This is a genomic window from Jiangella rhizosphaerae, from assembly GCF_003579925.1.
Lineage (GTDB): Bacteria > Actinomycetota > Actinomycetes > Jiangellales > Jiangellaceae > Jiangella > Jiangella rhizosphaerae.
On sequence record NZ_QUAL01000035.1, the window covers coordinates 1 to 43164 of the forward strand.

A 43164-nucleotide genomic window follows, 5' to 3' on the forward strand; every position below is an offset into this window, starting at 1 on the left:
CCTCGGTGTTCGCCTTCGTGCTGGCGGCGTCGACGCTGCCGTTCCTGTGGAATGTGTGGCAGAGCCGGCTGGCGCCGAAGGTCGAGGTCGACGACCCGTGGGGCTTCGGCAACTCGCTGGAGTGGGCCACGTCGAGCCCTCCGCCGCGGCACAACTTCACCTCGCTGCCGCGGGTGCGCAGCGAGCGGCCGGCCTTCGACCTCAAGTACCCCGAGCTCGCGGGTTTGGCGGAGAAGAAACCGGCCCACGCCGGACCGCTCACCGAGGTACTCGGCCCGCCTGACGTGCAGGAGGACAGCAAGTGAAGATCGAAGGCATGATCTTCGCCATCGTGACGGTCTTCTTCGCGGTGGTCACTCCGGTCTACTGGTTCATGTCCGAGGACCCCACCGGCACGACGGCTCTGGTGCTGACGTTCGGCCTCGGCGCGATGGTGGCGTTCTACTTCCTGCTCCTGTCCCGCCGCATCGCTCCCCGTCCCGAGGACCGCGACGGCGAGGTCGAGGAGCTGGCCGGCGAGTACGGCTTCTACAGCCCCCACTCGTGGTGGCCGCTGGCCGCCGCCGGCGCGGTGTCGATGGTCTTCATCGGGCTGGTGTTCGCCTGGTTCATCTTCATCATCGGCGTCGCGTTGGCCGCCATGGCCGCCGTCGGCTGGGTGTTCGAGTACTACCGGGGCGAATACGCCCACTGAGTCATGACTCCTCGGAGCGCCGTCCACGGGCCGTCTGCCGTGGGCGGCGCTCTTTCGTGGGCTCGTCGACCCGGTCCGCCTCGCCGTTCTCCGCGTGCGCCGGCGAGCCGGGGGATCGGGTGGATCAGCCGATTGTGTCCGTTCTGTCGCCTCCGATGAGGTTTCGGTGTTGCCGCCGCGGGTTACCTCTGGTGGTATAGGTGCTCGACATCCTCGGAGGAGGTCGTGATGTTGACTCAGCCTCTGACGGCGAAGATCCGCCGCGTGGACGACAACCTGCGCACGCTGATCGAGCGGCGCGGCCACCTCGAGGACCCCGCCGATGTCCTGCGGGCCACCGAGTCCATCGACCACTGGCTCGACGAGCGCCTCCTCCTCATGAAGAGTCGCGACGGCGATCCGCAGCTCGCCACCCTCGCCGACCGCCGCCGCTGACGCCGTCCCGCACCCGGGCCCGGTCGCCGGCGCCCGTCTCATCCCTCGCCGGGTCGGTTCCGCTCGGCCGCGATCGTCTGGCGCGTCGGTGTCAGGGCTCCGCGACCGGCCGCGCGATGTCGTCACACGTGACGTCGAGCGCCTCGCGCTGCTGGGCGGTGTCGCCCGAGACGCGCTCCGTCGCCGTGACCACCGGGACGGCCGGAACCGCGGCCGGCTCGCGCTCCTTGTCCTTCGACGTCGCCAGGACCGAGCCCACCAGGATCAGGCCGAACCCGATGCCGGTGAACACCGTGATCCGCTCGTCCAGCACCGCCACGCCGAGGAGCAGCGCCACAGCCGGGTTCACGTAGGTGATGACGGTGGCCCGGCTCGGCCCGACCTCCGCCACCAGCGCGAAGAAGACCAGGAACGCCGCCACGGTGCAGACGACGCCCAGACCGATGACGCTGAGCCAGACGTTGCCCGACAGCGGCTCGCCCGGCCACTGCGCCAGCCCGAGGGGCAGGTACAGCACCGCCGACGCCGTCAGCGACGCCGCCATCACGCCGAGCCCCGGCAGGTGCGACAGCCAGCGGGCCAGGATGATCGGGCCGACGGCGTAGCAGACGGCGGTCCCGGCGACCGCCACGACCGGCGCCGGGCTGCTCGCCTCGACGTCGAAGCCGACCAGTGCGGCGACGCCGGCGAACCCCACCAGCAGGCCGGCCTGCCGCCGTCCGCCCGGCCGCTCGGTGCCCATCGCCCACACCAGCACGGCCCCGACCAGCGGCACGGCGGCGACGAGCAGGCCCGTCAGCGAGCTGGACAGTTCCTGCTCGGCGTATCCGAGCAGGTACCACGGGATGCAGACCTCGACGAGCGTGAACGCCAGCAGCGGACGCCAATGGGGGAGCAGGGGGCGCAGGTAGCCCCGTCGCGCCGCCAGCGGCAGCAGCAGCGCCGCGCCGATGGCCGTCCGGGCCAGGACGATCGACGCCGGTGACAGCTCCTCGACGGCCACCTTGATCAGCATGTAGGGGATGCCCCAGATGATCCCCAGCGCGACGAAGAGCATCCACCCACGACGGGACACACCGGCCTCCTCGACCTCTCGCGCGCCCCACCGGGAACGCGTCGTCCACAGCGAAAACTGGCGGCGGCAGTTGTCCACATTTCGGCGATCGGCGGTTGAGCCGGAAGGCCGGGCGGGGGAGTGTCGCCTCCATGAAGATACGCGAACACCACAAGGGCACAGCGACGGCAGGCGACCCGGGCGAACTCTTGGCCGCCATACCGCACCTCATGGGCTTCCATCCGCAGTCCAGCATCGTGGTCGTGCACGTCGACCTGGAAGACCGGCGCACCGGCACGCTCCTGCGGCTCGACCTGCCCGGCGCCGGCGACGACGAGGGCTATGCGAGGCAACTGGCGAAGCGCATCGAGTACGGGCAGCCCGACGGCGTCATTCTGGTCTGCTACGGCGACCGCGAAGCCCCGCCGGGCGCGGGTGGGGCGCCGCCGGGCGCGGGTGGGGCGCCGCCGGGCCATCCGTCCGACCGTGCCGCGTCCAGCCGGCGTGGGGTGCCGCACCAGGCGCTGATCGAACTCATCGTCGGCGAACTGGCCGGAGGCCCGGTCAAGGTGCTGGGGACGGCGTACGTCGACGGCGGGCGATGGTGGACCTACGACTGCGACCATCCGGGCTGCTGCCCGGCCGATGGCGTGCCGCTGCCCGACCCCGGTATGGGAGCCGCGGCCGATGTGGCGGCTCGGGCGGCGCTGGCCGGTCGCCGGACGCTGTCGTCGCGGCGCGAGCTCGAGGACAGTCTCCGCGGCCTTTCCGGCGCCGACGAGAAGGCGATGGCCGGCGTCTTCGAGCGGGTCGACCGCGAGCTGGCGGCCGAGGCGCTCGCCGACGGGGTCGAGGTCGTGCGGGGACGCACCCTGGCGCTGGCGCGGCTGTTGCTGGCCCGGTCCGCGGAGGGCCGGCTGGAGCTGGCGGACGACGATGTCGCGCGGCTGAGCCTCGGCGCGGCCGATCTGCTGGTCCGCGACCGGTTCATCGCGCTCGACGGCGCCGATCCGGCGGCCTGGCTCGGCCTGCTGACCGCGCTGGCCCGACGGACGCCCGACGCCCGGGCGGCCGCCGTCTGCAGCGTGGTCGCCTGGGTCGCCTATCAGCAGGGCGACGGCGCCGTCGCGAACGTCGCGCTCGACCGCGTCCTGTCCGTCGACCCTCGGCACACCATGGCTCTGCTGCTGCGCGACTGTCTCGACAGTCAGGTGAGTCCCGGGCACATCGCCGCGCTGACCCGCGAGGCCGTCGATGCCGCGGAGCGGGCGCGGAGGGAGGTGAGTGCGGCTGGGGCAGCGTAGGCCGGGGCCGGCAGCGAGGTGCCGTGCGGCGAGTCGTACGGGGAAGGGACATTAGAGTCGGGACCGTGGGACCCCGGCGCTACGTGTTCGCCTCCAGGTGGCGTGTGGCCGCGCCACTGGCCGAGACGTGGACGTTCCTGACGTCGCCGGGGCAGCGCTGGGTGGACTGGTGGCCCGGTCTCGAGACCGCCGACGTCCGGCGGACGGCCGAGCTCGTCGGGAGCACGGCCCTGTGCACCTGGCGCAGCCCGGCTGCGTACCGGCTGACGTTCGCGCTCACGCTCACCGATGTCGAGCCGAGCCGTCTGGTCGTCCTCGCCGCTGACGGCGACCTGACCGGCACCAGCTCCGTGCTGTTCGAGGCCGAGCCCGGCGGCACCCGACTGGACATCGAGCTGCGCGTCTCCACGACGCGGGCCTGGATGAACGCCGCCGGGCCGGTGCTCGGTCCGCTCTTCCGGTACGGCCATCGCGCCGTCATGCGCCGCGGCGAACGAGGACTCCGGCGGGTTCTCGCCGGGACCGACGCCTACGCCGACCCGCCCGCCGGCGACGGCTCGCCGGCCACGGACGGCTGACCGCGGTACCAGGGTCCACGTGCGCGTCGGCGGGATGGCCCGGCGGCGGGGCGGCTGACGCCGGGTCGCAGGCACCTCCTGGGTGTGAGTCGCGCTCAGAGGCCGGATTCGGCCGAATCGCGCGACGTAGACCCAGGACGTGACGCAGAAGTCCCGCCTGACGTCGCCGCCGGCGGGCGTCCGGCCCGGGACTGGGGTGGCGGTCGCGGGCGGCAGTCGGCGGGATGGCCCGGCGGCGGGGCGGCTGACGCCGGGTCGCATGCACGTCCTGGGTGCGAGTCGCGTTCAGAGGCCGGATTCGGCCGAATCGCGCGACGTAGACCCAGGACGTGACGCAGAAGTCCCGCCCGACGTCGCCGAGGGCGGGCCCGAAGCAGAGCGCCCGGGCCGTCCGTGTGGACGACCCGGGCGCACCGGTGGAGCAGGGGAGTTACTGCTNCCGAAGCAGAGCGCCCGGGCCGTCCGTGTGGACGACCCGGGCGCACCGGTGGAGCAGGGGAGTTACTGCTGGCCGCTGGGCAGCTCGTCGCGGTGAGCGGACTCGGCGCCGTGGCCGTCGTGGTGGGCGGACTCGAGCTCCTCGCGGGTCGGCTTCTGCACGACGTCGCCGAAGTAGAAGCGGGAGAGCCGCGCCTGGACCCGCTTGCTGCGGTAGTTCGGGTTCGGGATGCCGTTGGCGTCCGTCGCCGGGCCCGGGTCGGACGGCAGCTGCCGTTCGTGCCAGGTCAGCTGGTAGGCCTGGGCCTGGCTCAGCGGAGCGTGCAGCTCGGAGAACTCGCCCTCGGGGCTGACCATGACGATGCCGGTCTCGCGGCCGTGCATGACCTTGTCGCGGTCGCGGCGCTGCAGGCCCAGGCAGATCCGCTTCGTGGCGAAGAACGCCAGCGGCGGCAGCACGAAGATGCCGATGCGGATGAACCAGGTGATCCAGTTGACCGGGATCTCCAGGATCGTGGCGAAGAAGTCGTTACCGCCGGCGATCCACAGCAGGATGTAAAAGACGATGAACGCGACACCGATGCCGGTGCGCACCGGGACGTTGCGCGGCCGGTCCAACAGGTGGTGCTCGCGGGTGTCGCCGGTCGCCTTCTGCTCCAGCCACGGGTACAGCGCGAGCGGCGTGAGGATGATGCCCGGCAGCAGGATCGCCGGGATCAGCACGCTCATCGTGACCGGGTGGTCGAAGATGTAGAACTCCCACGGCGGCATGACGCGCAGGGCGCCGTCGAGGAAGCCGACGTACCAGTCGGGCTGGGTGCCGGCTGACACCACGGACGGATCGTATGGCCCCCACAACCAGACCGGGTTGATCTGGATGGTCGCGGCCAGCAGGACGATGACGCCCATGACGATGAACTGGAAGCCGCCGGCCTTGGCCACGTAGATCGGGTAGAACGGCGCGCCGGCGACGTTGGTGTTGGTCTTGCCCGGGCCGCCCCAGTGCGTGTGCTTCTGGTACCAGAGGATCATCAGGTGCGCGGTGACCAGCGCCAGGATGAGCCCCGGAATCAGCAGGATGTGCATGGGGTAGAGCCGGGCGATGATGTCGTCGCCGGGGTACTCGCCGCCGAACAGGAACGACGACAGGTAGGTGCCGACGATCGGGATGGCGAGCATGCCGCCCTCGATGATCCGCAGGCCGGTGCCCGACAGCAGGTCGTCGGGGAGCGAGTAGCCGGTGAAGCCGGCCGCCACGCCCAGGACCAGCAGGACGACGCCGATGAGCCAGTTGATCTCGCGGGGCTTGCGGAACGCGCCGGTGAAGAAGACGCGCAGCATGTGAGCCGACATCGCGGCCAGGAAGATCAGCGCGCCCCAGTGGTGCACCTGGCGCATCAGCAGGCCGCCGCGCACCTCGAAGGAGATCTCGAGAGTGGAGGCATAGGCCTCGGACATGCCGACGTCGCGCATGGGGACGTAGGCGCCTTCGTACACGACGTGCGCCATCGTCGGCTTGAACCAGAGCGTCAGGAACACGCCGGACAGCAGGATCATGATGAAGCTGAACAGCGCGATCTCCCCGAGCAGGAACGACCAGTGGTCGGGGAAGACCTTGCGGATGTTGCGCTTCAGCCAGTTGGACGCGGTGATCCGCTGGTCGACGAAGTCGACGACCTTGCCGGCACCGTTGACGATGGCGCTCATCGCGTGCGCTCCCAGTAGCTCGGCCCGACGGGCTCGGTGAAGTCGCTCTGCGCGATCAGGTAGCCCTCCGAGTCTACGGCGATCGGCAGCTGCGGGAGGCTCCGCGTCGCCGGGCCGAAGATCACTTTGCCGTTGTCCGAGAGGTCGAACGTGGACTGGTGGCAGGGGCAGAGCATGTGGTGCGTCGTCTGCTCGTAGAGGCTGATCGGGCAGCCGACGTGCGTGCAGATCTTGGAGTACGCCAGGATGCCGTCGACGCCCCAGTTCTCGCGGCCCGGTGCGACGTGGATGTCCTCGGGCAGCATGCGCACCAGCATGACCGGCGACTTGGCCCGCTCGTTGATGCGCTCGGGCCCGTGCTCGGGGAGGTCCTCGAAGGTCGCGGGCATGGCGTTGACCAGCTGGCCGATCTCGAGGTCGGCGGCCCGGATGGGCATGAACGTGACGTCGGTGAGGACGCGGACGCCCTCGGCCCAGATGGTGTGCTCCTTGCGCTCGCTGGGCGACGGGCCGGTGTTGGGGCCGAGGTCGCGCAGCAGGATGACGGCGGGCAGCGGCAGCAGGGCCAGCGCACCGAGCAGCGAGTTGCGGATGAGCTTGCGCCGGCCGAAGCCGGTCTCCTCGGTGCCGGTCTCGAAGTCGGCCAGCGCGGCCGCGCGGGTCTCGTCGTCGCCGCGCAGCTCGTGCCGCTCGTGCACGACCTCGGGGGACGACATCAGCGACCGCGCCCACTGCACGGCGCCCGCACCGACGAGGAACAGCGCCAGGCCCAGCGTGAGGCCCAAGGTCAGGTTCGACACCTGGACGTCGCCGATGTTGACGCCGTCGTCGGGGTCGTCGGGATGGATGCCGACGATCACGTAGAAGACGATGAACGCGACGGTGAGCAGCGAGGCCAGGGCGAACATGCCGGCGACCTGCCGCTCGGCGCGCCGCTCGGCCTTCTTGTCGACGTCGGTGAGCCGGGGCTCGTCGTGGTGGAGTCCGGGGTCGGCGATCGGGTCGGCCGGCACCACGGCGTGCTCGCCGTGGGGGACGACGGCGTGCTCGTCACCGTTGGGGTTCACGTTGTGCGTGCTCATGCCTTCGACGACCTCGTCACGATCCAGGTGGCCATGCCGATCAGCAGGCCGATACCCACCAGCCACGCCCACAGACCCTCGGCGACGGGACCCGCACGGCCGATGGCGAGGCCACCGGGGTCGGGCTCGTTCTGCACGCTCTCGAGGAACGCGATGATGTCGCGCTTGTCCTCGGGGGTGACGGTCTGGTCGTTGAACACCGGCATCGCCTGCGGGCCGGTGATCATGGCCTCGTAGATGTGCCGCGGCTCGACGCCGGTGAGGTTCGGCGCGAACTGGCCCATCGTCAGTGCACCGCCCTGCCCGGTGGTGTTGTGGCACTGCGAGCAGTTGGTGCGGAACAGTTCGCCGCCGCGGGCGACGTTGCCCTGCGAGGTGTCGAGGTACTCCTCGTCAGGCACGTCGGGCCCCGGGGCCAGCGAGGCGACGAACGCCGCCATGGCGTCGATCTGGTCCTGGCTGTACGAGACCGGCTTCCGCTCCGCCTGCGCCGACGGGGCGGCCAGCGGCATGCGGCCCGTCCCGACCTGGAAGTCGACCGCGGCGGCGCCGACGCCGATGAGCGACGGGCCGAGGACGTCGCCGTTGTCGTTGATCTGGCCCTCGCCGTTCAGGCCGTGGCACGACGAGCAGCCGATGGCGAACAGCTGCCGGCCCTCGTCGATCTGCGTGGAGGAGGCGGCCTGGACGTTCTGCGACGTCGTCGGTGCCAGCGCGGCGTACGCGCCGCCGGCGGTGAACAGGACCGCCACCAGCACGGCGATGGCCGCGAGCGGGTGTCGCCGCCGGGTCGACAGCAAGCGCCCGATGGAGGCGCCGCCGTTGAGGCCCGAAGAGGACTGTCCGATCCGCGAGCCGCGGGACCGGCCGGGCAACGATCTGGGCACGTCTCTCCTCGTCACTTGACCACGTAGATGGTGAGGAACAGGGCGATCCAGACGACGTCGACGAAGTGCCAGTAGTAGGACACGACGATCGTGCTGGTGGCCTGCTCGTGGGTGAACCGGCGCGTCATGTAGGTGCGGCCCAGCAGGAACAGGAACGCGATGAGGCCGAGCGTGACGTGCAGGCCGTGGAACCCGGTGGCCAGGTAGAAGATCGAGCCGTACGGGTCACTGGACAGCGTCAGGCCCTCGTGCATCGCCAGCTCGGCGTACTCGAACACCTGCCCGCCGATGAAGAACGCGCCCATGAGGAACGTCAGGATGAACCACTCGCGCATACCCCACTTGCCGACCTGCAGCAGGCTGCCCAGGCGGCCCACCTGGCCGCGCTCGGCCCGCAGCACACCCAGCTGGCAGGTGACCGAAGACAGCACCAGAACGGTGGTGTTCAGCAGCGAGAAGGGAACGTTGAGCAGTTCGGACTGCTGTTCCCACAGGGCGGGGGCGTTGGACCGGAGCGTGAAGTAGATCGCGAACAGGGCCGCGAAGAACATCAGCTCACTGGACAGCCACACGATCACCCCGACGGCGACGAGATTCGGTCGCTCGGGTTGCCGCGTGTGGGCAGCGTCGACGGCAGTTGCGGAAGCCACGCCCGCCATTATGTCGGTCGCCTCGGACGGGCACGACAGGACCCCGGGGTAGAAGCCGCCGGGCGTGTCACAGCCATGGTGAGCCACGGCCGCCAGGTAAAGCAAGCCTTACCTGATATGTGGACGGTTTCGCCGCGCCGGACGTCGCCGACCAGGAGCTGCTGGACGGTGAACGGCTCGGGTCCGGCCGGGGTTCCGCGCCGTCCGGTCACGGCGGCGGGCGGGCACTCCCGTCCTCGGGTGGGCGCACCGGTACCATCGTCTCGACCAGCCAGCCAGCCCGAGAGATCCCAGCGAGGACCCGCAGGATGAGCAGCACCGAGCCGACCATGACGATCCTCGTCTACAGCGACGACCGCACCACGCGCGAGCAGGTGCGGCTGGCCGTCGGCCGGCGCCCCGCGGCGGACCTGCCGAAGGTGGAGTTCGTCGAGGTCGCCACGCACGCGGCCGTCATCCGGCGGCTCGACGCCGGCGGCATCGACGTCGCCGTCCTCGACGGCGAGGCGGTCCCGTCCGGCGGGATGGGCCTGGCGCGCACCATCAAGGAAGAGATCTACAACGCTCCGCCGGTGCTCGTGCTGATCGGCCGGCCGCAGGACGCCTGGCTGGCCACGTGGTCGCGCGCCGAGTCGGTCGTGTCGCACCCGCTCGACCCCATCGCCGTCGCGTCGGCCGTGGCCGACCTCATGCGGCGCCGCTCCGCCGGCGTCCCCGCCACGTCATGAGCGAGACGCAGCAGACCTGGCCCGCCGTCCTGACGGCGCTCGTCAACGGCGAGGACCTCTCCACCGAGGCGGCCGCCTGGGCGATGGGCGAGATCATGCGCGGCGAGGCGACGCCGGTGCAGATCGCCGGGTTCGCGGTCGCGCTGCGCGCCAAGGGCGAGACGGTCACCGAGCTCGAGGGCCTGGTCCAGGCCATGTACGACGTCGCCACGCCGTTCCCCGACCCCGGTCCCGCGCTGGACATCGTCGGCACCGGCGGCGACCGCGCCCACACCGTCAACATCTCCACCATGGCGGCCATCGCCGCGGCCGGGGCCGGCGCCCGGGTCGTCAAGCACGGCAACCGCGCGGCGTCGTCGCTGTGCGGATCGGCCGACCTGCTCGAAGGGCTCGGCGTGCGGCTGGACCTCCCAGCCGCGCGGGTCGCCGAGATCGCCGTCGAGGCCGGCATCACCTTCTGCTTCGCCCCGGCGTTCCACCCGTCGCTGCGGCACGCGTCGACGGCGCGCAGCGAGCTGGGCATCCAGACGACGTTCAACATGCTCGGCCCCATGGCCAACCCGGCCCGGCCCAGCGCCCAGGCCGTCGGCGTGGCCGACGCCCGGGTGGCGGCGCTGATCGCCGGCGTGCTGGCCGGACGCGGCACCTCCGCGCTGGTCTTCCGTGGCGACGACGGCCTCGACGAGCTCACCACCACCACGACGTCGCGCGTCTGGGTGGTGCGCGAGGGCGAGGTGACGGAGGAGCGCTTCGACCCCGCGTCCCTCGGCATCGCGCCGGTCCCCGCCGAGGCGCTGCGCGGCGGCGACGTCGCCTACAACGTCGGCGTGGCCCGGCGGTTCGTCGGCGGCGAGAAGGGTCCGGTGCGCGACGCGGTGCTGCTCAACGCCGCGGCGGGCCTGGCGGCGTACGACGCCCTGGACGCGCCGCTGGCCGACCGGCTGGCCGCCGGACTCGAGAAGGCGACCGCCGCCGTCGACTCCGGCGCCGCTCAGCGGGTGCTGGACCGCTGGGTGGCCGCCGCCTCCGCCTGACGCCTCGTCGCGTCAGTCCTCGGCGCCGAGCGCGAACGCGGCCTCGAGGTCGTGCTTGGAGTACGCCCGGAACGCGATGTGCGTCTCGGTGTTGAGCACGCCGTCGACCTTGTTGAGGCGGTCGGCGACGACCTCGGCGATGGCGTCGTGCGTCCGGACCCGGACCATCGCGACGAGGTCGATCTCGCCGGTGACCGAGTAGACCTCGCTGACGCCGTCGAGGGCGGCGATCTCCGTCGCGACCTCGGGGATGCGCGCGACGTCGGCCTGGATGAACACGATCGCAGTGATCACGTGATGTCTCCTCGGGGTGTACCGGTTCGGCGCCGACATTACCGCCGGCTCCCCGAGGCCGGCCGCGAGGTCCCGGGCTGCGGCGAGTCCCGGAAGAAAAGGGTTCAGCGCAGCGGGCGCAGGGGACGGCGGTCGGCGAACGGGCGGGCCGCGCGCTGGTCGTCGTCGCGGGCGTCGGCGACGGCGGTGTAGCCGGCTGCGCTGGGCCACGGAAGCGTCCACACGCCGTCGACGCGCACCAGCCGGGTGCCGGGGGTCTCGAGCCAGCGCAGCACGCACTCGGTCTCTTCGGCCGTGGCCGCCGGGAGCGGTGCCGGCGCCGGGAGCACCGTCTCGGCCGTCGCGACGAGGGCCTCGACGGCCGGGCGCGGGTCGACGCCGGGCGGGGTGACCTCGGCGCCGGCCAGCCGGCCGTACCGCACGACGTGCAGCTCCCACCCGCCCACCTCGCGGCGTCGCGCCGCCACCAGCTGCGGCACCGACGCCAGCGACGCCATGCGTTGCGACCGGATCAGCGACCGCACCAGCGTCGCCAGCCGGTCGCGGCGGACGGCCGCCTCTTCGTAGCGCTCGTGAGCGGCCAGCGCGGTGATGCGCTCGAGCAGCCGGTGCACCAGCGGCCCGGGGTCGCCGGTGAACGCCTGCCGCACCTGGTCGACGTGCACCGCGTACTCCGCCGCCGACTCGGCGCCCGTGCAGGGTGCGCCACAGCGGCCCATGTCGGCCAGGATGCAGGCCGACGACGACGGCGACGCCGACAGCCGCTGCGTGCACTGGCGGATGGGCACGGCCTCGTGGATGGCCGTCATGGCCGCCTCGGCGATGCGGCGCGACCCGAACGGCCCGAGGTAGGCCGAGCCGTCCTCGCGGACCTGCCGGACCAGCGAGAGCCGCGGGAACGCCTCGACGGTGAGCTTGAGCCAGCTGCCGCGCTCGGGGAACCGCGAACGCCGGTTGTAGCGGGGCTTGCGCTCGGCGATCAGCCGCAGCTCGCGGACCTCGGCCTCCAGCGGCGTGGCGCATTGGATGCCGGTGACGCCGGTGGCGATGGAGACCATCTCGGTCATCCGCGGCCGCGTCTCGGACGCGGTGAAGTAGGTGCGCACCCGGGTGCGCATGTCCTTGCTCTTGCCGACGTAGAGGGTCTCGCCGTCGGGCGCGGTGAACATGTAGACGCCGGGGGCGTGCGGCAGCTGCTCGGACAGGTGCCGCTTCTGCCGCTGCGCCACGGTGACCTTGCTCTGCCAGAGCGCGAGCTCCTCGACGGTGTGCACGCCGACGTTGCCCAGCCGCTCGAACAGCCCGTGCAGGACGTCGACCGTGGCCCGGGCGTCGGCCAGGGCGCGGTGGTTGGGCGTGGTGGACGCGCGGAACAGCCGGGCCAGCGTGGACAGCTTGCAGTCGCGGGCCTCGTCGCGCGACAGCACGCGCCGGGCCAGCCGCGCGGTGTCGAGCACCTGGAACGACGGCCAGCGGGCGCCGGTGACCTCGCACGCGGCCTTCAGGAACCCGACGTCGAACGGCGCGTTGTGCGCGACGAGGACGCTGCCGCGGGCGAACTCGAGGAACGCCGGCAGTACCGACTGGATGCGCGGCGCGCCGGCCACCATGAGGTCGGTGATGCCCGTCAGCACGGCGATGAACGGCGGGATGGCCGACGCCGGGCGGACCAGGGTGTCGAACTCGCCGACGACCTCGCCCCCGCGGACCTTCACCGCGCCGATCTCAGTGATCTCGTTGCCGTCGGGCGCCCCGCCGGTGGTCTCGAGATCGACCACGACGAACGTGGTGGAGACCAGCGGCATGCCGATCTCGTCGAGCGTGCCCTGGATGGCCACGGCCGTCATGTCCCACCCCTCTCGGTCCTCGGCCACCTGATCGCACAGTAGGCACCGCCACTGACAATCTCCGGCCGCGACCCGCCGTCTGACGGCCTACGCTGGGCGGCAACACGTCCAGCGAACCGACGCCGAGGAGCAGCCCATGCCCGTTCCCCAGCCGTCCGAGACCACTCGGTGGCGCTGCGCGCAATGCGGCAACCTGACCCGGTTCGACGTCGTGCGGTCCAGCCGCGTGCGCGAGTTCGTCCACGTCGACCTCTCGGGCGTCCCGAAGGTCGAGGAGACGGACGTCCTGGCGGAGTCCGTCGAGCGTGTGGTCTGCCGGTGGTGCGGCGGGGAGGAAACGGTGGAGCTCGTCGCGCGGCCTGACTCCGCGTGAGCACGCTGCCCGACGCGGTGCGGGCGCGGCTCGTCGCGCTGGGGTCGGACGTGCTCGGTTCGATGCCAGCGGCCGAGGTCCCGCGTGTGCTGCGGCCGATCGCGAGGTTCGCGGCGGCCAAACGCGCCCGTCTGGGCGCCAGCGCCATCGCGTCGGCGCTCGACACCGAGGCGGGCTTCCGGCGCCGCGTCCTCGACGCCGCGTCCGCCGCCGATCCCGCGCTCGCGAAGGCGCTGGAATCGGGGTCGGCGCCGGCCGCCGCCGACCCCGTCGACGTCGCCGTTCTCGCCTACCTCCTGCGCCCCGACGGGTGGGAGACCATGGTCGAGACCGCGGCCGCCTCCGTCCGCCGCGGCGACGACGAGGGCCGGCTCACCCGCGAGGCGGCCGCCGCCGAGCGGCTGCGCGAGCAGCTCGAGGCCGCCCGCGCCTCCACGCGCGAGATGCGCGCGACGATGCGCGCGGAGATCGACCGCCTCAAGGCCGAGAACACCATGCTGCGGCGGCGGGTCCAGGAGACCCGCGAGCGGCTGAGCGAGGCGCGTCAGCAGGAGCAGGACGAGCAGGAGCAGGCCGGCCGCGAACTGGCCGAGGCTCGCGCCGCCCTGCGCGCCGCCGAGACGGAGGCCCGCCGGCTCCGTGCGCGGCTCGCGGACACCGAGGCAGCCCTGGAAGCGGCCCGGCGCAGCGGCCGGGCCGAACGCGGCCTCGGCACGGCGCGGCTGGCGTTGCTGCTGGACACGCTGGGCGAGGCCGCGGCCGGGCTCCGTCGCGAACTGGCGTTGCCGGCCTCGACCCTCTCGCCCGCCGACACCGTCGAGGCCGCCGTCCCCGGCAGCCCGCTGGACGGCGGCGCCGTCGGCCGCGCCCGGGCCGCCGACGAGCCGGGCTATCTGGACGAGCTGCTGGCGCTGCCGCGGGTCCACCTGATCGTCGACGGCTACAACGTCACCAAGGCCGCCTGGCCGGCCATGCCGCTGGACGCCCAGCGGTCGCGGCTCGCGCAGGGGCTGGCGGCGGTGTCGGCCCGGACGGGCGCCGAGGTGACGCTCGTCTTCGACGGCGCGGACGTGACGGTGCCGCCCCCGGTCCCGGGGTCGGGGATCCGGGTCCGGTTCAGCCCGACGGGGCAGACGGCGGACGAGCTCATCCGGCGCATGGTCCGGGCCGAGCCCCAGGGCCGCCCGGTGGTGGTGGTGTCCTCGGACCGCGAGGTCGCCGAGGGTGTGCGCCGTCCCGGGGTGCGCAGCGTCGAGTCCGTGGCGTTGATCGGGCTGCTCGGCCGGTGACGGTGGGGGGCCATCACCACGTCTTCTCGACCGTCGACACGGTTGCAGGCGTAGTGCGACACGAGCTTTCGCAGTGAACGTGATCATCTCGGGCCGGAGGGCGGCGAACTCGGGCGCCGATCCGGTGCACCACCAGTCACATCCATCACTCCAATCACCTGCGGAAACTTCTGTCTCGTGGCGACCTTGTCGGACCCTGCCCTTAACGTCGGTGATCAGCGGGGAGGAGAGCTCGCCCGCGGAAGGTGTGAGAGGGAGGGACGGTCATGCACATCGACTGCGATCGCTGCGAGATGCGGGGCCTGGCGTGCTCCGACTGCGTGGTCTCGGTGCTCCTGGGGCCCATCGACAGCGAGCTGGGTGGTGAGGAGCGCCAGGCCCTGGGGGTGCTCGCCGACGCGGGGCTGGTGCCGCCGCTGCGTCTGGTCGTGACGGAGGGTGACGACGCGACCAGAAAATCGGCCGAAACCCGCGTGGGGGATTTGCGGGAGGCACGTGAGGCTGGCTAGGCTCCCGGCCCAGGTGCCTGTATCCCGCCCCGAAGGAAGGACCAGAGTGCCTGAGCCAGGTGGTCACCCCCGCCGTCCGCGCCGCGCGCTTGTCGCGTTGTGCACCGCAGCTGTCAGCGTCACCGGGGGAATGACCCTCATCACGCAGAGCAACGCCGACCCGAAGCCGACGATCTCCGAGGTCAGGGAGCAGGTCGACGCCCTCTACCACCAGGCTGAGCAGGCGACGGAGCGGTACAACGCCGCCACCGACGAGCTCGCCGAGGTGCAGCGCCGCATCGAGCGCGCGCAGGCGTCGCTCGAGCGGCAGCAGCAGGCCGTCGACGCCGTCAGGGCGCAGATCGGCGCGTACGCCTCGGCCAGCTACCGGTCCGGCGGCATCGTCGACCCCACGCTGCAGACGCTGCTGGCCGAGAGCCCCGAGGACTTCCTCGCGCAGGCGTCGGTCATGAACGCGTTCGCCGGGCAGCAGGCCGAGAGCCTGGCCAGCGCCGCCGACGTCAGCCGCAGCTACGAGGCCGCGCGCCTCATGGCCGACGAGGAGTTGACGCGCCAGCAGGCCGTCGAGGCCACGCTCGAGACCGAGAAGGCGACCGTCGAGCAGCTACTGGCCGAAGCGCAGGAGATCCTCGACCAGCTGGAGGCCGAAGAGCTGGCGCAGCTGGAGGAGGACCGCGAGGAGAACGCCGAGGTGCCCGACCGCGGCGAGGACGACGAGGCCGACGAGGACGAGGACACCCCGACCGACCCGCCGCCGGTCTCCGGCCGTGCGGGCGTCGTGGTCGAGTTCGCGTTGGCGCAGCTCGGCGAGCCTTACGCCTGGGGCGGCGACGGGCCCGACAGCTGGGACTGCTCGGGTCTCACCTCCGCCGCCTGGGCCGAGGCCGGCGTGAGCCTGCCGCGCTCGTCCGGCTCGCAGATCGGCGTCGGCACCCGCGTCTCCAAGAGCCAGCTCGAGCCCGGTGACCTGGTGTTCTATTACAGCCCCATCAGCCACGTCGGCATCTACATCGGCGACGGCCAGATCGTGCACGCCACCCACCCGGGTGACGTCGTGAGCGTCGACGACGTCGACCTCATGCCGTTCGCGGGCGCCACCCGGCCGGGCTGACCCTTCCCCGAACACCCGAGAGCCGGGCGCCCCGCGGGCGTCCGGCTCTTCTCGTTCGAGGTGACGCGACCGGACGAGCCACCCGTGACCCCGTTGTCACGGGCGCTCGCTCCACCGGTTGCTCTCGCGGTGCAACCGCTGATCGGTGCGACGTCAGCCGACGCTGATGGCGTGCGCCAGCTGCCAGCTGATGAACCACGTGCCGGCCAGGATCACTGCGAACACGGCCAGCCGCATCAGAGCGCTCTCGATGCGCACGGAACTCCGCTGCCGTAGTACGTCACGCATGGTCGATCACCCCCGGACTTCTCAACCTCGTACCGGCAGGCCAACGCCTGCCTACATCAAGGATGAGGTCAGATGAGTTGGGGGTCGATGGAGCGAGCGTCTACTTACGTATCGACCGAACGGGGGAGATCCGTCACAGTCGGTGACGGCACGTCACGCAGTGTCACGGGAACGGTGCCGATGTCACAGGAGTACGTCCTGGTGTCACATTACCCCGGTTGCGCCTCTTCACCATGGCTCAACAGTCCAGCTCGTACCGCGGCCATGATCGCCTGGGCCCGGTTCGAGGCGTTGAGCTTGTCGTAGAGCTTCGAGACGTGGGTCTTCGTGGTCGACTCGCTGATGTACAGCTTGCGGGCGATGCTCGACACGCCGAGGCCGTCGGCCAGGAGGTCGAGCACCTCGCGCTCACGCCGGGTGAGCTGCGGCCCGGTGGGGTGCAGGCGCCGCTGCATGGCCTCCGCCAGGCCGTCGGCGACGAACGCGGACGGGGTGGCGGCGGCGTGCCGGGCGGCGGCGACGACGTCGTCGCTGGGGGAGCTCTTCGGCACGAACGCCGACGCGCCGGCGTCGAGCGCGCCGAACAGGTGGTCGTCGCCGGCGTACATGGTGAGAATGACCAGGCCGATGTCGCCGCGGTTCTGCCGGAGCCGCTGCGCCAGCTCGAGGCCGCTGCCGTCGGGAAGCCGGATGTCGATGACCGCCACCGTGGGCTGCGTCGCCTCGGCCAGTTTCTGTGCCTCGGCGACGGTGGCGGCTTCGCCGACCACGGTGAATCCGGCGTCGCGTTCGAAGGCGCGACGCAGACCTTGGCGGATGAGCTCGTGGTCGTCCACGAGCATGACCGACATGGGCACGGTGTTACCCCTCTCCATGAACGTTGCCGAGGGATACGTCGACGACCGTACCGCTCTCGGGCCTGTCTTCGATGACGAGTGTGGCGCCCACTCGCCGGGCACGCTCGGCCATGATCTCCAGACCGTAGCGGCCGCGTGGCTGCTCCCGCATGCCCATGCCGTCATCGACCACGCGGATCTGCGCGTTGGGCGGGCTGACGGACACGGTGACCCACAGGTTCTTCGCCTTCGCGTGCTTGCGCACGTTGGTGATGGCCTCCTGGCCGATGCGCAGCAGTTCGGCCTCGACCTCCGGACGGAGGCGGTCGTGCTCCTCCTGGTGCACGAGGTGGACCTTGAGCCCGGCCTGCGCGCCCACCTGACGGGCGTAGGCCGACAGGGAGGTGCCGAGGCCGCCGTCGTGGTCGAGGTCGCTGCGCAGGTCGAAGATCGAGTGCCGCAGGTTCGACAGGATGCGGGTGAGCTCCTGCCGCAGTGTGGTCGACAGCGACTTGGCGTCGGCGTCGGTGGTGCGGGCGATGAGGTCGTCCACGAGGTAGCCCAGCGAGGTCAGTTCCTGGGCGATGCCGTCGTGGATCTCGCGGGCCAGCCGGCGCCGCTCCTCGCGGGTGGCCAGCTCGCGAACCTCGTCGAAGAGCAGCGCGGTCTCCAGCCGCAGCGCGCCCTCGTCGGTCGAGCCGACGAGCAGCTGCAGCTCCTCCGAGGACACCTGGTCGGGCACGTCGGCGACGATGACGCCCATGGTGCGCGACCCGACCCGCAGCGGCAGCACGACGCGGTAGCCCCGCCGCCCGTTCGGCGTCCAGGCCGGTGTCTCGCTGCTCCACGCCTCGAGAACGACGGGGTCGCGCTCGGCGCCGAGCAGCCAGCCGTCGTCCTCGCCGCGGTGGGCGAGCGGGAACAGGTTGCCGCCCTCGCGCCGCACCAGCAGCGCGGCCCGGCGGACGGCGAGCGGCCCGGCCACGTGGTCGAGCAGGCCCTCGGCGAGTGTGCCGGGGTCGAGGCCGACCGAGAGCCGGCGCGACACCACCCGCAGCTCCGACAGCAGCCGGTAGGCAGCGGCGTAGCGCCCGCCGTCGGCGATCTGGATGCTGTCCAGACGCAGCACCCACGCCCCGATGGCGCCGGTGGCGAAGATGATGACGATCCAGACGGACACGCTGCCGAACGTCGGCAGCTCGATCAGGTTCCCGCCGGCGAGGATGTTGCCGATGGCCAGGCCGATCGCACCGACGAGCGTGGTGACGGCGGTGCCCATGATGCTGCCGGCGAGACCGGCGGCGAACGCGGGGACCAGCAGGTAGGGGAGCGCGAGGTAGGCCTCGGGCAGTCCGAGCCCGACGATGATCGACGCCAGCGCCATCTCGGCGGTCACCTGAACGCGGGTACGCGGCAGGATCCGTTCGGAGATGGCGGCCGCCAGCGCGACGAGGGCCAGTGCGCCGAGCCACCACCAGTCGGTGACGACGCTGCGGGCCGACCCTGTCAGGGCGATGACGAGTGCGAGCATGCCGGGCCGCGCGACGGCGACGCCATGCCAATGACGCTGGACGGAATCGGGGGCCCACACACTCACAGGCGGCAGTTTGCCGTAAAACCGCGATCCGCGAGTTCCGAATCGCGGCATGTGCCCGTACTTCGAGACATGAATTCGATCAAGAAAACGTGATCTGAGCCACAGAACCGTCCGTTACTGGCAGTGACGGCTTCGAAACTGACTGTGACGCTGTGACACCGTCTCAGCTTCGAGTCGCGCGTTCGCCGGAAGTACGTTATAGGCCCGATTCGGCCGGTGCCATTGCGCCGGCGAAACGGACATCGCGGGCTCGATCGGCTCAGGCCCGGGGATCGGCGACGGTGCCGAGGAAGAGGATCGTCCCGGTCGAGTCCGGGGCAGGCGACTCCGCCGTTCCGCGGGCCGCGACCGGCAGGCCGCCCGTCAGTGCGGCGGAGACCGGTCGCCGGTACGGCATGCCGGCCCCGAGGGCGGTGCGTCAGCCGCGCGGGTCGGTCACCGCCCCGAGGAAGACGATGGTGCCCGTCTGGCTGTCGGAGATGGTGAACGCGAACGGGCGGTCGACCCGGAAGCTCTGGCCGGCGGAGGTGCGGGTGAGCCCGCCGGTGACGGCCGCGGCCTCGGTGCCGGCCTCGTCGACCCGGATGTAGGTCTTGTGGACGACGGTGTCGAGGGCCTGCGGCTGCGGCGACATCGGGCGGAAGTCGGCGTTTTGGAAGGCCGGCCCCATGCCGAGCGCTGTCAGCGCGTCGCCGAGGTCGGCGTCCCACTCCAGCTCGAACTTCGGCACGGCGACGGTCTGCAGTTCCTGCGGCGTCAGCGCGGCGACGGCGGCGGCCCACTCGGCGGCGTCCAGCGACGACAGCAGGCCCGGCAGCCCGGCCGCGTCGTCGGGGAGCAGGATCTCCATGCCGTACCGGCCCTCGGTGCCGTAGGGCAGCCGCAGCATGGAGTAGCCGTCGCGCTGGACGAACGGGAGCGTCTGCCCGCGCAGCATCATCAGCGGGACGTCCGCGCTGCCGCCGCCGGCCAGCGCGAACGGCTGCGTCTGGGTGTCGTCGGGGTCGAACTGCGTGGTCCACGTGCCGAGGAAGTAGACCGCGTTGAGCAGCACCAGCGCGGCCTGCGGGTCGGGCAGCCCGAGGTCGCCGGCGATGCCGTCGATGCGATCCTCGGTGTGCTCGCGCACCCAGGCGTCGATCTCGTCGGCGGTCTCCTGCGCACCGAGGTCGGCCTCGTCGACCGTCGCCCCGAAGGAGTCGCGCACGAACGACAGGTAGTCCTCCTCGAACGGCACCCCCTCCTGCGCCCACAGCGCGTTGGCCGGCGCCAGCGTGACGTCGGAGGTGTCGGCCAGCTGCCGCAGCAGCGCGCCCACCCGCACGTCGCGCGGATCTTGCAGGTGCAGCGCGCCCGCCATCGCGTCGGCGGTGTCGCCGCCGGCCCCGGCCAGCACCATGGCCAGCATCGACGCGACGGAGACGGGGGAGGTGACGGTGTTCGCCCTGCCGTCGGTCAGCTGCCCGAGAAGGTCGAAACCGAACTGGTTGACCGACGCGCCGACGGCGCCGGCGTCGGCCGGCGCGAGGTCGGCGACGACGTCGATGCGCGGCGCCGGTCCCGGGTCGGTGGTCGGCGACGCGGCGGACTCGGCCGCGCCGGAATCGCCGGACGCCGAGCCGCCGCTGCCGTCGTCACCCGCCGGGCCGGACCCGCAGCCCGCGACCAGCAGGGCACCGGCGAGCACCGCGGTGACCGCGCGGGGCAGGGACATGAGCGCACCTCCGGACGACGAGTATCAAGCATGCTCCTTCACTTGGACGTCGCCGGAGACGGGTCGGTTGCCGGGGAGATCGGCGAAGTAGAAGCGCGACGCCAGGGCGCGGCGCCGATCGGCGCGGTAGTGCGGGTTCGCGACGCCGTGCTCGTCGGCCGGCGCGCCGGCACCGGCGGGCACCAGCGCCGCGCCGTGCGGCACCCGCCGCTCGGCCTCGCGGGGCGTGAGCGGCCGGTGCAGTTCGCTGAACCCGCCCTCGGGACTGACGACGACGATGCCGGTCGCGTGTCCGTGGCGCAGTTCCTCCAGGTCGCGCAGCCGCAGGCCGAGGAGGATCCGCTTCGTCGCCCAGAATGCCAGCGGCGGCGCGACGACGACGGCGGCCTGCAGGAACCGGACCAGCGGCTCGAGCGGGACGTGCAGCAGCGTGGCGACGACGTCGCTGGCGCCGGCGATCCACAGCACCAGGTAGAACGCGACGAACGCGGCCACCAGTGCGGTGCGCACCGGCATGTCGCGGGGCCGGTCGAGGACGTCGGGGTCGCGGCGGTCGCCGGTGGCCCACTGCTCGAACCAGGGGTACAGCGCCAGCGTGGCCAGCACGACGCCGGGCAGCACCATGACGGGGACGACGACGCTCAGCGTCAGCGTGTAGCCGAACACGTCGACCTCCCATGGCGGCATCAGCCGCACCGCGCCGTCGAGGAACCCGAGGTACCACGGCGGCCGGCTGCCCGCCGGCGCCTGCGACGCGTCGAACGGTCCCCACAGCCAGACGGGGTTCACCTGGACGGCCGCCGCCATCGCCACGATCCCGCCCGCGATCAGCAGGCCCAGGCCGCCCATCCGGGCGGCCCACCGGGGCAGCGGGTCGCCGGCCGGGTCGTCCGCCGCGTCCGCCGCGTCCGCCGCACGCCACCGCCGGTACGCGAGCAGCAGCCAGACGGCGGCCAGCCCCACGATCAGCGCCGGCAGCACCCACACGTGCACCGCGTTCAGGCGGCTGATGATCTGGTCGCCCGGGAACTCGTCGCCGAACACCAGCCACGACAGCCACGTCCCGACGACCGGCGCGGCCAGCAGGTAGCCCTCCGTGACCCGCAGGCCGGTCCCGGACTGCATGTCGTCGGGGAGCGAGTGGCCGAGGTACGCCTCGACGATGCCCAGGACCAGCAGCCCCAGCAGGAGCAGCCAGCCGACCCGCCGGTGCCCGCGGAACGCGCCGGCGAGGAACACCCGCAGCAGGTGCGCGGACAGCGCCGCGATGAACACCAGCGACGCCCAGTGGTGCACCTGGCGCACCAGCAGCCCGCCCGGCACCTCCATCGAGATGCGCACCGTCGACGCGTAGGCCTCGGACATCGTGACGCCGCGCAACGGGCCGTAGTCGCCGGTGTAGACGACCTGCCGCATCGACGGCTCGAACCAGAACGCCAGCACCACGCCGGACACGAGCACCAGCAGGAAGCTCACGACGGCCAGCGGCGCGAACAGGTCCGTCCACCGCCGCGGCACCGGCAGCCGGCGCCGGGTCATCGGCCCGTGCCGGTCGGCCAGCCCCACCACACCGGCGACGAGAGGGTGTTTCGTCAGGTCGGACATGCCGTACTCCTTGCGATCGCTCCTGTACCTAGGACCGATGCCGGGCCGGGATTGTGACATGACGTCGATCACGTCCGTAGGCTGCGGCAATGGCGCCGGCGATCGATCTCATGGACGACACGTTCGTGGTGGCCGAGCGGGCCGAGCTGGCGGCGTACGTCCGCGACCCCGCGGTGTGGCGCGCGTGGTGGCCGCGCCTGACGCTCGCCGTCCACCAGGACCGCGGCCTCGAGGGCGTGCGCTGGACCGTCACCGGCGAGCTGACCGGCAGCACGGAGTTGTGGCTGGAGCGGTGGGGCGACGGCGTCCTCGTCCACTGGTTCCTGCGTGCCGACCCGGCGTCGCCGCGGGCGCGTCCCGACCGGCTGGCCCGCCGGTACACCGTCGCGTTCAAGGCGCGCATCCACGAGCTGAAGGACCGCCTCGAGCACGGACGACCGGCCGGCGTGCCGCGGCTGCCGCCGGCTCGATAGTCTGCGGTTTCCGCCGTCCGGCCGATGGGACACTTCATTCATGGCTTCGCAGACCACGTCGAGCATCGTCGTCGCGGCGACGCCTGACCGCATCATGGCCGTGATCGCCGATCTCGAGGCGTACCCCGAGTGGACGGCCTCGGTCCGCGAGGTCGAGGTGCTGACGGTCTACGAGGACAGCGGGCGGCCGGGCGAGGCGAAGTTCGTGCTCGACGCCGGGCCCATCAAGGACCGCTACACGCTCTCCTACGAGTGGGACGGCGACGACGAGGTCCGGTGGAGCCTGGTCGAGGGCGGGCTGATCAAGGAGCTGGACGGCTCCTACACGCTGGCCCCCGTCGACGACTCGAGCACCGAGGTGACGTACCAGCTGACGGTCGACGTCGCGATCCCGATGCTCGGGCTGATGAAGCGCAAGGCGGAGAAGGTCATCATCGACACGGCTCTGAAAGAGCTGAAGAAACGCGTCGAGGACGGAGTGGACGAGTGAGCCTCACCATCGGGGTCGACGTCGGCGGCACCAAGATCGCGGCCGGCGTCGTGGACGAGAAAGGCGTCATCGGGGCGCGGGCGCGGCGCGAGACGCCGTCGCACGACCCCGCGGCGATCGTCGAGACGATCATCGAGGTCACCAAGGAGCTGGCCGACCAGCACGACGTCGAGGCCGTGGGCGTCGGCTCGGCCGGGTTCATCGACTCCGCCCGCTCGCGGGTCCTGTTCGCGCCGAACCTCGCCTGGCGCGACGTCCCGGTCCGCGACCAGGTCGCCGAGGCCACCGGCCTGCCCACCGTCGTCGAGAACGACGCCAACGCCGCCGCCTGGGGCGAGTTCCGGTTCGGCGCCGCCGAGGACGTCGACGACATGATCCTGCTGACCATCGGCACCGGCGTCGGCGGCGGCGTGGTGCTCGACGGCCAGATCTACCGCGGCGCGCACGGCGTGGCGGCCGAGCTCGGCCACATGCGCGTGGTCCCCGACGGTCACCTGTGCGGCTGCGGGCTGCGCGGCTGCCTCGAGGCCTACGCCAGCGGCACCGCTCTCGTGCGCGAGGCGCGCGAGGCGGCCAGCCTCCCGTCGGCCGAACGGCTGCTCGAACTGGCCGGCGGCGACGCGCAGCGCATCACCGGCCCCATGGTCACCGAGCTGGCCAACGCCGGCGACGAGCTGGCCATCGTGCTCATCGCCGAGGTCGGGCGCTGGCTCGGCGAGGCGATGGGCTCGTTCACGGCGGTGTTCGACCCCGCCGCGTTCGTCATCGGCGGCGGCGTCTCCGCGGCCGGCGACCTGCTGCTGCGTCCGGCCGAGGAAGCGTTGCGCAAGCACACCACCGGCGCCGGCCACCGGCCGGAGCCCGAGGTGCGGGTGGCGACGCTCGGCAACGACGCCGGCGTCATCGGCGCGGCCGACCTCGCCCGGGTGTGACGGCCTCGCAACCGGCCGTCACGCTCCGGGTCGTCAGCTACAACGTCCGCGGTCTGCGCGGCGACGGTGCCGCCGTCGCCCGGGTGCTGCGCGAGCTCGACCCGGACGTCGTGTTCGTCCAAGAGCTGCCGAAGGTCCTGCTGTGGCGCGGCCGAGCCGCCTCGTTCGCCCGCCGCGCCGACCTGCTGTACGCGGCCGGCGGCGGCACGACCGGCGGGACGGCGCTGTTCACGGCCGTGCGGGTCGACCTGCGCGAGGTGCAGGAGCACCGGCTGCGGCGCACGCCCGGGCTGACCCGGCGCGGCCTCGTGCTGGCCCGGCTGGAGAAGGACGGCGTCGCGTTCGCGGCCGGGTCGCTGCACCTGGGTCTGGACGCCGGCGAGCGGGCCCGGCACCTGACGGACCTCACCGGCCTGGTCAACCGGCTCGGCGCGGCGACGACGGTGCTCGGCGGCGACCTCAACGAGCCGCCGTCCGCGCCGACGTGGACCCGGCTGGCCTCGCAGTACACCGACGCCGGCGCCGCCGACCCGACACCGACGTTCTCGGTCGCCCACCCGCGGCAGCGCAGCGACGGCATCTTCGTGAGGGGCGCGGAAGTGACGTCCTACCGCGTCGTCGACACGCCGGACGTCCGCGTGGGCAGCGACCACTTCCCGGTCGTGGCGGAGCTCACCCTCCCGCGGTAGGGCGGTCGCTAGATGACGGCGCCGTCGTCGGGGTCGTTGGGGTGGTGGCCGCGCATGCGGGCGATCAGCGTGACGAAGCCGGCGATGAAGGCGACCACGGCGAAGAAGACGATCTCGTCGGACGGGCGCCAGGACATGATCGCGACGATGATCAGCGCGATCGGAGGGGCGATGACGGCGGCCCAGGCCAGCCGCTGGATGCGGTCGCCGCGGGGGATGGGGGCGGGGACCGGCGGGACGAAGTGGTTGGCCGCCTCCTCGGCGGCGTCGTCGTCGATGCCCGCGCCGACGCTGCCCTCAGCGGCCGCGTCGGAGCCCGCGCCGCGCCCCGTCACCGATCCCAGCGTCACCGAGGCGTCGCGGAAGTCGTCGGGGCGGACGCCCTCCTCGAGGCGCTCGTCGGGGCCGAGCTCCTCCGCGGCCGGCCAGGGCTGGTCGCCGTCGCCGGCGGGGGAGGCGTGGAACGAGTCGATCAGCTCGGCCCAGGTCTGGTCGTCGTCTCGGCTCATCGCGGCAGGCCCCGGTTCCTCTTCGTGGTGACTCGTTCGACGAACGCCGTGGAGCCCGAGAAGATTTCCGGGGCGTCGTAGTCGAGGGTGGCGACGTGGTAGCTGCGCCGCAGGACGACCTCGGCGACGTCGGTGGAGGAGACGCCGGAGAGGATGACCGGTGCGCTGGTCGCGTCGACGACGTGGTCGTTCGCGCTGCGGTAGAGCAGCAGCGGCTGGGTGATCATGGCGAGGTCGCGGCGGACCAGCTGCCACAGCTTGGTCTGCGACCACAGCGCCCGCAGCGGGGTGCGGTCGTAGGCGCGCTCGTCCTGGCCGGGCATCGCGATGTCGCCGGACAGCCCGGCCGCCGACCGACGCAGCAACCGCAGCACGGGCAACGCCAGAAGCCGCTTGTCGGCGCTGGTGACGACCGGGTTGACCAGCACCAGACCCTGCACCAGCGCCCCGTGCTCCTGGGCCAGTCGCAGCGCCAGGCAGCCACCCATCGACAGGCCGGCGACGACGACCTGCTCGCACCGTTCGGCGAGGTCGAGCAGCGACCGCTCGACCCGGCGGTACCAGTCGGGCCAGGCGGTGACGTTGAGGTCCTGCCAGGTGGTGCCGTGACCGGGCAGCCGCGGCAGCTCGACGCTGTACCCCTGGCCGGCCAGGTGCTCGGCCCACGGACGCAGAGAGGCCGGCGAGCCGGTGAAGCCGTGGCAGAGCAGCACGCCGACGGGGCCGCCGTCGCGCCGGTACGGCTCGATCGAGCCGACCGCCTCGCCCTCAGAGAGCATCGCGTCCCCTCCCGTTCCGCGCCGGCACTCGCACCAGCATGGTCGCATGCGCCCGATCCGTCCGCGCGGGCGAGGCCCGTCGTCGGCCGGGCTCTTTGGCGGTAGTGTTCCGACGTGTTCTATTGGCTGATGAAGAGCGTCTTCCTCGGGCCGATCCTGCGGTTGATCTATCGGCCCTGGGCCGAGGGTGTGGAGCACGTCCCCGCCAAGGGCGGCGCGATCCTCGCGGGCAACCACCTCACCGTCGTCGACTCCTTCTTCATGCCGCTCGTTCTCGACCGTAAGGTCAGTTTCCTCGCCAAGAGCGACTATTTCACCCAACGCGGTGTCAAAGGGTGGTTGAAGCGCGTCTTCTTCGGCGGGACGGGCAACGTCCCGGTCGACCGCTCCGGCGGCCGGGCCAGCGAGGCGGCGCTGCGCACGGCCGTGCAGATCCTCGAGAGCGGCGAGCTGCTCGGCATCTACCCCGAGGGCACCCGGTCGCCCGACGGCCGGCTCTACCGCGGCAAGACCGGCGTCGCCCGCATGGCCCTGGAGGCCCGGGTCCCCGTCGTCCCGGTCGCGATGATCGGGACCGCGGAGATGCAGCCGGCCGGGCGGATCATCCCCAAGCTGATGCGGCCGGGCATCCGGTTCGGTGCGCCGCTGGACTTCAGCCGCTACTACGGCATGGAGACCGACCGCCACGTCCTGCGGTCGGTCACCGACGAGATCATGTACGCGCTCATGGAGCTGTCCGGCCAGGAGTACGTCGACGTCTACGCGGCGTCGGTGAAGGCCAAGGCCGCCGAGCCCAAGGACGGCTGATCGGTCCGCGTTGGGTTGGCCGGCGTTTGCTGCGTTGGGCCGTCCCCCTGCTGCCCGATTGTCTTGGCCGCGGACGCGCGCCTCAAGTCCGCGCGCGTTGTTGTTGGCCTTCGCTGTGATTGGGGCGCTTGGACTTGACCCGCGCGTCCGCGGCAAAGAATGGGCAGCTATCAGGGGGACGGGGGGAGTGTGGCGACGGCTGCCGGGGCGTCTGGCCGGCTTCTGTGTGGCGTTGGTGTTGTTGAGCGTCCACGTGGTGAGATGTCGCCGTGATCCGGGGGGCATCACGAGGATTACCCCAGCGTCAACACCCTTACAGTCATGTTGAAGCTCGCGGAATCCTCGTGATGTAGGCGATCGTCGATGATCATCGCTGTCCACAGCCCGACAAACGGGGCGAAACGGGCACGAGAAGGGTGAGGCGTGCCCAGATCCTCCCCGTCCCCCTGATAGCTGCCCGTTCTTTGCCGCGGGCGTGCGGGTCAAGCGGTCATCGTCGCGCGAAGCGCCAATAGTCCGCTTGACGCGCCCGTTCGCGGCAAGAGAATGGGGCAGCAGGGGGACGGGGAGCCGACCCTGGCGAACGCCACACCGGCGAACCTCCACCGCCTGGGCCCTCGCCCGTCGGCCTTGGGTCAGTGCCGGCCGGGGTAGTGGTCGGGCTCGGGCTCGGCCGGCTGGACGCTGTGGCTGGGGAAGTCGGCCAGCGCGCCGGTGGGGCGGTCGTCCCACTCGCTGAACGTGAGCGGACTGGACAGGTACGCCGTCAGCAGCTCCGCCGTCCGCCGGATGCTGTCGAGGTGGGTCCGCTCGTGCCCGTGGCTGGAGTCGACGCCGAAGCCGATCAGGGCGGTGCGGCACTCCAGCCCGGACTCGACGGCCGGCGCGGCGTCGGAGCGGTAGAAGCGGTAGACGTCGCGGCGGAACGGCAGCTCGTTGCTCTCGCACAGCCCGATGAGCCGCCGGGTCAGGTGGTAGTCGAACGGGCCGGTGGAGTCGAGCATGCCGATGTTGACGGTGTCCTCGCGCGACTCCTGCCCCTCGCTGACCACGGCGTTGTCGACGGCGACCAGCTCGGCCACGTACTCGTCGAGGCCGTGGGTGGCGCCCATGCCGACCTCCTCGCCGATGGTCACCAGCAGGTGCGCGGTGACCGGACGGCTGCGGCCGTCGTCGACCAGGGCCTTGACGGCGGCCAGGCAGGCCGCGACGCCGGCCTTGTCGTCGAGGTGCCGGGCCTTCACGTAGCCGTTCGGGGTGATCTGCGGCGCGGCGTCGAGCGCCACGAAGTCGCCGACCGAGACGCCGAGGTCGAGGAGGTCCTGCCGGCTCTCGACCGGCTCGTCCAGCCGCACCTCGACCTGGTGCCAGCCGACGCCCTGGGTGTCGACGGCGTCGCCGAAGTTGTGGCCGCTGGACATCAGCGGCAGCACGGTGCCGGTGTGGATGCGGCTGAGGTCGTCGGTGAAGACGGTGACGTGCGCGCCCTCGGCGAACCGCGCGCTGTGCGTGCCCACCGGGACCACCTCGAGCCGGCCGTTCTCCTTGAGCCGCTTCACCATGCAGCCGATGGTGTCGGCGTGCACGACGACCGCCCGGCTCGCCCCGCCGGGCCCGCCCTCGCCGGGGAGCGTCGCGCGCAGGACGCCGCGCCGGGTCAGCCGGATCCGCACGCCCAGCTCCGTCAGGCGGTCGCCGACGATCTGCATGACGGCGTCGGTGCGGCCGGACGGGCTCGGCGTGCGCAGCAGCTCGAGGAGGACGTCGCGCAGGTACTCCTCGTGGATCGGCAGGCTCTTCATGCCTCTACCCTGACATGCCGCACCGGTACGCTGCCGGGGTGCCCGCGATCGACGTGACCCAGGTGGCCGACGACTACCTCCGCGACCTCGCGGACCTCGACCCCGACGCCGCGCAGACGCTGGGCCGGACGCCGTCGCCGCTGATCCCGGACCTGTCGCCGGACGCGTTCGCGCGGCGGCACGAGGTGACGGCGCGCGCGTCGGCCCGGCTGGCCGCGGTGTCGCCGGGCGGGTTCCGGGAACGGGTGCTGCATGCGGCGCTGTCCGAGCGGCTGGCCAGCGACGTCGCGCTGTACGAGGCCGGCTTCACCACGGCGCTGCTGGCGCCGCTGGCCACACCGGTGCATCAGGTCCGGCGCACGTTCGACGACCTGCCGGCGGCGACGGCCGACGACTGGGCGGTCATCGGCCGCGAGCTGGCGCGGGTGCCGCTGGCGCTGCGGGAGTACACGGCGACCCTGACGGCGTCGGCGGACCGCGGACACGTGGTGGCCCGGCGGCAGGTCCTCGCCGTCGCCGCGCAGTGCGACGGCTGGGTGGCGGACCGGTTCTACCCCGCGCTGGTCGAACCCGCCGGGTCGTCGTCGCTGGCCCGGCTGGCCGACGCGGCGGCGGAGGCCACCGCGGCGTTCGCGACGTTCCTGCGCTCGGAGCTGCTGCCGCGCGCCGGATCGCGCGACGGCGTCGGCCGCGAGCTGTACGAGGTGACGTCGGCGGCGTTCCTCGGCGCGCCCATCGACGCCGAGGAGACCTACGCCTGGGGCTGGGACGAGCTGGCCGCCCTGACGGCGCGGGCGCGGGCCGTCGCCGGCGAGGTCGTCCGGTCCGGCGACGTCGACGACGCGGTGCGGGCGCTCGACGCCGACCCCGCCGGCACGATCGACAGCGTCCCGGCGCTGGAGGCGTGGCTGCAGCGGCGCGTCGACGAGACGATGGACGCCGTCGCCGGCACCCACTTCGACGTCCCCGGCCGCACCCGCCGCGTGGAGTGCCGCGTGACGCCGTCCGCGTCGGGCGTCATGTACTACGTCCCGGCCGACCCGGGCCTGACCCGGCCGGGGCGGGTCTGGTGGACGCTGCCCGGCGGCGTCACCCGCGCGCACGTCTGGCGCGAGGTGTCGACGCTGCACCATGAGGGCGTGCCCGGCCACCACCTGCAGTACGCCGTCACGCTGGGGCTCGGCGACCTGCACCCGTGGCAGCGGTCGCTGTGCCACGTGCACGGATACGCCGAGGGCTGGGCGCACTACGCCGAGGAACTGGCCGACGAGCTCGGGCTGATCCGGACGCCCGGGGAGCGGCTCGGGATGATCTTCGCGCAGCTCTGGCGGGCGGTCCGCGTCGTCGTCGACCTCGGGCTGCACCTGGACCTGCCCATCCCGCGCGGCAACGGTCTGGTCGACGCCGAGCGGTGGACGCCGGAGCTGGGCGCCCGGCTGCTGACCGACGTCGCGCGCGTCGACCCGCAGACGGCCGCGTTCGAGGTCGACCGCTATCTCGGCTGGCCCGGCCAGGCGCTGGCGTTCCGCGTGGGTGCGCGGCTGTGGCGCGAGGCCCGCGCGGCGGCGTCGGCACGGGCTGGCGCGGCGTTCGACCTGCGCCGCTTCCACGCCGACGCCCTGCGCCTCGGGCCGGTCGGCCTCGGCCCGCTGCGGACGCTGCTCACCGACGCCTGATCCGTCGGCGGCGTTGGCCCCGTCCCCCTGCTTCGTTGGGGCCGTCCCCCTGCTGCGTTGGGGCCGTCCCCCTGCTGCCCGATTGTCTTGGCCGCGGGCGCGCGCCTCAAGCGGACCGAGGAGGCGCTTCGCGCCGATGCGGACCGCTTGACCCGCGCGCACGCGGCTAAGAACGGGCAGCTATCAGTGGGACGGGGGAAGAGCGGCGACGGTCGCCTCGGGCGTCGGCCCCCGTTACGGTGTGGCGTTGGTGTCGTTCGGCGTCCACGTGGTGAGATTTCGCCGTGATTCGGGGGCCATCACGAGGATTGCCCCAGCGTCAACACCCCTACAGCCATGGTGAAGCTCACGCAATCCTCGTGATGTAGGCGATCGTCGATGATCATCGCTGTCCACAGTCCGACAAACGGGGCGAAACGGGCACGCCAAAGCGTGAGGCGTGCCCGCTCTGCCCCGTCCCCCTGATAGCTGCCCGTTCTTGCCCGTCCGCGGCAAGAGAATGGGCAGCAGGGGACGGCCAAGGCTCCCAACCCGACTCACTGCGGCGCGGAGGGCGGTTCCCAGGCGCGTGGCGTGGTGCGGGTCGCCGGGAAGAGCAGGTCGACGAAGCGGGCGGCGGTGGGCTGGGGCTCGTGGTTGGCCAGGCCGGGCCGCTCGTTCGCCTCGATGAGCACGTACTGCTCCTCGGCCGGGCTCGCGACGATGAGGTCCAGCCCGGTCACCGGGATGTCGATCGCCTTGCTGGCGGCCACCGCGGCCGCCGCGAGCGCCGGGTGCAGCGACGCCGTCACGTCGTGGATCGTCCCGCCGGTGTGCAGGTTGGCGGTGCGCCGCACCCGCAGCTCCGCGCCGTCGGGAAGGACGTCGCCCAGGTCGTAGCCGGCGGCCCGCACGGTCTCCACCGTGGTGTCGTCCATCGGGACCCGTGACTCGCCGCCGGTCGCGGCGGCGCGGCGGCGGCTGTGCGCGTCGATCAGCTCGGCGACGGTGTGCCGGCCGTTGCCGTAGACGGTGGCCGGACGGCGGACGGCGGCGGCGACGACCTCGTGCCCGATGACGACGATGCGCAGGTCCTCGCCCTCGACGCACTCCTCGATGAGGACGTCGGGGCAGTACGTGCGGGCCAGCGCGACGGCGTCGGCCAGCGCCTCGGGCGTCGTCACCCCCACGGTGATGCCGCGGCCCTGCTCGCCGCGGACCGGCTTGACCACCGCCGTGCCGACCTCGGCCAGGAATGCCGCGTCGGCCTCCGGCGTCGACGCCGCCACGCCGCGCGGCACCGACAGCCCGGCCCGCTGGAAGATCCGCCGGGTGTGCTGCTTGTCGTCGCAGCGGCTCATCGCCACCGCCGTCGTCAGCTCGGACAGCGACTCGCGCGTGACGATGCGCCGCCCGCCGTGCGACAGGCGCAGCTCGCCGCTCTCGGCGTCGGTGATCTCGACGAGGATGCCGCGCCGCCGCGCCTCGTCGGCGATGATCCTCGCGTAGGGGTTCAGCTCGGTGGACTCCACCGGCCCGGCGACGTACAGCGGCTCGTTGATCGGGTTCTTCCGCTTGACCGCGAACACCGGCACCCGCTGGAACCCGAGCTTGGTGTACAGCCGGATCGCCGGGTCGTTGTCGTGCAGGACGGACAGGTCGAGGTGGTCGCGGCCGCGGCCGATGTACCGCTCGGCCAGCACCCGCACCAGCGCCTCGCCGACGCCGGGGATCGTGCACTGCGGGTCGACGGCGAGGCTCCACAGGCTGGCGCCGTTGTCGGGGTCGTCGAACGCGCGGACGTGGTCGACGCCGGTGACGGTGCCGACGATCGTGCCGGTGCGCTCGTCCTGCGCGACCAGGTAGGTGAACGTCGGCGTGCGCTGGTTGGCCCACATCAGCTCGGTGTCGCCGGTGACCATGCCGCGCGCCGCGTACAGCCGGTTGATCTCCTCGGCGTCGGCCAACTCGCTCATCTTGCGGACGAACACGCCGGCGACGGGGTTGCGTCGCGGCCGGTAGCGGTGCAGCTCCAGCCGGTAGGTCAGCGACGGGTCGATGAACAGCTCGCCGGGGGCGTGCGACACCAGCACGTGCGGGTCGGCGACGTACATGGCGATGTCGCGACGGCCCTCCTCCTCGGCCCGGAGCAGGTCGATGACGTGGCGCGGGTCCTCGAAGGTCTGCGCGAACACCAGCCGGCCCCAGGCGAGGTCGACGACGACGTCGCGCTTCATGTCCCGGACGAGGTGCTCCGGAGCCTCCTTCCACGGCGTGCTCCACAGCGAGTGCTGGCCCCTTCGACGGGGATCGTTCACGGGGTCACGCCCCCGACGGCAGCTGCGTCTGCAGCCAGAGTTCGAGCAGGCCGAGCTGCCAGAGCCGGTTCCCGCGCAGGGGAGTGAGGTCGGCGTTCGGGTCCCGGCGCAGCCGGTCGACGTACTCGGGCCGGAACAGACCACGCTCGCGGGCGGCGGCGGAGTGCAGCGCGTCGTCGACGAGCTCGAGGTACGGCCCCTGCAGGTACTTCAGCGCCGGCACCGGGAAGTAGCCCTTCGGCCGGTCGATGACCTCGTGCGGGATGACCCGGCGCGCGGCCTCCTTGAGCACGCCCTTGCCCTCCTGGGCCAGCTTCAGCTCCGGCGGGCACTGCGCGGCCAGCTCGACCAGCTCGTGGTCGAGGAACGGCACCCGCGCCTCCAGACCCCAGGCCATCGTCATGTTGTCCACCCGCTTGACGGGGTCGTCGGTCAGCATGATCTGGGTGTCCAGCCGCAGCGCCGCGTCGACCGCCGTCTCGGCGCCGTCCCTGGTGAAGTGCTCGCGGACGAAGTCGAGGCTGACGGCGCCGTCGGTCAGGTACGACGGCGCGACGACCTCGGCCATGGCGGCGTGGTCGCGGTCGAAGAAGGCCTTGGCGTAGGTGGCGACGGCGTCGGCGCGGTCGACGCCGGCCAGCGGCGGGTACCAGTGGTAGCCGGCGAACACCTCGTCGGCGCCCTGCCCGGACTGCACGACCTTGACGTGCTTGCTGACCTCCTTGCTGAGCAGGTAGAACGCGACGGCGTCGTGGCTGACCATCGGCTCGCTCATCGCGGCGACGGCCTCGCCCAGCGACGGCAGCAGGTCGGCGCCGACCCGGATGCGGTGGTGGTCGGTGCCGAACTCGCGGGCGATGACGTCGGAGTACTTGAACTCGTCGCCCTCCTCGCCGCCGACCGCGTCGAACCCGATGCTGAACGTGTTGAGGCCGGTCTGGCCCTCCTGGGCGAGCAGCCCGACCACCAGGCTGGAGTCGAGGCCGCCGGAGAGCAGCACGCCCACCGGGACGTCGGCGACCAGGCGACGACGGACAGCGACACGGAGGCTTTCCAAGACGGCCTCCTCCCAGTCGGCGGCCGACCAGCCCGCCTTCGCGGGGTCGCGGGTGAACGACGGGTCCCAGTAGACGCGCTCGCGGCTGGAGCCGTCGGGCTCGACGACCCGGACGGTGGCCGGCGGCAGCTTGCGCACGCCGGCGAGGATCGTGTGCGGCGCCGGGACGACAGCGTGCCAGGTCAGGTAGTGGTGCAGCGCGACCGGGTCGATGGAGGTGTCGACGTCGCCGGCCCGGACCAGTGCCGGCAGCGTGCTGGCGAACCGCAGCCGGTTCGGCGTCTCGGCGAGGTAGAGCGGCTTGATGCCGAGGCGGTCGCGGGCCAGCACGAGCCGGCCGGTGTCGCGCTCGTGGATGGCGAGGGCGAACATGCCGACGAGGTGGTCGACGAAGTCCTCGCCCCAGCGGTGGTAGCCCTTGGCGATGACCTCGGTGTCGGACGTGGAGAAGAACCGGTAGCCGTACCCGCTCAGTTCGTCGCGCAGCTCGCGGTAGTTGTAGATGCAGCCGTTGAAGACGACGGCCAGGCCCAGCTCGGCGTCGACCATCGGCTGGTGGCCGTGGGGGGAGAGGTCGATGATGGACAGCCGGCGGTGGCCCAGCGCCAGCGACCCGTGCGCGTAGGCGCCTGAGTCGTCGGGTCCTCTGGCCACCATCGCGTCGCACATGAGGCCGACCGAGGAGAGGTCGGCGGGGCGGTTGTCGAACCTGAATTCTCCGGTGAGACCGCACATGTGTTTCGACCCTACCCACCTCTGGCTGCCTGGCGCGGCGAACCCGGTCCGCCGGCGCGCCTTCTGCGGACCGGTACCCGCAGCTCAGAGCCGGAAACGCATTCGGCGGCGGCGCATCCGTGAGATGCGCCACCGCCGAACGGTAGAACGTGTGCTAGCTACTCAGGTGATCGGCTCAGACGTTCGAGCCGGTCACGCGGCGGCGCGCCGCGAAGGCCGCACCGGCGCCACCCGCGGCCAGCAGCAGGGCCAGGCCGATCATGGTGGTGGTGCTGGAACCGGTGTCGGGCAGCTCCTCGCCGTCGCCGTCGTCGTCACCCGGGTCCTCGGTGGGCGTCGCGGTCGGCTCGGAGGTGGGCTCCTCGGTCGGCGTCGGGGTCGGCGTCTCCGTCGGCTCCTCGGCCTCGGTGACCGTGATGGTCACGGTGGCGGGGATACCGTCGGTGTTGCCGTCGTTGGCGACGTACAGGAAGCTGTCCTCGCCGGTGAAGCCCTCGGCCGGGGTGTAGATGACCGACGTGACGTTCTCCGGGTCCTCGGTGGTCAGCTCGCCGTTGCTGGCGTCGGTCACCTTGTAGCTGAGCTCGTCGTCGTCGGCGTCGGTGCCCTCGAACACGATCTCGACCGGCGTGCCCGCCGTGGTCTCGACCGCGATGTCGGTGACCTCGGCCGGAACGTTGCCAGCGGCGACGGCGGCGATGTTGTCAGAGAAGGCGCTCAGCTGGGTGTAGATGCCCGGGAAGCCCGCCTGGGCGCACCCGTTGCCCCAGCTCACCACGCCGACCTGGATGTACTCGCCGTCGGTGACTTCGGCGAGCAGCGGACCGCCGGAGTCACCCTGGCAGGAGTCGATGCCCTCGGCGCCGGCGCACAGCTCGGCGTCCGGGGTGAGGTTGTCGCCGTAGCCGGCGGCGCACTCCTCGTCGCTGACGAACGGGACCTGGACCTGCTGGAGCTCCTCGCTGCCGGCGTTGGCGCCCTCTTCGAGGTCACCCCAGCCGATGACGGTGAACTCCTCGACCTCGTCGTAGCTCGTGTCGGACACGATCTCGACCGGCGTGGCGTCGGCGGGGTCGACCGGCTCGGCCAGCTTGACCAGGGCCCAGTCGTTCGGGATGCCGCTGATGTTGGCGGAGTAGACGTACTCGGCCTGGTACCAGTTCAGCTCGGACTGGTTGAGCGAGCCGAAGCCGACGGTGACGACGTCGGTCGGGCCGCTGCCGCCGATCTCGGCGACACAGTGGGCGGCGGTCAGGACCCACTCCTCGTCGTACAGCGAGGCACCGCAGGAGCCGTACGTGCCGTTGCCGAAGTCGACGCGAAGCTGGCCGATGAACGGGTACTCACCCTCGGGGGCGTCCTCGCCACCGACGATGCGGGACTCGATGTCCGCCTTCTCGACGGAGATCTGGGCATCCACCGGGACTTCTTCGGCGGCTGCGGCGGTGCCGGCGGTGCTGACGACGGTGGCGCCCGTCAGTACAGCCGCCAGCAGCGCGCCCGCAATTCGGGCGCGCGCGCGGAAGGTAGTCACACTGTCTCCAATTCACATGAATGTCAGTTCAGCATCGAGCCCCCCGCTACCACGCGTGCCCGTGGACGCAGGAGGGCCGAAATGCTGGGAATGCTACACGAGGCACCGATCCACGGGAACCAACGGGGCATGAATCGCGTCTAACGCGTTCTCGACCCCCCGCGAGCCCCTGCCGATCAGTGCCACGCAGGGCCGGTGCGCACCCCGTCGCTGCCCTATCCGTGCAGGTCAGTGGTGCGTTCCGGGCCGGACGGGTCGGTCTGCGGACTCGACCGGCAGGAGAAGGATGTCATGAATTGCGGCCATGCCGGGCGTGTCGCGCCGAACCCGCGCGGAAAATCCCCGGATGGCACCCGCGTGCCGGGATTAGGCTCGGCGAGGTGACGAACACCTCCCGCACCCTTCCCGCGATCCCCGACCGGCCCACCGTCGACGGGCTGGACGAGGTATGGGTGACACGCTGGGAGCGCGACGGCGTGTACCGGTTCGACCGCACGCGCCCGCGCGCGGAGGTGTACTCCATCGACACCCCGCCGCCGACCGTGAGCGGCTCGCTGCACGTCGGGCACGTCTTCTCCTACACGCACACCGACGTCGTGGCGCGGTACCAGCGCATGCGCGGCAAGGCCGTCTTCTACCCGATGGGCTGGGACGACAACGGCCTGCCCACCGAGCGCCGGGTGCAGAACCACTTCGGCGTGCGCTGCGACCCGTCGCTGCCCTACGAGCCGGGCTTCGAACCGCCGGCCGGCGGCCGCTCGGCCAAGGACCAGCTGCCGGTGTCGCGGCGCAACTTCATCGAGCTGTGCGAGCGGCTGACCACCGAGGACGAGCGTGCCTTCGAGGAGCTGTGGCGCCGGCTCGGCCTGTCGGTCGACTGGTCGCACGGCTACCAGACCATCGACGCGACCGCGCGGCGGGTGTCGCAGCGGGCGTTCCTGCGCAACCTCGCCCGCGGCGAGGCGTATCTGGCCGAGGCGCCCACGTTGTGGGACGTCACGTTCCGGACGGCGGTCGCCCAGGCCGAGCTGGAGGACCGCGAGCGCCCCGGCGCCTACCACGACCTGGTGTTCTCGCGGGTCGGCGGCGGCGAGCCGCTGCTCATCTCGACCACCCGGCCGGAGCTGCTGCCGGCCTGCGTCGCCGTCGTCGTCCATCCCGACGACGCGCGGTACGCGGGCATCGTCGGGTCCAGCGTCCGCACGCCGCTGTTCGGCGTGGACGTCCCCGTGGTCGCGCACCGTCTGGCCGACCCCGAGAAGGGCACCGGCGCGGCGATGATCTGCACGTTCGGCGACACCACCGACGTCACCTGGTGGCGTGAGCTGGCGCTGCCGACCCGCCCGGTGGTCGGCCGCGACGGCCGGCTACTGCGCGACGTGCCGCCGTGGCTGGACGACGCCGCGGGGCGGGCGGCGTACGAACAGCTGGCCGGCGCGACGGTGCACACCGCGCGCCAGCGGGTGGCCGAGCTGCTGCGCTCGTCCGGCGGGCTGGTGGGCGAGCCGCGGCCGATCACCCACCCGGTCAAGTTCTACGAGAAGGGCGACCGGCCGCTCGAGATCGTCACCACCCGGCAGTGGTACATCCGCAACGGCGGCCGCGACGAGGAGCTGCGGGCGGCGCTGCTCAAGCGTGGCCGCGAGCTGCGGTGGCACCCCGAGCACATGCGGGTGCGGTACGAGAACTGGGTCGGCGGGCTCAACGGCGACTGGCTGATCAGCCGGCAGCGGTTCTTCGGCGTGCCCATCCCGCTCTGGTACCCGCTGGACGACTCCGGGGCGCCGGTGTACGACACCCCGATCGTCCCCGACGAGGCCGCGCTGCCGGTCGACCCGTCGTCCGACGCCCCGCCCGGGTACACCGAGGCGCAGCGCGGCGCGCCCGGCGGCTTCACCGGCGACCCCGACGTCATGGACACCTGGGCCACGTCGTCGCTGACGCCGCAGATCGCCGGCGGCTGGGGGAGCGACGACGACCTGTTCGCGCGGGTGTTCCCGATGGACCTGCGGCCGCAGGCACACGAGATCATCCGCACCTGGCTGTTCGCCAGCGTCGTCCGGGCGCACCTCGAGCAGGGCGTGCTGCCGTGGCGGCACGCGGCCATCTCCGGCTGGATCCTCGACCCCGACCGCAAGAAGATGTCGAAGTCCGCCGGCAACGTCGTCACGCCGCTCGACCTGCTCGAGCAGTACGGGTCCGACGGCGTCCGCTACTGGGCCGCGAGCGGCCGGCCCGGGGCCGACACCGCGTTCGACCCCGGCCAGATGAAGATCGGCCGCCGGCTGGCGATGAAGGTCCTCAACGTCAGCCGGTTCGTCCTCGGGCTGGGACCGGTGGCCGACGACGCCGAGGTCACCGCGCCGCTCGACCGCGCCGTCCTGGCCGCGCTCGACCTGACCGTCGCGGCCGCGACCCGCGCGCTGGACGACTACGACCACACGCGCGCGCTCGAGGTCACCGAGCGGTTCTTCTGGGACTTCTGCGACGACTACGTCGAGCTGGTGAAGGCCCGCGCCTACGGCGACGCCGGCGACGACGCGGGTGCGGCGTCGGCCCGTGCGGCGCTGCGGCGGGCGCTGTCAGTGCAGCTGCGGCTGTTCGCGCCGTTCCTGCCGTTCGTCACCGAGGAGGTCTGGTCCTGGTGGCGCGATGGTTCGGTGCACCTGGCGCCGTGGCCGGTGGCGGAGGGCGTCGACGCCGCCGAGGCGGAGCTGTTCACGACCGCGTCGGCGCTGATCGGGGCCGTGCGCAAGGCCAAGACCGAGGCGCAGCTGTCGCTGCGCACCGACGTGCCGCGGGCGGTCGCGCGGGTCCGGCCCGCCGACGCCGAGGCGGCCGCTGCGCTGCTCGACGACGTGCGGGCGGCCGGCCGGGTCGCCGTTCTCGACGTCCGGCCCGACCCGGGTGCCGACGTGGTCACCGTCACGCTCGGCTGAGCGCCCGCCCCCGCCCACGCCGTCCGCCCCGCCGGCCCGGGCGCGCCACCGTCCTGCATGGGCGTGGGCGCGCCCCCACCGCAACGAGGTGTGGCGGGCGGAATACCCCTAGGGGGTATGCTGTTGGCATGGTCTGAACCGACGAGAGGTGAGTGGCCATGGAGCAGCACGAGCACGCCGTCGCGACCGAGCACGGTGGCGCCCACGATCACGCCGGTCACCCGGGGATGCCCGCCGGGCACGACGAGCATGCCGGCCACGGCGCGGCGCACGCCGGCCACGGGACGTCCCACGCCGGGCATGACAAGCACGCCGGTCACGGCGACGGCAGCATGTTCCGCGACAAGTTCTGGGTGAGCCTGGTCCTGGCCATCCCGGTGGTCGGGTTCAGCGCGATGTTCGCCGACCTCATCGGCTACGAGGTGCCGAGCTGGGGGACGTGGATCCCGCCCGTGGTCGGCACGTTCCTGTTCTTCTACGGCGGCTGGCCGTTCCTCACCGGCGCCAAGGCGGAGCTGGCCGACCGGCTGCCCGGCATGATGACGCTGATCTCGCTGGCCATCACCGTGGCGTTCGTCGCCAGCGGGCTGACCTCGCTGGAGATCGGCGGCCTCGACCTGGACTTCTGGTGGGAGCTCGCGCTGCTGATCGTCGTCATGCTGCTCGGCCACTGGCTGGAGATGCGGGCGCTCGGTCAGGCGTCGGGTGCCTTGCAGGCGCTCGCCGAACTGCTGCCCGACACCGCCGAGCGGGTCGTCGCGGACGGGTCGGTCACCGAGGTGCCGCTGGCCGAACTGGCCGTCGGCGACGTCGTGCTGGTGCGCTCCGGCGGGCGGGTCCCTGCCGACGGGGTCGTCGCCGAGGGCACCGCGGAGGTCGACGAGTCCACCGTCACGGGCGAGTCGAAGACCGTCACGCGCGGGCCGGGCGACCGCGTCGTCGCCGGCACCGTCGCCACCGACACCGCGATCCGCATCGAGGTCACCGCCGTCGGCGAGGACACCGCGCTGGCCGGCATCCAGCGGCTGGTGGCCGACGCGCAGGCGTCCAGCTCGCGCGCGCAAGCGCTGGCCGACCGCGCCGCCGCGTGGCTGTTCTGGTTCGCGCTCGGCGTCGGCGCGCTGACGTTCGTGGTGTGGGTGCTGCTCGGCGAGGCGTCGGCGGCGGTCGAGCGGACCGTGACGGTGCTGGTCATCGCCTGCCCCCACGCCCTCGGGCTGGCCATCCCGCTGGTGATCGCGATCTCGACGGCGATGTCCGCGCGGGCCGGCATCCTGGTCAAGGACCGGCTGGCGCTGGAGCGCATGCGGCAGGTCGGCGCCGTCCTGTTCGACAAGACCGGCACGCTGACGGTGGGCCGCCCGGCGGTCTCCGGCGTCGCGGTCGCGGACTCTGTGGCCGAGGACGAGCTGCTGGCGCTGGCCGCGGCGGCCGAGCGCGACTCCGAGCACCCGCTGGCCAGGGCGGTCGTGACGGCGGCGTCGGCGCGGGGCGAGGTGCCCGCGGCGTCGGAGTTCCGCTCGCTGACCGGTAAGGGCGTGCAGGCCGTCGTCGACGGTGCGCGGGTCGCGGTCGGCGGGCCCGGCCTGCTGCGCGACCTCGGCCTCGAGCCGCCGGCGGAGATCTCGGAGGCGGTCGGCGAGTGGGCCGGCGCCGGGTCGACGGTCCTCTACGTCGTCCGCGACGGTGCCGTGCTGGGCGCGCTGGCGCTGGCCGACGAGATCCGGCCGGAGTCGCGCGAGGCGGTCGCACTGCTGCGGGCCGAGAACGTGCACACCGTGATGATCACCGGCGACGCCCGCAACGTCGCCGAGTCGGTGGCCGCGAAGGTCGGCATCGACGAGGTCTTCGCCGAGGTGCTGCCGGAGGACAAGGACGCCGCGGTGACGTCGCTGCAGGAGCGCGGCCTGTCGGTCGCGATGGTCGGCGACGGCGTCAACGACGCGCCCGCGCTGGCCCGCGCCGACGTCGGCGTCGCGATCGGCGCCGGCACCGACGTCGCGGTCGAGTCGGCCGGCGTCGTCCTGGCCTCCGACGACCCGCGCGGCGTCGTCTCGGCCCGGCGGCTGTCCACCGGCAGCTACCGCAAGATGGTGCAGAACCTGGTGTGGGCGACGGGGTACAACCTGCTGTCCGTGCCGCTCGCGGCCGGCGTGCTCGCGCCGATCGGGTTCGTCCTCCCGCCGGCGGCCGCCGCCGTCGCGATGACGGCGTCGACGGTCATCGTCGCGGCCAACGCCCAGCTGCTGCGCCGGCTCGACCTGCGCCCGGACCGCCTGTCGCGCTGACACCCATGATCATCAACCTTCTGGGCTGCTATCACGACACAGAAGGTTGATGATCATGGGGCGGGCGACGCGGGGCGGGCGCGATGGCGGCGGACGGCCTGGCGGTTGGCGCAGCGGGCCGAGCAGTAGCGCTGCCGACCGTTGCGGGTGACGTCGGCGAAGGCGAGCGAGCAGTCGTCGGCGGCGCAGCGGGCCAGCCGGTGCAGGCCGCGCTGGGTGAGGAACCACGCCAGCCCGAAGGCGGTGATCGCCGCGAACTGCCGCTCCGGCGGGACGTCGTCGGGGCGGAAGTGCACGTGCGGCGGGCCGTTGTGCAGGCTGATGCGCGGGTGCGACGTGCCGCGGGCGAGCAGCCGGTTCAGGGCCTCGATCCGCTCGGCGTCGCCCGGCGCGTCGACCACGCCGGCCAGCGCCGCCCGCCAGCGCCGCAGCCCGGCCGCGTCGTCGTCCGACGGCGGGCGCTCCAGCAGCAGGTCGTGCTCGGCGGCCAGCCGGGCGACATCGGCGGCGGAGTCGATGCGGGCATTCACCACCGCGGCGGCGAGCAGCGCGCCCTCGTCGCTGTAATGGTTGAAATGCACAATGCCATTACAGCACGGTGGAGTCATGAGCGAACGACTCCTCGAAGTGGTGCGGGCCTGCGGGCGATGCGGGGCCGCCGTGCGACCGGACCGCGTGACGTCCTGGCACCGCACCGGCGACGGCTTCGTGGGCTACGCCCGGTGCGCGTGCGGCGGCCTGGTCGTCGTCCGTCCCGGCTGAACCGGCCGGTCAGAGCCGCAGCACGTCGACAGCGGCGCGGGCGGCGCGCCCGATGGCGCGGTCGGCCTCCGGCTGCGACCGGGCGGCGACGGTCGAGGCCGTGAGCGCGGCGACGGCGATGCGGTCGCCCGCCGACGTCGTCACCATGCCGGCCTCGTGCCGCAGGTTGAGGAACGTGCCGGTCTTGCTGGCGACGGTGACGGAGTCGCCGGCCAGCTCCGACGTCATCCGGTTGCGGTTGACCTGGTAGCCCAGCAGCTCGCGCAGCCGCGCCGTCGCGGCCGGCACGCTGACGTCGTCGGTCCAGATGCGCTCGACCAGCGACACCAGGCCGGCCGCGGTGCCGCTGGTGGCCGCCGCGACGTCCAGCGTCGGCAGCACGTGCCCGCCGCCGTCGGTGGTGGCCCGCACCGCCAGCTCCAGCGCCAGCACCGGGTCGTCCGGCGCGACCGCCGCGGCGGCCTCGTAGAGCAGCCGCATGGGGTGCCGCACGACGATGCCCTCGCACCCCCAGCCCTGCAGTGTCGCCGTCACCCGCTCGGGCGGGACCAGCGCGAAGACGGCGTCCGCGGCGGCGTTGTCACTGACCGACAACATGAGCAGCAGCAGATCCTCCAGCGCGATGCGGCTCGGGTGCCGGAACAGCGCGGCGCCGGTCGGCCCGGGCGTGCTCTGCCCGGGCACGAGGTCGACGGGCTGGGCGGGGTCCAGCTCTCCGGCGGCGATGAGGTCGAGCACCACGAGGGCCAGCGGCAGCTTGCTCACCGACGCCAGTGCGTACGGCACGTGCACGTCGAACCCGAGGTCCTCGCCGGTGTCGACATTGCGGGCGTACAGCGCGCCCCGCAGTCCCGTGCGGGCCCAGTCGGCGCGGATGTCGTGCGCCGTGCGCACCGCCTCGCCGGAGAACCCGAACGCGTCGGACGTCGTCATCGCGGCTCCTCCTGGTCGGTGACCAGCCCGGCGGCGAGCGAAAGCGCCGGCCGCACCGCGAGGACCAGCTCGCGCGCCACCCGTGGCCGGCTGGCGACGGTGTACGAGCGGCGCACCGCGACGTCGCCGAGCGGCCGCCAGCGCAGCCGGTGCGCCGCGGCCCACGCCGGCGTGCACAGGATGGCGTCGCCGTACTCCAGCGCGCAGGTCAGCGCCTCGGTGCCGGAGGTGCCGACGCGCACCTGGTCGTCGAGCAGGCCGGCCAGCCTGGCCGCGCGGCGGACCGGGTCGCGGATCCACGGCACGTCGTCCTCCGTGGCGAGGTGCAGCGCCCGCGGCCGGCCGTCGTCGCCGCCGGCGCGGCGCAGCTGGTCCAGGTGCAGCCGGCGGCCGCGCAGGTCGTCGGTG

General features: G+C 72.6%; 39 protein-coding genes and 2 pseudogenes. 20 read left to right on the plus strand and 21 right to left on the minus strand.

Annotated elements, in window-relative coordinates; genetic code table 11:
* From DY240_RS03735 to DY240_RS03745, 3 genes and pseudogenes are all read left to right on the plus strand, one after another.
* A pseudogene (locus DY240_RS03735) lies at window positions 1-305 on the plus strand (cytochrome ubiquinol oxidase subunit I); the annotation flags it as partial.
* A complete protein-coding gene (locus DY240_RS03740) occupies window positions 302-694 on the plus strand; it encodes a cytochrome c oxidase subunit 4 (protein ID WP_119658623.1) in 393 nt (130 codons plus the stop codon). The pseudogene DY240_RS03735 and the gene DY240_RS03740, both read left to right, overlap by 4 nt.
* Window positions 695-922: 228 nt before the next feature.
* On the plus strand, window positions 923-1129 hold the full coding sequence (locus tag DY240_RS03745; RefSeq protein ID WP_119658624.1) for a hypothetical protein: 207 nt from the start codon (window positions 923-925) through the stop codon (window positions 1127-1129).
* Window positions 1130-1220: 91 nt separating this feature from the next.
* Here the strand turns inward: DY240_RS03745 and DY240_RS03750 are convergent, their stop codons facing one another.
* The gene (locus DY240_RS03750) at window positions 1221-2204 is read right to left on the minus strand and encodes a DMT family transporter (RefSeq protein ID WP_199700769.1); all 984 of its coding nucleotides are present in this window, start codon (window positions 2202-2204) and stop codon (window positions 1221-1223) included.
* Between the two features lie 131 nt (window positions 2205-2335).
* Here DY240_RS03750 and DY240_RS03755 point away from each other — a divergent pair, with 131 nt between their 5' ends.
* Together DY240_RS03755 and DY240_RS03760 are read left to right on the plus strand one after the other, a co-directional pair.
* Window positions 2336-3487 (plus strand): DUF4192 domain-containing protein, encoded by a 1152-nt coding sequence (locus DY240_RS03755; RefSeq protein WP_119658626.1) that lies wholly within the window; start codon window positions 2336-2338, stop codon window positions 3485-3487.
* A gap of 65 nt (window positions 3488-3552) precedes the next feature.
* Complete coding sequence (locus DY240_RS03760) at window positions 3553-4065, plus strand: SRPBCC family protein (RefSeq protein ID WP_147375185.1); 513 nt, start codon at window positions 3553-3555, stop codon at window positions 4063-4065.
* Between the two features lie 501 nt (window positions 4066-4566).
* Here the strand turns inward: DY240_RS03760 and qcrB (DY240_RS03765) are convergent.
* The 4 genes from qcrB (DY240_RS03765) to ctaE all read right to left on the minus strand — a co-directional run bounded on the left by qcrB (DY240_RS03765) (window position 4567) and on the right by ctaE (window position 8838).
* A complete protein-coding gene (gene qcrB / locus DY240_RS03765) occupies window positions 4567-6210 on the minus strand; it encodes a cytochrome bc1 complex cytochrome b subunit (protein WP_119658628.1) in 1644 nt (547 codons plus the stop codon).
* Window positions 6207-7292 carry a cytochrome bc1 complex Rieske iron-sulfur subunit gene (qcrA, locus tag DY240_RS03770; RefSeq protein WP_119658629.1) on the minus strand — a complete coding sequence of 362 codons (1086 nt, stop codon included), beginning with the start codon at window positions 7290-7292 and terminating at the stop codon, window positions 6207-6209. Before qcrA ends, qcrB (DY240_RS03765) begins: the two co-directional genes overlap by 4 nt.
* The gene (gene qcrC, locus DY240_RS03775) at window positions 7289-8101 is read right to left on the minus strand and encodes a cytochrome bc1 complex diheme cytochrome c subunit (RefSeq protein WP_119658656.1); all 813 of its coding nucleotides are present in this window, start codon (window positions 8099-8101) and stop codon (window positions 7289-7291) included. Before qcrC ends, qcrA begins: the two co-directional genes overlap by 4 nt.
* An 89-nt stretch (window positions 8102-8190) precedes the next feature.
* The gene (gene ctaE / locus DY240_RS03780) at window positions 8191-8838 is read right to left on the minus strand and encodes an aa3-type cytochrome oxidase subunit III (RefSeq protein ID WP_119658630.1); all 648 of its coding nucleotides are present in this window, start codon (window positions 8836-8838) and stop codon (window positions 8191-8193) included.
* Between the two features lie 299 nt (window positions 8839-9137).
* Here ctaE and DY240_RS03785 point away from each other — a divergent pair, with 299 nt between their 5' ends.
* Both DY240_RS03785 and trpD read left to right on the plus strand, forming a co-directional pair.
* On the plus strand, window positions 9138-9557 hold the full coding sequence (locus DY240_RS03785) for a response regulator (protein WP_119658631.1): 420 nt from the start codon (window positions 9138-9140) through the stop codon (window positions 9555-9557).
* A complete protein-coding gene (gene trpD, locus DY240_RS03790; RefSeq protein WP_119658632.1) occupies window positions 9554-10591 on the plus strand; it encodes an anthranilate phosphoribosyltransferase in 1038 nt (345 codons plus the stop codon). The genes DY240_RS03785 and trpD overlap by 4 nt, the downstream gene beginning before the upstream one ends.
* Window positions 10592-10603: 12 nt before the next feature.
* Here the strand turns inward: trpD and DY240_RS03795 are convergent, their stop codons facing one another.
* A complete protein-coding gene (locus tag DY240_RS03795; protein ID WP_119658633.1) occupies window positions 10604-10885 on the minus strand; it encodes an Lrp/AsnC family transcriptional regulator in 282 nt (93 codons plus the stop codon).
* Between the two features lie 104 nt (window positions 10886-10989).
* Window positions 10990-12732 carry a DEDD exonuclease domain-containing protein gene (locus tag DY240_RS03800; protein ID WP_119658634.1) on the minus strand — a complete coding sequence of 581 codons (1743 nt, stop codon included), beginning with the start codon at window positions 12730-12732 and terminating at the stop codon, window positions 10990-10992.
* 136 nt (window positions 12733-12868) lie between these two features.
* Between DY240_RS03800 and DY240_RS03805 the strand changes: the two genes are divergently transcribed.
* The 4 genes from DY240_RS03805 (at window position 12869) to DY240_RS03820 (ending at window position 16014) form a co-directional block, all read left to right on the plus strand.
* Window positions 12869-13105: a hypothetical protein gene (locus DY240_RS03805; protein WP_119658635.1), complete on the plus strand. Its 237-nt coding sequence runs from the start codon at window positions 12869-12871 to the stop codon at window positions 13103-13105.
* A complete protein-coding gene (locus tag DY240_RS03810; protein WP_199700772.1) occupies window positions 13102-14394 on the plus strand; it encodes an NYN domain-containing protein in 1293 nt (430 codons plus the stop codon). Before DY240_RS03805 ends, DY240_RS03810 begins: the two co-directional genes overlap by 4 nt.
* Before the next feature lie 266 nt (window positions 14395-14660).
* On the plus strand, window positions 14661-14903 hold the full coding sequence (locus DY240_RS03815) for a hypothetical protein (RefSeq protein WP_119658636.1): 243 nt from the start codon (window positions 14661-14663) through the stop codon (window positions 14901-14903).
* A 130-nt stretch (window positions 14904-15033) separates the two neighbouring features.
* The gene (locus DY240_RS03820) at window positions 15034-16014 is read left to right on the plus strand and encodes a C40 family peptidase (RefSeq protein ID WP_119658637.1); all 981 of its coding nucleotides are present in this window, start codon (window positions 15034-15036) and stop codon (window positions 16012-16014) included.
* 497 nt (window positions 16015-16511) lie between these two features.
* On the opposite strand, the gene DY240_RS03825 is transcribed toward DY240_RS03820, so the two are convergent.
* The 5 genes from DY240_RS03825 to qcrB (DY240_RS03840) all read right to left on the minus strand — a co-directional run bounded on the left by DY240_RS03825 (window position 16512) and on the right by qcrB (DY240_RS03840) (window position 22054).
* The gene (locus DY240_RS03825) at window positions 16512-17153 is read right to left on the minus strand and encodes a response regulator transcription factor (RefSeq protein WP_199700774.1); all 642 of its coding nucleotides are present in this window, start codon (window positions 17151-17153) and stop codon (window positions 16512-16514) included.
* Window positions 17154-17163: 10 nt separating this feature from the next.
* Window positions 17164-18735, minus strand: a complete 1572-nt coding sequence (locus DY240_RS03830) for a GAF domain-containing sensor histidine kinase (protein ID WP_158602722.1) — start codon at window positions 18733-18735, stop codon at window positions 17164-17166.
* Between the two features lie 259 nt (window positions 18736-18994).
* Window positions 18995-19132, minus strand: coding sequence for a hypothetical protein (locus DY240_RS31625; protein ID WP_158602723.1), 138 nt, complete (start codon window positions 19130-19132; stop codon window positions 18995-18997).
* Between the two features lie 21 nt (window positions 19133-19153).
* The gene (locus DY240_RS03835) at window positions 19154-20449 is read right to left on the minus strand and encodes a serpin family protein (protein WP_119658640.1); all 1296 of its coding nucleotides are present in this window, start codon (window positions 20447-20449) and stop codon (window positions 19154-19156) included.
* Window positions 20450-20473: 24 nt separating this feature from the next.
* The gene (gene qcrB, locus DY240_RS03840) at window positions 20474-22054 is read right to left on the minus strand and encodes a cytochrome bc1 complex cytochrome b subunit (RefSeq protein WP_158602724.1); all 1581 of its coding nucleotides are present in this window, start codon (window positions 22052-22054) and stop codon (window positions 20474-20476) included.
* Between the two features lie 89 nt (window positions 22055-22143).
* Here qcrB (DY240_RS03840) and DY240_RS03845 point away from each other — a divergent pair, with 89 nt between their 5' ends.
* Genes DY240_RS03845 through DY240_RS03860 form a run of 4 tightly spaced genes read left to right on the plus strand, consistent with a single transcriptional unit; the run spans window position 22144 to window position 24638 of the window.
* Window positions 22144-22527 carry a polyketide cyclase / dehydrase and lipid transport gene (locus DY240_RS03845; protein ID WP_119658642.1) on the plus strand — a complete coding sequence of 128 codons (384 nt, stop codon included), beginning with the start codon at window positions 22144-22146 and terminating at the stop codon, window positions 22525-22527.
* A gap of 40 nt (window positions 22528-22567) precedes the next feature.
* The gene (locus DY240_RS03850) at window positions 22568-23017 is read left to right on the plus strand and encodes an SRPBCC family protein (protein WP_119658643.1); all 450 of its coding nucleotides are present in this window, start codon (window positions 22568-22570) and stop codon (window positions 23015-23017) included.
* A complete protein-coding gene (locus DY240_RS03855; protein ID WP_119658644.1) occupies window positions 23014-23949 on the plus strand; it encodes an ROK family glucokinase in 936 nt (311 codons plus the stop codon). The genes DY240_RS03850 and DY240_RS03855 overlap by 4 nt, the downstream gene beginning before the upstream one ends.
* Window positions 23946-24638 (plus strand): endonuclease/exonuclease/phosphatase family protein, encoded by a 693-nt coding sequence (locus tag DY240_RS03860; protein WP_119658645.1) that lies wholly within the window; start codon window positions 23946-23948, stop codon window positions 24636-24638. The genes DY240_RS03855 and DY240_RS03860 overlap by 4 nt, the downstream gene beginning before the upstream one ends.
* An 8-nt stretch (window positions 24639-24646) precedes the next feature.
* On the opposite strand, the gene DY240_RS03865 is transcribed toward DY240_RS03860, so the two are convergent.
* Together DY240_RS03865 and DY240_RS03870 are read right to left on the minus strand one after the other, a co-directional pair.
* Window positions 24647-25147, minus strand: a complete 501-nt coding sequence (locus DY240_RS03865) for a hypothetical protein (RefSeq protein WP_119658646.1) — start codon at window positions 25145-25147, stop codon at window positions 24647-24649.
* Window positions 25144-25926 carry an alpha/beta hydrolase gene (locus DY240_RS03870; RefSeq protein ID WP_119658647.1) on the minus strand — a complete coding sequence of 261 codons (783 nt, stop codon included), beginning with the start codon at window positions 25924-25926 and terminating at the stop codon, window positions 25144-25146. The genes DY240_RS03865 and DY240_RS03870 overlap by 4 nt, the downstream gene beginning before the upstream one ends.
* Before the next feature lie 114 nt (window positions 25927-26040).
* On the opposite strand from DY240_RS03870, the gene DY240_RS03875 reads away from it, so the two are divergent.
* Complete coding sequence (locus tag DY240_RS03875; protein WP_119658648.1) at window positions 26041-26733, plus strand: lysophospholipid acyltransferase family protein; 693 nt, start codon at window positions 26041-26043, stop codon at window positions 26731-26733.
* A 635-nt stretch (window positions 26734-27368) separates the two neighbouring features.
* Here the strand turns inward: DY240_RS03875 and DY240_RS03880 are convergent.
* Window positions 27369-28535: an osmoprotectant NAGGN system M42 family peptidase gene (locus DY240_RS03880; RefSeq protein ID WP_119658649.1), complete on the minus strand. Its 1167-nt coding sequence runs from the start codon at window positions 28533-28535 to the stop codon at window positions 27369-27371.
* Between the two features lie 38 nt (window positions 28536-28573).
* Here DY240_RS03880 and DY240_RS03885 point away from each other — a divergent pair, with 38 nt between their 5' ends.
* Window positions 28574-30211: a DUF885 domain-containing protein gene (locus DY240_RS03885; protein WP_199700776.1), complete on the plus strand. Its 1638-nt coding sequence runs from the start codon at window positions 28574-28576 to the stop codon at window positions 30209-30211.
* Window positions 30212-30747: 536 nt separating this feature from the next.
* Here DY240_RS03885 and ngg read toward each other — a convergent pair.
* The 3 genes from ngg to DY240_RS03900 form a co-directional block, all read right to left on the minus strand.
* A complete protein-coding gene (ngg, locus tag DY240_RS03890; RefSeq protein WP_407659273.1) occupies window positions 30748-32475 on the minus strand; it encodes an N-acetylglutaminylglutamine synthetase in 1728 nt (575 codons plus the stop codon).
* 37 nt (window positions 32476-32512) lie between these two features.
* Window positions 32513-34300, minus strand: a complete 1788-nt coding sequence (locus DY240_RS03895) for an N-acetylglutaminylglutamine amidotransferase (protein WP_119658651.1) — start codon at window positions 34298-34300, stop codon at window positions 32513-32515.
* A 175-nt stretch (window positions 34301-34475) separates the two neighbouring features.
* Window positions 34476-35834, minus strand: coding sequence for a trypsin-like serine protease (locus tag DY240_RS03900; RefSeq protein ID WP_119658652.1), 1359 nt, complete (start codon window positions 35832-35834; stop codon window positions 34476-34478).
* Between the two features lie 380 nt (window positions 35835-36214).
* On the opposite strand from DY240_RS03900, the gene valS reads away from it, so the two are divergent.
* Entirely contained in the window at window positions 36215-38773 is a 2559-nt protein-coding gene (gene valS, locus DY240_RS03905; RefSeq protein ID WP_233552597.1) for a valine--tRNA ligase, read from the plus strand.
* Window positions 38774-38931: 158 nt separating this feature from the next.
* Window positions 38932-41061, plus strand: coding sequence for a heavy metal translocating P-type ATPase (locus tag DY240_RS03910; RefSeq protein WP_233552598.1), 2130 nt, complete (start codon window positions 38932-38934; stop codon window positions 41059-41061).
* Window positions 41062-41114: 53 nt separating this feature from the next.
* Here the strand turns inward: DY240_RS03910 and DY240_RS03915 are convergent, their stop codons facing one another.
* Window positions 41115-41642, minus strand: coding sequence for a CGNR zinc finger domain-containing protein (locus DY240_RS03915; protein ID WP_199700778.1), 528 nt, complete (start codon window positions 41640-41642; stop codon window positions 41115-41117).
* A 25-nt stretch (window positions 41643-41667) separates the two neighbouring features.
* Here DY240_RS03915 and DY240_RS32710 point away from each other — a divergent pair, with 25 nt between their 5' ends.
* Window positions 41668-41823: a hypothetical protein gene (locus DY240_RS32710; protein WP_199700780.1), complete on the plus strand. Its 156-nt coding sequence runs from the start codon at window positions 41668-41670 to the stop codon at window positions 41821-41823.
* Window positions 41824-41832: 9 nt separating this feature from the next.
* Here the strand turns inward: DY240_RS32710 and DY240_RS03920 are convergent, their stop codons facing one another.
* Together DY240_RS03920 and DY240_RS31630 are read right to left on the minus strand one after the other, a co-directional pair.
* Complete coding sequence (locus tag DY240_RS03920) at window positions 41833-42756, minus strand: serine hydrolase (protein ID WP_119658655.1); 924 nt, start codon at window positions 42754-42756, stop codon at window positions 41833-41835.
* Window positions 42753-43164, minus strand: a pseudogene (locus DY240_RS31630) (hypothetical protein); the annotation flags it as partial. The gene DY240_RS03920 and the pseudogene DY240_RS31630, both read right to left, overlap by 4 nt.

Excerpts from the sequence above, each read along its gene's own strand:
- trpD (WP_119658632.1), top strand. The coding sequence starts at position 9,554 with ATGAGCGAGACGCAGCAGACCTGGCCCGCCGTCCTGACGGCGCTCGTC.
- DY240_RS03815 (WP_119658636.1), top strand. The coding sequence starts at position 14,661 with ATGCACATCGACTGCGATCGCTGCGAGATGCGGGGCCTGGCGTGCTCC.
- DY240_RS03850 (WP_119658643.1), top strand. The coding sequence starts at position 22,568 with ATGGCTTCGCAGACCACGTCGAGCATCGTCGTCGCGGCGACGCCTGAC.
- DY240_RS03755 (WP_119658626.1), top strand. The coding sequence starts at position 2,336 with ATGAAGATACGCGAACACCACAAGGGCACAGCGACGGCAGGCGACCCG.
- qcrB (WP_119658628.1), bottom strand. The coding sequence starts at position 6,210 with ATGAGCGCCATCGTCAACGGTGCCGGCAAGGTCGTCGACTTCGTCGAC.
- DY240_RS31625 (WP_158602723.1), bottom strand. The coding sequence starts at position 19,132 with ATGCCGTACCGGCGACCGGTCTCCGCCGCACTGACGGGCGGCCTGCCG.
- DY240_RS03785 (WP_119658631.1), top strand. The coding sequence starts at position 9,138 with ATGAGCAGCACCGAGCCGACCATGACGATCCTCGTCTACAGCGACGAC.
- DY240_RS03745 (WP_119658624.1), top strand. The coding sequence starts at position 923 with ATGTTGACTCAGCCTCTGACGGCGAAGATCCGCCGCGTGGACGACAAC.
- DY240_RS03910 (WP_233552598.1), top strand. The coding sequence starts at position 38,932 with ATGGAGCAGCACGAGCACGCCGTCGCGACCGAGCACGGTGGCGCCCAC.
- DY240_RS03845 (WP_119658642.1), top strand. The coding sequence starts at position 22,144 with ATGGCGCCGGCGATCGATCTCATGGACGACACGTTCGTGGTGGCCGAG.
- DY240_RS32710 (WP_199700780.1), top strand. The coding sequence starts at position 41,668 with ATGAGCGAACGACTCCTCGAAGTGGTGCGGGCCTGCGGGCGATGCGGG.
- qcrA (WP_119658629.1), bottom strand. The coding sequence starts at position 7,292 with ATGAGCACGCACAACGTGAACCCCAACGGTGACGAGCACGCCGTCGTC.
- DY240_RS03820 (WP_119658637.1), top strand. The coding sequence starts at position 15,034 with ATGACCCTCATCACGCAGAGCAACGCCGACCCGAAGCCGACGATCTCC.
- DY240_RS03895 (WP_119658651.1), bottom strand. The coding sequence starts at position 34,300 with ATGTGCGGTCTCACCGGAGAATTCAGGTTCGACAACCGCCCCGCCGAC.
- qcrB (WP_158602724.1), bottom strand. The coding sequence starts at position 22,054 with ATGTCCGACCTGACGAAACACCCTCTCGTCGCCGGTGTGGTGGGGCTG.
- DY240_RS03880 (WP_119658649.1), bottom strand. The coding sequence starts at position 28,535 with ATGAAGAGCCTGCCGATCCACGAGGAGTACCTGCGCGACGTCCTCCTC.
- DY240_RS03805 (WP_119658635.1), top strand. The coding sequence starts at position 12,869 with ATGCCCGTTCCCCAGCCGTCCGAGACCACTCGGTGGCGCTGCGCGCAA.
- DY240_RS03800 (WP_119658634.1), bottom strand. The coding sequence starts at position 12,732 with ATGACGGCCGTGGCCATCCAGGGCACGCTCGACGAGATCGGCATGCCG.
- DY240_RS03835 (WP_119658640.1), bottom strand. The coding sequence starts at position 20,449 with ATGTCCCTGCCCCGCGCGGTCACCGCGGTGCTCGCCGGTGCCCTGCTG.
- DY240_RS03920 (WP_119658655.1), bottom strand. The coding sequence starts at position 42,756 with ATGACGACGTCCGACGCGTTCGGGTTCTCCGGCGAGGCGGTGCGCACG.
- DY240_RS03825 (WP_199700774.1), bottom strand. The coding sequence starts at position 17,153 with ATGTCGGTCATGCTCGTGGACGACCACGAGCTCATCCGCCAAGGTCTG.
- DY240_RS03870 (WP_119658647.1), bottom strand. The coding sequence starts at position 25,926 with ATGCTCTCTGAGGGCGAGGCGGTCGGCTCGATCGAGCCGTACCGGCGC.
- ctaE (WP_119658630.1), bottom strand. The coding sequence starts at position 8,838 with ATGGCGGGCGTGGCTTCCGCAACTGCCGTCGACGCTGCCCACACGCGG.
- DY240_RS03865 (WP_119658646.1), bottom strand. The coding sequence starts at position 25,147 with ATGAGCCGAGACGACGACCAGACCTGGGCCGAGCTGATCGACTCGTTC.